Raw genomic sequence first — 57671 nt, 5'->3', positions numbered from 1 at the left:
GGAACTATTTAATATAAGTGTGGGAAAAGCAGCTAGTATGCTTTCAGAAATAACCAATAAGAGAATATTTTTAGATGTACCGAATGTAGAAATATTGAATTTAGAAAATAAAAATTTAAGATTGGAAGATTATTTTCCAATGATAATTAATGGAACTTTAATGATATCATCTATAGCTTTTGAAAAAAAGCTTACAGGAAAGGCAAATTTGATTTTTCCTGCAAAAAAAATGAAAAAGTTTGTGGACATATGTTATGGTCAATATGAAGATAATAATATTTATGGTGAAGATTTTACAAATGTAGATTTTGATATTATTAAAGAAATTGGCAATATAATTTTAAATTCCATTATTGGGGAAGTTGGAAACCATTTAGATATTAAATTGGACTATACTTTGCCTGAAGTTAAAGTATTTAATACAATAGATTTTAGAAGAGATATTAAATATAAGCAGTATAAGAATGTGCTTATACTTTATATAACATTTGTAATAGATGAAATAGAGATTGAAGGTGCGGTGATAATTGATTTAACCCTTCAATCTTTAAAAGAATTGATGAAAAAAATAGATAGTATAGAGGATGAGTTATATGGATAAAATTATATCCGATATATTAAATAATATTAATGAAGGATTAGTATTGATTGACCAGAGATTAAATATTTGTATATGGAACAAATACATGGAGTATTTAACAGGTATCAATGCAGAAAATGCAATTGATAACAATATATATGAAATATTACCTAATTTGACTAGAAAATATTTAAAAAGCAGTATATCCAATGTAATGGATAATGGGCTTAAAATGTTTTTTTCATCATCAATGCATGGAAAGTTAGTTAATGATAGGGAAAATTTAAATCTAAAAATAAGCAGGTTTGATTATAATAATTCTAAAGTATTGGTTCTGGAATTTTTAGATGTTACCAGTCAATTTATACAGGTTGATAGATTAAAAAAATATGTAACCAAGTTATGTGAGTTAAATAAGAAATTAAAAGAAAAGGAAGAAGTTATTAAAAATCTGGCTTATTATGACAAGTTGACAGGAGCCGCAAATAGGACATTGTTCTATGAGTTTTCAGAAAAATTTTTAAGTGTTGCTAAGAGAAATAATACTATGTTGGGATTAATGTTTACAGATATTGATAAATTTAAAAAGATAAACGATACTTATGGACATGAAATAGGTGACAGAGTGTTGACAAAAGTAGCTAACATACTTAAAAAAGCTACGAGGAAAGAGGATGCGGTTACAAGATATGGTGGTGATGAATTTTTAATATTACTACCTAATATAAAGAATTTATCTGATTGCGAAACTATAGCCTGTAGAATTCTTAGGATCAAGAATAATTTTATAATTTGTAATGGAAATGAAATACCTATATCGTTGAGTATTGGTATAAGTTGTTATCCTAAAGATGGAGTTGATATTGATAGTTTGATAGTAAAAGCGGACAAGGCTATGTATAGGGCTAAAAAAAGTGGAGGAAATTGTAATTGCTTTTGTAAATAGAGGTAAAATATTAAATAAGTATGTATTATAATCAAGTAACAAATTGGATTGTTACTTGATTTTTTCTATATAAGAATTATATATGACTAATATATATTATGTATTTTAAATATGGAAATATGTTTGATATAATGTGTATGACTTACAGAGAATTGCACATATTATATAGTTATTGGAGGTAACGATTTGCTAAAATTACTTAAATTTATCAAACCTTATAGGAAGCAAGTTATTTTAGGACCTATATTTAAATTACTGGAGGCAATATTTGAAATACTAATACCAACTATTATGGTTCTAATTGTTGATAAGGGTATAAAGAGTGGGAGTACTTCTTATATACTTAAAATAGGGATTATAATGTTTCTAATGGCTGCAATTGGAATTATATGTTCATTCACATGCCAATATTTTGCATCCATAGCATCTCAAGGATTCGGGACTATATTGAGAAAAGAATTATTTAAAAAGATAGGCACTCTATCCTATGATGAAATTGATGAGTATGGTACATCTTCACTTATCAATCGTGTTACTAATGATGTAAATCAGCTACAGCTTGCACTTGCCATGTTTATTCGTCTGGCTATACGAGTTCCTTTTTTATGTATAGGTGGAATTATAATGGCTACTTTTCTAGATCCAAAACTCTCAGTTATAATGTATTTATCCATACCCGTATTTGCATTTGCAGTTTATATGATAATGAGCAGATCACTTCCTTTCTATAAGATAGTGCAAAAAAAATTGGATAAACTTGCACTTGTACTGAGAGAAAATTTATCAGGAGTAAGAGTAGTAAGGGCTTTTTCAAAAATGGAATACGAAAAAGCCAGATTTAAAAAATCGAATGAAGATCAAACTAATACTTCAATAAGAGTTGGAAAAATATCGGCACTTATGAACCCAATCACAAGTTTAATAATGAATTTTTCAGTTTTGTTCATACTGTGGTTTGGAGGTATAAGAGTAAACGGTGGTGTAGTTACTAAAGGAAAAATCATAGCATATATAAACTACGCTACATTAGTGTTGTCAGCACTTATAATTGTAGCAAACCTTATTGTTATATTTACAAAAGCAGCTGCGAGTGCATCACGTGTGAATAAAGTATTTGATATAAATCCAAGCATAGAATACAATAATAATTTTTCAGATAATAAAGAAGTGATTAGAGATATTGGATCTATAAAATTTGAACATGTATTTTTTGCATATAAAAATGCAAAAAAATATTCACTTAAAGATATATCATTTTGTATAGAATCAGGTCAAACTATTGGAATAATTGGAGGCACTGGATCTGGAAAAACAACGCTTGTAAATCTTATTTCCAGACTTTATGATGTTGTTAGAGGAAGAATTTTAGTAGATGGTATTGATGTAAGAGAGTATTCTAAGGACAAACTTGGATATAAAATAGGATTGGTACCTCAAAAGGCTGTTTTATTTTCTGGAACAGTTATGGAAAATATAAAATGGGGAAAAGATAATGCAAGTTTATCTGAGATTGAAAAAGCAGCGGAAATTTCAAAGGCAGCAGAATTTATTGAAAAACTTCCATTAAAATATGAAACAGGTATATCTCAAGGAGGAATTAATTTCTCTGGAGGTCAAAAACAAAGGCTTACTATAGCAAGAGCCGTAGTACGTAATCCTGAAATATTAATTATGGACGATAGTTTAAGTGCACTTGATTATACAACGGATGCAGCACTTAGAAAAGATCTTAGAAATAATACTAGGGGAATGACAGTTATTATGGTTAGTCAGAGAATAAGTACTATAAGATCTGCAGATAAAATAATAGTTCTTGATGATGGAAATATTTCAGGCATGGGAACCCATGAACAATTGCTGGAAAATTGCAGTGTATATAGGGAGATATATAATTCACAGGTTTCAAAGGAGATTAGTATAGATGAAAAAGAATAGTTTATTTAGATTATTTAAATATATTGGCAATTATAAAATATATCTGGTTATATCTCTTGTATGTGCACTTGTCAGCAACATATTAACAGCATTTATCCCATTTATTGTTGGAAAGGCAATAGATAGAATTATAGGACAGGGCAGAGTGGATTTCCCTGATTTATTTAAAATAATAATTATATTGGCAGTAGTTTATGGAGTAAGTTCTTTTTTCATGTGGATATTTACGATTTTAGCTAATATAATATCCTTTAGAACTGTAAGAGATATACGAAATGAAGCATTTGATAAAATTGAAAAGCTTCCTTTAAAGTATTTTGATTCTAATGCACATGGAGATATAATGAGCAGGCTGACAAATGATATTGATGCCATTTCAGATGGACTATTTCAGGGAATTACACAATTTTATCCTGGAATTGTAACTGTAATATGTTCTATAGTATTGATGTTTGCATTGAGTATAAAGATAAGTTTGGTCATTTTATGCATGACACCACTCTGTTTTGTTATAGCTTCTTTTATTACTAAAAGATCAAACAAGATGTTTAAAGAACAGCAAAAGACAGTAGGTGAATTAAATGGATATATTGAGGAGATTATAGGCAATCAAAAAATAGTAAAAGTTTTCGGTTATGAAGAAAATTCACAGAAAAAGTTCAATGAAATCAATACCAGACTTTATAAATGTGGTCAACAGGCACAATTTTATTCATCACTTACAAATCCATCAACTAGATTTGTAAATAATATAACATATGTATTGGTTGGAGTAGTTGGAGGACTTCTTTCAGTTCTAAATGGCCTTAGTGTAGGAACAATATCAAGTTTTCTAACATATTCAACTCAATTTTCTCAGCCCATAAATAATATAACCAGTGTTGCTACACAACTTCAAGCTGCTCTTGCATCTTGTGAAAGGGTATTTTCAATTATTGATGAAGTTCAGGAAGTAGATGATTCAAAAAACACTAAAGAAATTATCAAATGTAATGGAAATATAGATTTTCAAAATGTATTTTTTTCATATGTAAAAGAAGTACCGCTAATAAATAATTTTAGTGCAGACATAAAAAAAGGAAATACTATTGCAATTGTTGGACCTACAGGTGCAGGGAAAACTACAATAGTTAATCTTCTTATGAGATTTTATGATATAAATGCAGGAAATATAATGATAGATGGAACCAATATATATGAAATTAAAAGAAATAATCTTAGAAGATTATTTGGGATGGTTCTGCAGGATACATGGCTGTTTGAAGGTACAATAAGGGAAAATATAAGTTATGGAAAACAGGAAGCTTCACAATGTGAAATTGAAAAAGCTGCAAAAGAAGCATATGTTCATAATTTTATAAAAAGACTTCCAGAGGGCTATGATACTGTTATAACAGAAGCAGGGTCAAATCTTTCAGAAGGACAAAAGCAGTTATTGACCATAGCAAGGGTTATGTTAATAAATCCACCTATGCTCATATTAGATGAAGCAACTAGTAATATTGATACGAGAACAGAGGCAAAAATTCAAAGTGCTTTTCAGGTAATGATGAATGGAAAAACAAGTTTTGTAATAGCACACAGACTATCTACTATACGTAATGCAGATATTATATTGGTAATGAATAATGGTGAAATAGTTGAACGAGGAAATCATGAAGAATTGTTAAACAAAGGTGGATTTTATGCCAAACTTTATAAAAGTCAGTTTGAAAGTAGAGAGAGTTATTGAAATATTTGAGCAAATAAAATATAATAATTCATAGTCATATAAAATTAATATTAAATTATGAGGAGTATAATAAAAATGAGACAAGTTTATAAAAATCCAAATGAATTGGCAAGCAGATTAAGAGATTTAGTTGAGTCATATTTTGATGACTTGATAGATCAAGATAAATTAGAAGAATCAGTTAAGACTATAATAAGTGCCAATGAGGACAGAGTTTATAAAAATGGATTTATGCCGACTAGGCTAGCTAATGCAATAGGCAGGGAAAGAGTAGATGTTATAGATAATATATATAAGAAAATGAAATAGTTTGTATATTCAAGCACTTAATTCCTATTATAAAGATGAATTAAGTGCTATTTTAGCAATTGGTTGAATTATAATATTTAATGATATAAAATTACATTTATAGTCTTCATATGGAATAATATGAAAACATAAGGGGGAGTTTATTAACAATGAAAATTTTAGTATATAGTTATAGAATGGATGAAGCTAAGTATTTGGATAAGTTTAGTAAAAAATATAATGTTGAAATTGAATTGTGTAAAGAAGGACCAACTTTGGAAAATGCGAATCTAGCAAGTGGATTTAATTGTATAAGTATTATTACAACGCCAGTTGATAGAAATTTAATTAAAAAATTTTATGAAGTTGGTGTAAGGTTTATATCTACAAGAACAATTGGATATGATCATATAGATATTAAAAGTGCTAGGGAGTTTGGTATTCATGTTGGAAATGTAACATATTCACCAAATAGCGTAGCTGATTATACCATAATGATGATACTTATGATATCAAGGAAAATCAAAACTATTATGGAACGAAGCAATGTACAAGATTATTCTTTAAAGGGAGTTCAAGGAAAAGAATTACAAAACTTAACTGTGGGGATTATTGGAACGGGGAGAATTGGAAAAACTGTAATAAAGCATTTAAGTGGATTTGATTGTAAAATGTTGGCCTATGATATATATAAAGATAAAAAATTAAATCAATATGTTGAGTATGTTAATCTAAAAGAACTATTTCAAAAAAGCAATATTATAACAATGCATGTGCCAGCTACAAAGGATAATTATCATATAATAGATAAGAATTCTATAACATTGATGAAAGAAGGAGTATTTATTATTAATACAGCCAGAGGATCTTTAATAAATACCGATGATTTAATTGATGGTATAGAAAAGAAAAAAATTGGTGGGGTAGCTTTGGATGTTATAGAAAATGAATCAAATATATATTATAATGATCTAAAATGTCAGGTACTTGATAATAGGGATTTGGCAATACTTAAGTCATATCCTAATGTTATTGTTACACCTCATACGGCTTTTTATACTGATCAGGCTGTAAGTGATATGGTTGAAAATTCTATTTTAAGTTGTATTTTATTTGTTGAGAAAAAAGAAAATCCATGGGAAGTTTGTTAAATTAAAGTATTTATCGATAAAAGGATAAAGATTTCATATAAGATACGATAATTTAATTAACACATAATATATTTAAAAAGGAGTGGACTTAGAATGAATTTCACCAAGAAGTCAGTATTGCTTATTTTTTTAATTGTTATGATTCCTATAATAATTTTTTCAATATTGACATTTAATCAAGTTTCAGTAATAACAATTTTGGTAATGCTTTTAATTGGGGTTATTTCCAGCATAATAGGAGCCGTTCTATTCTCCAAAAAAATCTTATCAACAGAAAATATTCAAAAAAACTCGAATGAAAATTCCAACACCAATTTACAAGAATTTATAGAAAATTTAAATTCTCTGGCAAATAGTATAAATGAAAACATACATAATGTGGTAAATTTTGTTGAAAAATTAGAAAATGAATTGGGTGAAACTGCAGGAGAAATAGAGAATATATCAGCAAGCATGGAAGAAAACTCGGCATCTGCAGAAGAAATAGCTGCATCTTCAGGAGAAATGGGAAATGCAGTAAATGACATATCCGACAAGGCAAAAGAAGGTTCAAAATTCTCACAGGAATCTTCTAAAAGGGGTAAAGAACTTCAAATTACAACGCAAAAAGCACGTGACAGATCAAATACTATGTATTCAAATATAAAGAAGGATATAGAAAGTGCTATAGAAGAGAGTAAATCTGTAAATGAAATAACCAAGCTTACACAGGCAATAATCGATATTACAGAACAGACTAATCTTTTGGCTTTAAATGCATCTATAGAGGCTGCAAGAGCAGGAGAAGCAGGCAAGGGATTCTCGGTAGTAGCAGATGAAGTAAAGGAACTTGCAAAACAGTCCGGTGAAACTGCAGGAAATATAAAAGTAATAGTTGATTCAGTAGTGGATTCTGTAAATAGACTGGTAGAAGGTTCTAAAAGTGCATTAAGTTATATATCAACTGAAGTCTCACAGGATTATGACAAATTTGATGAGGCATCCTCAAGATATTCCAAAGATTCCAATAGAATAAATGAATTTATGAATAACTTCAGTGCTTCATCTCAGGAATTAAATTCATTTATTGGCGGAATAGTAAAAGTCATAAATGAAATGGCACAAAATTTTACAGATGGGGCTAATAATATGCAGGGTATATCTGAAAAAAATACCAAACTAATTGAAAATTTGAATACAGTTAAAAACAAGATGAATGAATTGGATGAAGCTGGTTCACAAATCCTTCAGATTATTGAAAAAGTTAGTAAATAATATTAGAGACATATTGACAAACAATAAATAATTGTTAAAATAAAATTAGCACTCAGTTATTATGAGTGCTAATAGAAACAATAATTCTCAAATAAACTACATCAATACTATAGAGATGTAGTTTTATTGAGGTTTTTACATAAAAAATATAAAATATTTATTTATAGAGAAGGGAAATGGTACGATGTCTACAAAACAATTTAAAGCAGAGTCAAGAAGATTGCTTGACTTGATGATTAATTCAATTTATACAAACAAGGAAATATTTTTAAGAGAACTTATATCAAATGCAAGTGATGCAATAGATAAAAGCTATTATAAGTCACTTGTTGATGAAAATGTAAGCTTTAATAAAGAAGATTTTTATATTAGAATTACTGCGGACAAGGAAAAAAGAACACTTACGATTACTGATACAGGTATAGGAATGACAAAGGAGGAACTTGAAAATAATCTTGGCACTATTGCAAAAAGTGGCTCCCTTTCTTTTAAAAACGAAAATGAAATAAAAGATGGAGTAGATATAATAGGACAATTTGGAGTGGGATTTTATTCTGCTTTCATGGTATCTGATTTAGTTACTGTAAAAACTAAATCAATAGATTCAGATGAGGCTTATAAATGGGAATCAAAAGGTGTAGAAGGTTATAATATTGAACCTTGTCAAAAAGATTCAGTAGGCACTGAAATTGTGTTAAAAATTAAAGAAAATACTGAAGATGAAAAATATGATGATTTTCTTGAGGAATATAAAATTAGGGATTTAGTTAAGAAGTATTCTGATTTTATAAAGTACCCAATAAAGATGATGGTAAAGAAGAGCAGACCTAAAAAGGATAATGAAAAAGAACATGAGGACTATTTTGAAGATGAAACCTTAAATAGCATGGTACCAATTTGGAGAAAAAATAAAAATGAATTAAAAGAGGAAGATTATAATCAATTTTATATGGATAAGCATTTTGGATATGAAAAACCATTAAAGGTTATTCATTCCAAGGCTGAAGGAATAGTAAGTTATACTACACTATTATTTATCCCAGCCAAGGCTCCTTATGATTTTTATACAAAAGAATTTGAAAAGGGCCTGGAACTCTATTCAAACGGAGTTTTAATAATGGATAAATGTGCAGATTTATTGCCTGATTATTTTAGCTTTGTTCAAGGATTGGTTGATTCTGCAGATCTTTCTCTTAATATATCGAGGGAACTTTTACAACATGATAGACAACTTAAATTTATTGCTAAGAGAATAAAAGACAAAATTAAAAGTGAACTTCTTTTGATGCTTAAAAAGGACCGTGAAAAATATGAAGAGTTCTATAAAAACTTTGGAAGACAGCTTAAATATGGGGTTTATTCAGATTTTGGAGCCAATAAGGAAGTACTTCAGGATTTATTGATGTTTTATTCTTCTACTGAGAAGAAGCTTGTAAGTCTTGATGAATATGTATCCCGCATGAAAGATGATCAAAAATTTATATATTATGCAGCGGGTGAAACTGTAGAAAAGGTTGAAAAATTACCTCAAACTGAATTGGTTAAAGACAAGGGATTTGAAATATTGTATTTTACGGATGAAGTTGATGAATTTGCTATTAAGATGCTCATGAAATATAAAGACAAAGAATTTAAATCAGTTTCAAGTAAAGATTTGGGATTTGAGTCTGATGAAAAAGAAAGTAAAAAGGAAACTGAAGAAAACAAAGATCTTTTTGACTTTATGAAGGAAGTACTTAAGGATAAGGTTAAAGAAGTTAGGGCATCAAACAGATTAAAGACACATCCAGTTTGCCTTGCAAATGATGGAGATATGTCTATTGAAATGGAAAAGGTACTTAATATGATGCCAAATAATCAAAAGGTTAAAGCTGATAAGATTTTGGAAATAAATACTAATCATGAAATGTTTAAGGCCATAAAGAAAGCATTTCAGGAGGATAAGGATAAACTTAAGATGTATTCAAATGTGCTTTATAATCAGGCACTGCTTATTGAGGGCCTTCCTGTAGATGATCCAGTGCAATTTGCCAATGATGTATGTTGTCTAATTAAATAATAAAATGAAATAAATCGGACTAAAACACCTGCAGAACTGCTATAATAGTATCTGTGGGTATTTTTATACATAAAATTGATAATATAATTTGCAAATAATTTGTATATAATATAAAATTATGGAATGGCATCTATATTTTTAAGAAAACAGTTTAGACCAGCTAGTAAAAGTCAATAATATTTAGCAAAAAAATTTACGAGTAAAAATAAGTATGACAAAAAATCCATTGAAAAACACGAACAATGGAATTAATTGTTAATAAATTAAGCTTTTATTTTTTAGCCGTCAGGCTGCAGAGTTAGATTGTTTATTAAGATGCATTTTAACATGTATCTTAGGGTCACGAAGTTCATACTCTTTTTGGTTTTTAAGAACGGAAAATATGTAATTTATTAGCTTGTGCATTATTGCCACCAAGTCGACTTTCTTGCTTTTACCTTTCATATTTTCCTTGTAGAAATTAAGTAGAACTTTATTTATAGGCTCATCGTTTCTAATTTTACGTATAGATGCTAAAGCGACAGCGTATAAGGCCCTTCGTCCTATCCTGGTACCATGTTTAGACATAACATTTTTGTTACTGTTAAACTTTCCAGACTGGCTTACAGAGGGATCTATACCAAAATAAGCAACTAAGTGTTTAGGTTTAACAAAACTTTTTATATTGCCGATTTCACTCATTATTGTGGTGGCAGTTAGCTCACCAACACCTGGTATTGAATAAATTAATTGAACATTTTTCTTAAATTCAGCAGAAATTCTATTGCTGCACATTAATAGATGTATTTCTTTTAATAAGTTTTCAATCTGAATTTCTAATGCTTCCATTATGGAAATTGTGTTAATAATTTTTACAAATAAACTGGGTGAGTTTAGACCAATATAAACAGCTTCTCCAGCAGCATCAATTAGTTTTTTATAAGTATTTTCACTGTACACCTGTCCTTTTCTTGAATGTGCGGATATAAGCTTAATAAGTTTGTTCTTATCAGCATTTAAGATTGCCTCAGGGCTTGAATAAGTTTTCAAAATTGCAATTAATGTTTTACTGGTTATGTTTGAAAAAACAGTGTTATAAGTTGGAAAGATAACTCTTAAGTCAGTAGAAAGTTTTTTCTTAAATGTAGATTTACTATCAGTGAACTTATAGTAATCTCCACAGAGAGATTTTAGTGTGTAGATTTCGATATCAAAGTTACAAGAATATTTGACATCTTGAAATTTACCTATTTTAGCAATGGTTAAAGCATCTTTTTTATCATTTTTCACTTTTCTTATATCCACATTTTTGTTACAATTAGTAATGAGTGGATTCAAGATACATGTTTCAAATGTATCCTTAAGAAAGTGGAAAAGAGTAAGATGGTATACGCCAGTAGATTCCATGAAAATTGCCGTTTTCATGTTAAACTCTTTCTCCGCTTTTTTTATTTGATCTACTAGGTAATCAAAACCATTTCTATTATGATTAATCTTAAAAGGCTTTCTATGAACTTCACCGTCAGGTGACAATATGGCAGCTACAGAAAAGTCTGCTGATACATCAATTCCAACTGTTGATCTATAAAAAAATTTACTCATAAATAATATCTCCTTTGCTTTTGAGATAGAATAGATATTCCATTTCTATCAGTAATTTTGTAACCTTGTTTGTGACACGGGTAGTTCCCAAAGGGAAACCCAACCAGCTAAACACAGAACTCTCACTGATGGAATGATATGCTAATTCTCGGGTATTAATGACTCGTTAGAGTCACTTCCCAGAGGTGATACATCTATCTTCTATTCATGAGATATTATACAACAATATTTACTAGTTTGGATTCCCAATAAGGGAAAATAGAAAACTAAGTCAGATGAGATTAGTACACCCTATCGGGTAGAAAATCTTCGAATAAATTAAAAGAAATGAGTTGTAATGTTCGTTAGAATTCAAGATAGTTTTCTATTGAATATTGTAACTACATTATACAAGAGGTGAAATATATTGGATGAAAAGGACAAGCTTGTATCAAGTAGTAGATTATTCTTTGTATTCTCTGTAATTGTTCTGATTTTAATTACTATTGTATGCAGACTGTACTATATTTCTGCAGTTCATGGAGACAAACTAAAATTAATGGCTGAAAAACAATGGGTGGATAAGACCATGATAAAACCAACAAGAGGAGAAATATTAGATAGAAACTATAATCAATTAGCAACTAATGAACCTTCTTCAAGAATTGATTTGGATTTAAGAACATTAAAGCAGTCTTTGAAAGATAAAAATATTGGTATAGATACTCTTGAAAATCAGCTTTCAAGTATATTGGAAATGGATAAAAGTAATATTGATAAAATTATGAATTCCAATGATGAATACTCAGCATTAAAAAGAGGAGTATCTAGTGAACAAGCTAAAAAAATACAAAATTTAGGTATCAATGGAATAGTTATTTCTTCTGATACTACAAGATATTATGTTAATGGTAATTTTTTGTCTCAAGTTTTAGGGCATACTAATTCTGATGGACAAGGATTAAGTGGAGTAGAATTAATGTATAATAAATTACTTACAGGTACTCCGGGAGTAAGTATATCAGAAGTAGATAATAAAAGGGAGGATTTACCTTACAATCAAGCTACATATACAAAACCAATTGATGGAAAAGATCTGGTTTTGACAATAGATGCAAAACTTCAGCTATTTGCAGAAAAGGCAGCGGATGCCGCCCTTAAAACAAATAAGGCAAAAAGTGTTACTATTACAATAATGAACCCTAAAAATGGGGAAATACTTGCAATGGTAAATAAGCCCAGTAATAACCTTAATTCACCTAACAATTCAGAAGATTTATGGAAAAACAATGCGGTGCAATGGGCGTTTGAGCCAGGATCAATATTTAAAGCAATTACATCTGAAGTAGCACTTGAAACTAGTAAAAGTTATGAGAATCAGCAATTCTTATGTAATGCCAGTGTCTCTGTTGATGGCAATTTAATATATAATTGGGATAAAGCAGATCATGGTATGATGAGTCTTCAGGATATACTTAAAAATTCTAACAATGTAGGTTTTGCCAAGCTTGGAATGCAACTTGGGAAGGAAAATCTTTATAGTCATATAAATAAATTCGGTTTTGGAACCAAAACAGGCATAGATCTTCCTGGTGAGTCATCTGGTATAGTGAAAAATGTTAAAAATGTTAAAAATTTAGATTTGGCAAATACTGCTTTTGGACAGGGAGTAGCCATGACACAAGTTCAATATATGTCTGTATTTAATGCAATAGCAAATGGCGGAAAGTGGTTTACACCTCATATTATGAAAGAAACTGGAAACTTTAATAAAGGTAATGAATTTATAGGAAATAGCAAGTTTAAGGATACTAAAGCTAAGAAGATAATGGATAAGGATGTCACAACAACACTTAGGGGATATCTCGAAAAAGTTGTCTCAGATGGTGTTGGTAAAAATGCCTATGTTAAAGGATGTAATATTGCAGGTAAAACTGGTACTGCCCAAAAAGCATATGCTGATGGAGCAGGATATGAACCGGGAAAATATGTTTCATCTTTTGCAGGTATGGCTCCATATCAAGATCCTAAAATTACGTTAATTGTATCTATAGATGAACCGGATGCTTCAAACTATTATTCTGCACAGACAGCAGCTCCTGTAGCTAAAGAACTTTTTAGTGAAATTTACAATTATACTAACTATATATATAATAAGTAGAATTATATGGTTAAATTCAAAAAATAACTTGATTTTTATAATTAAGTGTGATATTATAATATAGAACTTAAATGAATCGTAAATAATGAAACACGGATATATTTCAATTAGCACGTATATTAAGTATGTTAAGATCGAAATTTTATTTGGTTTATTATTACAAAGAGTTTAAGAAAATAAAATTTCGGAGGTATGTATTATAATGAGTGGTACAGTTAAATGGTTTAATTCAGAAAAAGGTTATGGATTTATTACAGGAGAAGACGGAAAAGATGTTTTTGCACATTTTTCTCAAATAAATGTAGATGGATATAAGACACTTGAAGAAGGTCAGAAAGTTTCCTATGATGTAGTTCAGGGACAAAAAGGACCTCAAGCAGAAAATATCAGCATTCTTTAATTAACCTAAAATAACTCGTTGAGTGTATATTTCACTCAACGAGTTATTTTTATGGCAATATTTTATTAATATAAAAGAGGTGAAATTTATTTTGAAAATAGGTTCGCATGTTTCCATGAGTGGAAAAAAGATGATGCTTGGTTCCGTAGAGGAAGCTCTATCATATGGATCAAATACATTTATGGTCTATACAGGGGCGCCGCAGAACACTTTTAGAAAGCCAATAGATAATTTGAGAATTGATGAAGCAATAGATAAGATGAATACTGCTGGAATTGATGAAATAGTAGTTCATGCTCCCTATATAATAAATATAGGAAATAGTGTAAAACCACAGACTTTCGAACTTGGTGTGAATTTTTTGAGAGAAGAGATAAAAAGAACCAGTGCCATGAAAAAGGCAAATAATATTATATTGCATCCAGGAGCACATGTTGGAGCTGGAACAGATGCAGGTATAAATAAGATTGTAGAAGGTTTGAATGAAGTTATTGCGAAGGATCAGAGGATTAATATAGCCCTTGAGACTATGGCAGGAAAGGGATCGGAGTGTGGAAGAAATTTTGATGAACTTGCTAGAATTATAGATGGAGTAAAATACAATGAAAAGATTACAATTTGTCTTGATACATGCCATATTAATGATTCAGGTTATGATGTGGTAAATGATTTTGATGGTATATTGAATGAATTTGATCATATAATTGGATTGGATAGATTAAAAGTAATTCATCTTAATGACAGTAAGAATCCTAGGGGCTCCAGAAAAGACAGGCATGAAATGATAGGATTTGGCAAGATTGGTTTTGATGCACTTTGCTATATAGCAAATCATGATGCTTTAAAAAACATACCTAAAATTCTTGAAACGCCATATCTTTTAAATGACAGAGGGGATAAAAGACCACCTTACAAATATGAAATTGCCATGCTTAAGTCAAAAGTGTTTAACTCTAATATAAAAAAAGATATATTTTCATAATTTTAATGAAGTCCAAAATTCAATTTATAGTAGAATTTTGGACTTCTCATTTTTCACATGAATTTAAGATGAGATTCACAATAACATGCAAATTTTAGTCTTTCTATTTTAAAATTGGAGTTTGCCAGTACTTTAGGCCAGTACTTGATATACTTAGGATTGTATCCATATTTAGCCAATACATTTAATTCTTTATCTGTAAATGTTATAATTTCAGGTTTATCCATTACAGATATTACGTCATAGTAAATTTTATATAGGGCATTTGGTATATTTCTTATATGATTTCTGATAGTATCTTTTTCTTGACTACTGAGATTTCTCCAGCACTCATTTGAAGTTGAATTCAAATTATTGTTATTTGCACAAGCTATCATGTAATTTAAATTTATAGAAAGTTCTTCTACTTTTTCAGCAAAAAATTCTTCCTGCATTAAGTGACGGGTGAATTCTTCTTCATCAACATGAAGTTTCAGTTGATCCTTGGCTGGAAGATGAGATTGTTCCCATTTTTTTGCATTGGTTAATCTGCTCATTTCCAAGATTGCTTCTATTGACCTTGATTCATGTTTGTATTTTGTGACTTTTAAAAGTGCCCTTAGTACACCGCTATCTATTTGTGCTTCACCTCTTTTATTTATAAGATGGGGCACTTTACGTTCCAATAATGATCTAAGAAGCATTGCCCTTCTTATTATAAATAACTGATCCCAATTTTCATCTGTCTGATTTGGACCTAAAATGTTTACATATCCTCTTAATCTACTTATAAAGTCAGGACCTTTTGCACTTTGAAATTCTTTGAAAAATTCTCTATGTTCAGCTTTATCTGATATGGTCTCTCCACAAAATTCTTTAAATGTACTGCTTGTTCCACCTGCAAATACGAATATGGCTTTTCCTATAGGATGAATTGAGTTAGCCTCTCTAAATACACCATCCTGCATAGGTGCTAGAAAGTATTTCAACCATCCAAGTTTTTCGCCGAAAGTCGAATCAAATTCATCAAAGAATACCAGTGGAACCTTTCCCTTTAGAGATATATCTATAACTTTGTGAAAGCTTATAATTAAGTCTGAAAGTGTTTGAAATTGAGATAGATTGAAATCCAATTTTTCTATTAAATTTGGAGCAACACATGAAGCTATTTCTGTTACACCAAAGGATTTGCCTGAACCAGGTGTTCCAAATACTGCTATGGAAAGGGGACGAACTGCATTTTGGGTAGAGATGTATTCTGACATAAGGTTTTTAATACTTTTATAAGCTTCAAATTCATCTCTGTCAACAGTTTTTAATTTTCCAAATCTTGCTATTGGTATATATTTAAGAGCACTATCTTCTCCATTTTTAACAATATCATAAGCTATTTCCGCCAAATTGGTCGAGCTCTTGTCCTTAATAATATACCAGCATGATTGACAGTTGGGATCATTGGAATTACGTATGGGTACATCTTGTATATAATTTTTGCTTATAAAATCTTTTTGACTGTCTTTAAAAATTGATGGGCTCGGAAAATTATTTTCTTTTATATTTTGACCGAATCCATATACAAAGTATTTTTGCGCCGAGGCAATTCCCTCACGTATACCATCGTCAATTGCCCTGTATATTGATATATTTTTAAGTTTTCCTGAAACGATGGATTTTGCCAGTCCAGCTACAAAACAGGAAGTAAGTCCATACATTTTACCTTGGGTTTTTTCTATAAAATCTCCCTCAAAAGCATAAGTTAAAAAGTATAGATGAGAAGAAGCTTCTCCATTATTTCTATAGTATATGGCGCCTTCTAATCCAAGAGGTATAATTAGATGATTGCATTTTGAAAGAAAACCAAGATTAGGATTATTTTTTATTTGCCATACAAAATCCAATGCAGTTCTTTCCCAGGAAAGATTTTTACTTATATTTACTCCTTTTGAACGTAAGTCATCGCCATTTATAACTACTATGGTATTTTTCATATGAAATCGTTCCAGGTGTTTCCAAAGCTCAGTCGAAGAGGAAGGCTTGTCCATTTTATATATAATTATTGGATGTTTAGATGAGGATTTTAATGCCAATGGCCAAAAATTCTTATTATTATTGAAACCATTGTTTTCGTCATCTAGTATGACCATATCCGCATTTTCATCATCATTTGTAGTAGAAAATAATTTGGGCATATTTGAGTTTAATTCAGTGAATCCTAAAAATTGTTTTATACGATATACTTTTTCTTCTCCGTGCTCATTCATTGGGAAAAGTCCTAGTTCAGAATTAGAACTTAAAAGTCCATCCGGTAAATGACCATTGCTAGAATATTTTATTTTCGGAGATATTATATTGGCTCCAGTAGACAGATATACAAGTTTAGCTAGAAGTAGAGCCTCTCCCTCACTTGAAATGTTGTGTATGTGAGGATAATGCTGCCAATTCAAATTATCGGTACATTCGTTGTTTGTTTGCCAGAATAATAAATTAAAACATACATCACCTGATACTACAATATTAAAATCTTTGATTTCCATAGTTTCAGTGCCTTCTTTCATTTACGTAATTAAAATAAAATATTATTTATTAATTAATATTTTATTTTTAATAATTATATTTCCATCATTATAATAGAAATGTAGGAATTATGTCAATTATTATTAAATAAGATAAATTTATTATAATTTGTAATTTTTCCTATTTTATAACTCATATTTATAATATAAATTGTATAATATAATTGTAATGAAAATTTAAATATTATGGGGGTGTTTGAACATGAAAAAAGGAATAATTGTGTTTACATTATCGTTTTTATTGGCAGGTACATCCAGTTTAGTTAGGGCTGATACAAATTATTCAGTAAATAGGATATACGGAACCAATAGATATGAGACTTCAGTATCTGTAGCTGGCAATTTTAGCAGCCAAAAATTGCAAAGTATAATTATCGCAAGTGGAGATGATTTTCCTGATGCCTTGACAGGTTCCATACTCTCCAAAAAGGTAAATGCACCTATTTTATTAGTAGGTAAAAATGCTGATTCTATCACATATTGTACTAATTTTATAAAAAATAAACTGGATTTGAATGGAACCATCTATATATTAGGTGGAAAGTTTTCAGTAAGCGGCAATTTTGAAAAACAGCTTAATTCTATTGGATACAAAAACATTAAAAGATTAGGTGGTAGTAATAGATTTGATACAAACGGTACTATTATTAATTCGTTGAATTTAGAGAAAAAAACACCTGTATTTATTGTAAATGGATTTGGTTTTCCTGATGCATTGAGTATTTCAAGTGTATCTGCCTCAAAGGGATATCCAATTATCATGAGCAATTCTTCGAAATTACCTGAAGAAGCTAAAAAGCTATTAAATAATATACAGCCTGACAAGGTATTTGTTATTGGAGGCACAGGTTCTATAAATTCTAACGTTATCAATGATTTGAAAAAAATTGTTCCTACACTGAAAGATAGCAGCGTAACAAGAATAGGTGGAGAAAACAGATATGAAACATCTTTAAATATATGCAGATATTTTAAATTATCATCAGATTCAGCTTTTATTGCAAGTGGTACGAATTTTCCAGATGCATTATCAGGAAGTGCCCTAGCAGCTAAAATGAATGCACCTATAATATTGACAGATGGGTATGATATAGCAAAACAAAAACAATATTTGGATCAGACGGATTATAAAAAACTGACTCTATTGGGAGGAACAGGATCTATAAGTTCAGATGTTGAAAATATTTTAGAAGATAAGCAAATTATATCTGATGCAGATGCAAAATCACTGCTTGTTAATGGAGACAATGCCTTTAAAAAAATACTGACAATCAACGTAGATGGAAATTCATATATTGATATATCGGGAATAAGTTATGCACCATTAAAAGAGAATTTAAATAATTATAATTCAATAAATGATTATTTGAATAAAAACTACAATTTAAATAAATATTACACTGACAGCTATGTAAATGGTCTTGTAAATTTTGTATTCCAAAAAAGCAATGACAAAATATATATGAGATATGGAAATCCTGAATCTGTCGTTTCAGTGGATAATTCTCAGATTGTATCTAAAAAATATGATGAAAATAAAGCTTACATTACTATAAAAGAGAATAAGTCTTATTTAAATGCAGTATTAATTTATGATGGAAATAGATGGCTTATAGACAGTTTTAATAACTGGGGTATAAAATAATTTTAATATAAAAAAATAATCAAGACAGATTTGAATCTTATACAAATCTGTCTTGATTATTTTTGGTTTTGTTTCCATATAAAATTTTATTGTTTTTAACCAGATATACAACCCTTCCTATACTTGTTTTCCCATTAGAGGACTTTATTTCAACTTTGATTCCCCTTGGATGATCATGTCTTGTAAGTTTTCGTACAACAATTCCAAGTGACAAGTCCTCTAGTTTAGAAGCGTACCTCTGCATCGATTTTTCACAAATATAAACTGTATCACCTATATTTATAGAGTTTACCAATTTACACTCAATGGATCTATCTTTAAAATGATCTTTTTCCATAATTAATTTTCCTCTTTATTTTATTTGGAAATTTCCAGATTGTTTCTTCTATTGTCCAATGGATTAAGGTTGATATGATGAATGATAGTATTATCATTTGAATTCATAATTACTTTATCCAATTGAATTCTTCCATTGGGAGTATTGGCTATAACACAAATATTATCGTTAACTTTATATTTAATCCAACTGTATTTATCATTAATGACTTTGTCTAGATCCTGCTTGGATATTAAAGCCTTGGATACAACTCTACCATATTTATCTCTCAAAAGTACTGCAATAGTATTTTTATTTACAACTTCATAGTCATTTTTAGTATTCCTTTTGACTATTTCTAAATTGCATTTCCTGTTATCCAATGTATTGCCATTTATATGTCTAATAGGAGCTTTCGGATTGGTATTCAAAATAAGACTCTGTAGATTTTGTTTTAGTGGTTTAGACTTTTTAGCGGTATTATTGGTTGGACTTATATTTTGTACTATATAGTTGTTGAAATCTTTATGCCATTCAGCAAACCACGTACCAGCACTTTTTACTTTTTCAATATCTTCAGTATCTATTTTAGTTGTAAATTCTGATCCATGTTTTCTTGCTAATGAAACCAAAGTAACATCACCATTAATCTCATATTTATTTTCCATATTTTTATAATCCGTATTTATAAAAAACACCTCTTTAGTTATTTTAATATCAGAACAAGTATAACAGATTAAGAGATAAAATGATACTACTCTAATGTAGATGTATTTCTATAAGCTTATTTTAATGTTTTTTACAACTTTTTTGTTGTTGAATTTTCTTTATATAGTTAAAATGGTAAGTGTAATAATTCATATATCTAATTTTAGAAGAATAATAGAAGGTGGAATAATGAAAGAAATTATAAAAATACTAGTAATTGAAGATGATGAAGATATTAACAGATTATTATGTGATATGTTAAGTCAATCTGGTTATATGGCTATGGCAGCTTATTCTGGAACTGAAGCTATAATATATTTAAAATATAGTAGTTGGGATATGGTTTTATTGGATTTAATGCTTCCAGGAATGAAAGGAGAAGAAATTTTAGTTGAAATAAGGAAAAATAAGCAGATGCCTGTTATTATAATTTCAGCAAAAGAGGAATTGGATATTAAAGTAAAATCTTTTAAGTTAGGGGCAGATGATTATATAACTAAGCCTTTTGATATAGAAGAGGTTTCAGCTAGAATAGATTCACATATTAGAAGATATAGAGAATTTTCTGGCACTATACAAGAAAATAATATACTAAAATATAAGGAAATTTCTCTAAATAAAGATACGAGAGAAGTATTTGTAAATGATAAACTGTTGAATTTAACTACAAGGGAATTCGATATTTTAAAGCTTCTAATGTCATATCCAAAAAAAGTTTTTGCAAAATCAAATATATTTCAAAGTATATGGGGAGAAAATTATCTGTGTGATGATAATACAATAAAAGTGCATATAAGTAATTTAAGAAACAAGATATCTAAAGCAGGTGCTTTAAATGATTATATACAAACCATATGGGGAATTGGCTATAAACTTGATTTCTAATCTTTACACTTTATTAAGGTTTTCTTTATGATTGATTATCTCTAAGTTTTTATAATTAAATTAAATCATAAAGAAGGAGGATAAGAATATGACGGAATATGTTTTGCAAACTGTAGACTTAACTAAAAAATATAAAAGGGATACAGTGGTTGACAGTATAAATCTTAATATAAGAAAAGGAGAAATTTATGGATTTATAGGGGAAAACGGTGCTGGCAAGAGTACGACTATGCGAATGATAACAGGCCTTTCAACACCTTCAAGTGGAGTAATAAGGTTATTTGGATGTGATTCAAAAAATGAATTAAATAATTCAAGAAAAAGAATAGGATCACTAATTGAAAATCCTGCTTTTTATCCAAATATGTCAGCTTATAAAAATATTGAGGCTTGTAGAATACAGAAAGGAATTCCAGGTAGAAAGTGCATAGAAAGTATACTGGAATTTGTTGGACTTTCCAATACTAAAAATAAAAAGGTAGGCAACTTTTCTATGGGAATGAAACAAAAACTTGGATTAGCTATGGCACTAGTAGGTGATCCAGAATTTTTGATATTGGATGAACCGATTAATGGATTGGATCCTGTAGGAATAGTACAAATGCGGGAAAAGTTAAAAAAATTAAATAGAGATAAGGATATCACAATACTTATTTCAAGTCATGTTTTGGGAGAATTATATCAGCTTGCTACCTGTTTTGGAATAATTCATAGAGGAAAAATTTTAGAAGAACTTACATTAAAGGAGTTAAATGAAAAGTGTAGAAGAAGTTTAAATATTAAAGTAGATGATTTAAATAAGGCCACTGTAATTTTAGAAAGTGTACTAAACACAAATAATTTCAAAATAATGCCAGATTCTTCTATATGCCTTTATGATTATGTAGATAATCCTGGAATAATTTCAAAATCATTTTCTAAAGCAGATATTGTAATTTATCAGATAGTGCATAAAGGTGATAATTTAGAAGATTACTTTGTGAATTTGATAGAGGGTGATAAATAGTGTATAACTTACTTAAATTTGAATTATATAAATTAAAAAATAGTAAAACATTTAGGAATTTATTTATAATTACAATTATATTGATTATATTTGTTTTAAGATTATTTTATACTAATGCTGGACAATGGAAGTTGTTCGATTTTATTTATAATAATAGAGAATGTGGATTTTTTATAAATAACTTTAAAGATAGAATACATCCAACATCCTTAGAGTTTTTCAACTCAGCTTTTGGATTTAGTATTGTTATGATAATATTACTTATGTTTATAGTAGGTGCTTTTGTAGTTGATGAATATTCTCATGGAACAATAAAAAATATAATAGCCTATGGTCATAATAGAACCAAAATATACATATCTAAGCTTTTGATAATTTGTTTAGGAATTTTTACTTTAGTTGCATTTTTGTTATTTATACCTGTAGTAATAGCACTTATCATAGGATGGATACAATATGTTTCTATTAGTGAAATAATTAAAATTATCAAGTCTACAGTTTTAATATGCTGGATTTTTACTACTATTGCTAGTATTTACATGTGTTTGGACACAATAATAAGAAGTAAATCTGTAGCTATAGGGTTGTGTATTGTATTCTTATTTTCAAATGGAGCTGGATTTTTTTCGAAGTTTAAGTTTGAAAGATATATTCCTAGTTTTATGCTTATGAATATTGGAACATTAAGGCCAAATTCAGTTGATATTTTAAATATGATAGTAACTTGTTTTATTTTAACCATATTGTCAACTTTATTAGGAATATTTATATTTAAGAATCAAGACATAAAATAAGAGAGGTGTTTGAGTAAAGTGATTTTGATTATATTAATTTTAATAGTTTTTATTATGATTTTACTCTCTTATCTTATATTTATGAAAATACAGATTAGAAATATTAAAAAACAACTTGACGATTATAATTCTGGTAAATTGCATAAAAAATTGGATATAGTACTTTTAGATAGAGATATAGAAGGTTTAGCCTGTAGTATTAATAAACATATTGATATAAACATTAAAACACAGGTAAACCAAAAGAATTCTGAAGCTGAAATTAAAAAAACTATAGCAAGCATCTCTCATGATTTACGTACTCCACTTACCTCAGTTATTGGATATATTCAAATGATAATATCTAATGAGTTATCACTTAAAAAGCAAAATGAATATATGCATATAGCGTTAAAAAGGGCAAAATCACTACAAGCTTTATTGAATGATTTTTTTCAACTTTCTATAATAGAATCACATGAATATAAAATTCAGAATAAATCTATAAATATAAATAATATTTTATGTGAAGTTATTACTGATTTTTATGATAGTTTTTTACAAAAGAAAATAACTCCTAATATAGATATTAAAGAAGAAAATATAATTGTAATAGGTAATGAAGTTTGTATAAAAAGGGTAATTGAAAATTTAATTAATAATGTAATAAAACATGCAAGAAATTATGTATTTATAGAGTTAAAAAAAGATTGTAATGAAGCTGTGCTGACTATAATAAATGAAGCTAATGGTATAAAAGAAAATGATGCTAAATTAATTTTTAACAGGTTTTATAAAGGAAACAGTTCTAGAACTGTCGGAAATACAGGTTTAGGCTTGTCAATTGTAAAAAATCTTATGGAAAAGATGAACGGACATATTTATGCTAAAATAAACAAGAATTTATTGTATATTTTTTGCAAATGGAAAATAGAAGAATAAATTCAAGTTGTTAAAGAAGCTATCCGAATATCACACTAATATGAATAGGGGTGGATTTAATAAAAATTTAAATCTATCCCTATTCATGTTTTTATTAGAGTATGGGTATTTGATTGTATTGATGGTATAATTACTATTAAATGATGAGGGGGAGAAAAACATGAAAGTTATAAAGAATATATCTGTTATAGGTATGGGGGCTATTGGATGTGCTTATATGAGCAAAATTCATGATTTAAATCCAAATGTATTAAAAGTTATAGCAGATAATAAAAGAATAGAAAGATATAAAAGATATGGATTTATAATTAATGATAAAAGATATGATTTTGAATATATAACTCCAGAAGAAAAATGTGAACCTGCTGATTTAATATTTATTTCAGTAAAGTCAAATCAATTGGATCAGGCAATTTTAGATATAAAAAATCATGTAGGAAAGAATACAATTATTATGTCTCTTATGAATGGAATTACGAGTGAAGAAATTATAGGAAAAGAGTATGGAATGGACAAAATGCTTTATGCACTTTGTATAGGTATTGATGGAAATCACACTGTGAATAATATTTCATTTTCTAATTTAGGCAATATAACTTTTGGAGAGAAAATCAATAAGCAATATTCTCAAAAAGTAAAATCTGTGAAAGAACTTTTTGACAGGGCAAGAATTCCTTATGAAATCCCTGAAGATATGATGCATGCAATGTGGTATAAGTTCATGATAAATGTAGGCATAAATCAAACTTCGGCAGCAGTTAGAGGAACTTATGGGCTATTTCAACAGATAGATGAAGCAAAGGAATTTATGGAATCTGCAATGATGGAGGTAGTACGGTTATCTCAAAGAATAGGAGTCAACTTAACTGAAAATGACATTGAACAGTGGCACAAAGTACTGGATACAATGGCCCCAGATAGTAAAACTTCAATGTGTCAGGACATTACCTATGGTAGGAAGACTGAAGTAGACATATTTGCAGGTACTGTATGTAAACTGGGTGAAGAGTATAGAATAGATACTCCTGTTAATAGAACACTTTTAAATATAATAAAAATACTTGAACACACTAAAGTTTTAAAGGAATAAACAATTATTGGAGGAAATAATGATAGTAAAAAATATTAAAGGAAATACGTTTTGTATTGATACTGGAATGACATATATACCTTTTTATAAAATTAATGATGATGAAATTATAATGTTGGATTCAGGATTGAAAAAGGGAGAGAGAAGGAGGATAAATGACTTTCTTGAACAGAATAATTTAAAAATAGCTGCTATAATTTGCAGTCATGCACATATAGATCATATAGGCAATAATGCATATTTCAAGGAAAAATACAATTGTATTATTGCAATGTCGGAATGTGAAGCATTTTTTTGCAGTTCCATACTTAATCTTAAAATTTACTACAGCAGTCAATCAATGTCTGAAGTTGAAAAACATCTGGGGCATATGATTTGCGGTACTGATATTGTAATTTCAAACAATCAGGATAAAGTAAATGTTTGTGGAATTGAATTTAAAATAATGCATACGCCTGGCCACAGTCCTGGACACATATGCATTATTACTCCTGATGATGTGGCTTATTTGGCAGATTCACTTATAAGTTATGAAGTTATGAAAGGTGCTAAAATGCCATATGCATATATACTTAAACAGGATCTGGAAAGCAAATCCAAACTATATGATTTAAAGTACAGTAAATACATAGTGGCACACAAGGGAATATATGACGATATTACACAACTTATAGTTGATAATATTGAATTTTACAAGAGCAGGGCATATAGAATATATGATATTGTAGAAGGCTCAATGACAATGCAGGAAATATTCAGTGCCGTAATAACAGATTTTAAAATTCCTATAGGAAGTATATATAAATATGATGTAATAGAGAGAATGCTGCACTCTTATTTAGAATACCTGTATGAGGTTGAAATGCTGAAGCTGAATATAGAAAATGGATTTTTAAAATACTCAAAATAATAGAAGTATCTGGAATGGATACAATTACCTATTCCAGATACTTCTATTTGCCATTTGGATTAAAAGCTTTTACATTTGAGAAATCTGCTTTATTGAATTGCATAACGCATAGAATAAAGAAGACAACACACATTGCAAGGATAATAAACAGTCCTGCATAGGGTTTTATGATGAAGCCATCTATATTAAATGCTACTCCAGATTTTACAAGGGCACTGGTAGTGAAATTTTTCATGTTGAGAGTAATATACCTGAAAATTGAAGTAGTATAAGTAAGGGGGTTTATGTAAACAAGAGGACGAATTATTTTAGGCATAAGTGTTGTTGGAATATAGGCACCTGACAGGAAGGTAAGCGGCATGGTAAATACAGTTATCATTACCTGGAATGTAGTGGAACTTTTTGCAAGTGAGGCCAGATATAATCCCATACAGCTGAAAGTTATCCCCACAAGCAGCATTACACTGCCCATCTGTAAAAATTGAATAAAATCAAGATTTAACCCCATAAACATTCCTACAACTATAACGAGTAATCCTTGAACAAAGGCAATTATCGTTGCAGAAAGGACTTGTCCTATAGATATCTGCCATCTCTTTATAGGGGATACTATTATTTCTTTCATAAATCCCATGGACATATCCTCGATTATACTTGTGGAATTACTTAGTGCAGCCTGAAAAACTGTCATTATTATTATTCCTGAAATTAGATAGTTAAGAGGCTGTGCAATACCTGTAGTAGTGGATTTCATGACGAATGAAAAAACAAACAGAAAGAACAGTGACATGATTATTGAAAATACAAGCCTTAATTTATCTCTTACAAAATTAGTGAGATTTCTTTTTAAAATAGCAATCATTCCGCGCATTATTATCTTATCTCCTTTCCTGTTATGGACAAGAATACGTCATTAAGAGTACCTTTGCTGGTTTCAAAATCACTGATGGAATTTTTGAATCTGGATACAATATCTAAAATGTTTCCTAACTTGGTTGAGTGTATTGTAAATATATTATCTTTTATCACATATTTGATGCTATTTAATTCGAGATACTCTATAAGTGGGTCATTATCAATGACTTTTATTCTGGTTATATTGGAAGTATACTGTTTCTTAAGATTACATGGAGTAGCATAGGCTACTATTTTACCATGATCCATTATGGCAACCTTACTGCATATTTCAGCTTCGTCCATGTAATGTGTAGTAAGGAATATAGTTATGTTCTTTTCTTTTTGAAGTTTATAAATATAATCCCATATATTTGATCTGGTCTGTGGATCAAGTCCGGTAGTAGGTTCATCTAGAAATAGTACCTTAGGATAATGTACAAGACCGCGTGCTATTTCAACTCTTCTTTTCATGCCGCCTGACAGGTTCTTTACAGGCGCTTTTCTCCAATCTGAAAGATCTACAAGATCCAGTACAAAATCAATTCTTTCTTTAATTTCATATTTGGGAACGTTATAGAATTCACAGTGAAACTTTATATTCTCTTCAATGGTAAGTTTGCTGTCCAGGGTGGATTCCTGAAATACTATTCCTATATCACTTCTTACTTTGGATTTGTCTTTTGAAACTTCATGCCCGTTTATTAGGAGTTTTCCTGCAGTTTTGTTTACTATAGTACAAAGGGTGTTAATGGTCGTACTCTTTCCTGCACCATTTGGTCCTAAAAATGCAAATATACTTCCACTTTCTACATTGAAGGAAATATCATCTACAGCAGTAAAGCTTCCATATTTCTTAGTGAAGTTTTTTACTTCGATTATATTGTTCATAATTGTCAGCCTCCTGATTTTTGCTTACGTATATATAGTACATGCCTATTTTAAATTTGCAATAAAGAATTTATAAAAAATTTATAAAAAATAATTTTATAAATTCTTTATAATTGATTTAGGGGAATTTTAATATTTTATCTTAAAATTGTATATAAATATTTTAGAATCAGGTGATAAAATGAAAGAGCATTCAAAAATTTTCAGGAAAATCCATGAAAAATTTATATTATTTCATAAATATAGAACAAATGCAAGAAAAAGTCATGAAGAATTTCACAAGATACAGGATGAAATAAACAAAAAAATCAAAAAAGAATATATAAAAAATAGTGAGTTTGAATGGTATTATAGACATATAAGATATTCACGTATATTCACCATAATTTTTAATATAATTGTATGGTTTTTAATATTCAGATATTTTGGGGCAAAGGCAGTGGCTATTGGCTTTGCAGTGACTTTTGGAATTGGAGGACTGCATCAGTTTTTATTCAACAAAAATCTTGAGAAAGAAATATTCAGGCCTATAAGTAAATTGAAAAAGGGGTTTGATGAAATTTCAAAAGGCAATTATGAAGTGACTGTTGAGGACAATGCCGATAGTGAAATAAAAGATCTCGTGGATTCTTTTAATGAAATGGCAAAAAAACTCAATGAGGGAGTAAAATTAAAAAAGGCATATGAGGAGAACAGAAAACTTCTTATTGCCAATATTTCACATGATCTTAAAACTCCTATTACGTCAATTCAGGGATATATTGAGACAATGCTTGAGAGACAGGAACTTCCAAAAGATAAGATAAACAAATACCACAAGATAATATACAATAATTCTGTCTATATGAACCGGCTTATTGAGGACCTCTTTTTGTTTTCCAAATTGGATATGCAGAAATTGGAGTTGAATCTACAAAAAATAGATGCAAGTGCCTTTATGTTTGACCTAATGGAAGAATTTAAATATGATTTGGAGGATAGGGGTATTGAATTTTATTATAAAGAAGACCTTGAAAAAGCTTTTTACATAAATGTAGATGGGAAGAGAGTCAACCAGATATTTAGAAATATTATTGGAAATGCGATAAAATATGGCTATGATAATATGAGAATAGAAGTCACGTTATATGAAGGCAAAAATCATGTATGTATAGATGTAAAGGACAATGGTCCGGGAATACCTGAGGATAAACTGCCAAATATATTTAACAGATTTTACAGGATAGATCATGCAAGAACAAAAGATTTGATGAGTACAGGCCTAGGACTTGCTATAGCTAAGGAACTTGTGGAATCCCATAATGGTGAAATAAAAGTTTCAAGTATGGAAGGTATAGGTACTTGTTTTACTATTATGCTGCCAAAAGAAATGGAGGATTGACATGAAACAGATTCTAGTAATTGAAGATGATATAAATATTGCTGAAATGGAAAGAGATTATCTAGAGCTTAATGGATATAAAGTTGAAATTGTTCAAGATGGTAATACTGGTATTGCTATGGCATTGAAGGGAGTATACAGTGTCATAATCGTAGATCTCATGCTTCCGGGAAAAGATGGATTTGAAATAATAAAAGAAGTTAGAAAGAAATTTGAAATACCTATAATTGTAGTCTCTGCAAGGACAGAAGATATTGACAAGATACGAGGCTTGAATTTTGGAGCTGATGATTATTTGACAAAGCCATTTAGCCCTGCGGAACTGGCAGCTAGAATAAAATCGCATATAAGCAGATATGAAAGACTTAAGGGAAATAATTTTTCTACAGGTATCATAAACAGAGGTGGACTTGAGATAAATACAGCTTCACACAGGGTAACTGTAAATGGAAGGGATGTAAAGCTCACGTCAAAAGAGTATGACATACTTGTGTTTCTGGCTTTAAATCCAAATATTGTATTTACAAAGGAGAATATTTTTGACAGTATATGGGGAGGTAAATTTATAGGAGATCTTGCAACTGTAGCAGTACATATACAGAAGATAAGGAAGAAGATAGAAAAAGATCCGTCCAATCCAGAATTTATAGAGACGTTATGGGGAACAGGATACAGGTTTAAGCCGTAAATAATATATACAAATTAGTATATGGAAATGAAAACCTTACTATAAAGATTTTGTAATACTAAACGATATAAATAACTGTATTTTAAATTTTATGGAGGAAAATATGAATAATTACATATCTTTATTTCAAGGTACTAAAATAGGAAAATTGGAAATAAAAAACAGGTTTTCTATGGCACCAATGGGGCCATTTGGATTTACAGGAGAAAATGGTACTTTTAATCAGAGGGGAGCAGAATACTATATAGAAAGAGCTAAAGGTGGGACAGGATTAATTATAACTGGACTTTGCAGTGTAGAAAATGAAATTGAGAAAATTGTAAGGCCAAGTATGCCATGCCCAACAATGAACCCTACAGCATTTATTATGAGCACAAAGGAAATGACAGAGAGAATACACGCATATAATTGTAAAATTTTCTTGCAGTTAACTGGTGGATTTGGACGTGCTGGATTACCTAATATCATAGAGAAAGCTGTTGCTCCATCTGAAATAGAAAATAGATGGAATCCAAATTTAAAACATAGAGAACTCACTAGAAATGAAATACAGGATTACATAAAAAAGTTTGCTCAATCAGCAGCTATAGCTAAAGCTGCTGGATTTGACGGAGTAGAGATTCATGCAGTTCATGAAGGGTATCTTATAGATCAGTTTACTATTGGTCTGTATAATAAAAGAAATGATGAATATGGTGGGAATATAACTGGAAGGTTAAAATTTCCTGTTGATATAGTTAAAGCTATAAAGAAAACTTGTGGTGAAGATTTTCCTGTATCACTTAGATATAGTTTGAAGAGTTTTATAAAGGGTATAAGACAAGGAGCACTTCCGGGTGAAGACTTTAAGGAACTTGGCAGAGATACTGAAGAGGGAATAGAATCAGCTAAAATATTAGTAGAAGCAGGCTATGATGTTTTAAATGTAGATGCAGGTACATATGATTCTTGGTATTGGAATCATCCGCCTATGTATTTCAATCAAGGAGGAATATATCTTTCATTTGCCAGAATATTGAAAAAAGAGGTGAATGTACCTATAATTGCTGCAGGAAGAATGGATGATCCTGAGATAGCAACAAAGGCTATAGAAGAAGGAGATTGTGATATTATTGGCCTGGGAAGACCTCTTCTGGCGGATCCATATCTACCTAAAAAGATAAAAGAAGGTAAGATACATAAAATAAGACCTTGTTTGTCTTGTCATGAAGGTTGTATGGGGAGAATCGCAAGTGGAGGAGCACTTTCATGTGCTGTAAACCCTGTATGTGGCAGAGAAAAAAGCTATGGTATAGTTCCAGCTAGTACAAATAAAGAAGTCATGATTATAGGTGGAGGCATATCTGGTATGGAATCAGCTAGAGTATGTGCATTGAGAGGACATGAAGTGAATCTCTATGAAAAGACTTCCCAACTTGGAGGACATGTTATAGCAGGAAGTATGCCTTCTTTTAAGAAAAATGATAATGAACTTTTAAAATGGTATGAAAGAGAACTTAAAGATCTAAATGTAAATATTTATTTTAATACAGAAGTTGATATAGATTTTGTAAAACAGGAAAAGCCGGATGTCGTAATTGTTTCTACAGGATCAACATCGATTAATTTAGATTTGCCGGGTATAGAAAAAAACAACGTGATATCTGCAGACAATGCACTATTGGATATATCTAAAATAGGTAATAATGTTGCTATTGTTGGAGCAGGTCTTGTTGGATGTGAAACTGCATTATGGTTGAGACAAAATAACAAGAAGGTTACTTTGATTGAATCTACAGATAAAATTCTAAGTGGAGGCAGTAATATGCCATTTATGAATTATGATATGTTAAAGGATCTGTTGAATTATAACAAGGTTAATATAGCTACATCTTCCATTGTTAGCAATATAAGTGAGGAGGGCATCATTGTTAAAACTAAATGTGGTGAAAAGACATTTAATGTAGATACTATAATTTTATCCGTAGGATATAAATCGGATGATAGTTTATACTGGAAATTAGATAAATTGGTAGATGATATATATCTTGTCGGAGATGCCAAAAATGTAAAAAATATAATGTATGCTATATGGGATGCATATGAAATTACACGAAATATTTGAGGGGGATATTGATTTTGGAGGACTATGGTATAGAACTTACTCGTGAAGAAAAAGATATACTTAATGGAAAAAAAGGAGAAGTTATGAGAAAGGCATTAAAATCTGTTGTACTCTATGGCAGAGCTTTTGGTGCCAGGCGGCTTCTAGATGTTAACACACCTGTACATCTGGTTACATCCTTTGGAATGACAGGTCTTGATACAGTATTTGATATGATGGAAGAGATAATAGATGCAGGAATTAAGACTGACAGACCTTTCACTGTAGATCCAAGACCTATTGACTATCAAAATGTAAAGTGTACTGAAGCACAGAAAAAAGTATTTAATCTTTTATATGGAGAACAGAAAAGATATGAAAGTCAACTTAAAAGTTTGGGACTCAAGGATGACAATGCATTTACATGTACATGCTATATGCCTGAAGTGGGAAATAAACCTAAAAAAGGAGATATACTTTCATGGGCTGAATCTTCAGCAGTAGTATTTGCCAATTCAGTTATTGGAGCAAGGACAAATAGAAATTCAGGAATTATAGAACTCTTATGTGGAATTGTTGGAAAAGTTCCTGAGTTTGGATTACTTACAGATGAAGGAAGACGTGCAAAATGGGTTATTGATTTGAGGACTTCAAAACTGCCAAATGCACAAGTACTTGGAAGTGCCATTGGAATGAAAGTAGTTGAAGATGTTCCATATATAATAGGACTTGATAAATTTTTAGGCAGACATATGAATAATAATACCATGGATTATCTTAAGGATATGGGAGCTGCCAGTGCATCAAATGGTGCAGTAGGATTATATCATGTTGAAAATATAACTCCAGAAGCAATTGAAAATGGAAGGTCACTTTTAAAACAAGACTATAATACATATGTGATAGATGATGCTGAACTTGAAAATGTAATTCATTCCTATCCTGTATTGTGGGAAAATGTTAGTTCAAAACCATCAGTTTGTTTTATAGGATGTCCACATTTATCTATAGATCAGATATATGGTTGGAGTAAGACAATATCTGATGCCTTAACAGAAAAAGGAAAATTAAAAGTAAAATTAAATACTATACTAAGTGCTGCACCAGATGTGATCTTAAAATTTAAACAGGATAAAAGAGCGTATGATTCATTGATGGATATGGGAATACATCTCACTTATATATGCCCGCTTATGTATATGAGCAATCCCGAATGTTCCAAGCAACCTGTTATAACTAATTCAAATAAGTTAAGAACTTATTCCAAGGCTAGATTTTTATTGGATGAAGATATACTGTATGCTATTGTAAATGGACATATTAAAGGGAGTGAGAATTTTGAGCAAAACATTTAAGGGAAGAGTTGTATTAGGTGGAAATATAAGCGGAGAGAGTATTGTTACTCATCAAGGGTTTAATATACTTGCATCTTATTTGGGAGGATTGAGCACTGGAAATGCAATATGTTCGGATCAGAATAATAAAGATCTCTACAAAAAAGATTTAAAAGGAAAAATAATATGTCTTCCTAAAACTATTGGGTCTACTACGGGCGGAATGATTTTACAAAACGTAACAAAACAAGGAATAGGGCCATCTGCAATGCTTTTTTCAGAACACATAGATTCTCTTGCCGCTGCAGGTATAATTCTTTGCGATGTTTGGAACAACACAAGAATTATAGCCATAGATCAACTTGGAGATGAGTTTTTGAAATATGCAAAAGATGGTCAAAAAATTTATATAAAAGATGATGGAAATATAATAATAGACTAAAGTAAAATTTAATAAAGTATTGGAAGGTGAATTGATAATGGGATTAAGTGATGAACAGTTTTTTTCAGCAATTGAAACTAGCTTTAAAGTATTTCCAAAATTATTTATAGCGGATGTAGGAATATCTATTACAGACAAGGAAAAGTACGTTATGGCAAGGCAGCCTGAGTCATTTAAACTCAATCTTGCCGAAGGTGTAAAATTAGCCGAAGACAGCGCAGCAATTAAAGCTATGAAAACTAGAGAAAAACAAATGGCCAAATATCCAAAAGAGGTATTTGGATTTCCGGTAATAGCATACAGTGTCCCTTTAATTAATGATTCCACAGGAAATGTTGTTGGGACTATATCCTATGTAGTTTCACTTGAGAGGGAGAATCAAATAATAAGCATGGTTCATGAATTAAAGGAATTATCATCTGAAATGGCTGCTTCATCAGATGAACTTGCAAGTTCTACAGAAGAGCTATCCAGCAGCACTCAGAATATGAGTGACTTGATAAATAAGACAAAAGACGGAATAACAAGTATGGATGAAATACTTAAATATATAAATACTATTTCGAATACTACAAATTTATTAGGGCTTAATGCTGCAATAGAATCTGCTAGAGCTGGAGAATATGGAAGGAGTTTTTCAGTTGTATCCAAAGAGATCAGAAAACTTGCATTAAATAGTAAGGATTCTGCAAATCAAATTAATGATACTTTAAATCAGCAAAAGGAAAATATAAACAATATTATAAACTTTATAAATGATTATGCGGCTACTAGTGAAGCACAAGCATCACAATCACAGCAAATTGCTGCAAGCAGCGAGAAACTCAACGAATTATCTGTAAAACTTTTAAATTTTTCTAAGAATGTCTCACAATAATGAAATATATAATTTGAAAGCACATTGGATAGACTTGAATGTATATCCGATGTGCTTTATATTATATATTATAAAAATTGAAGAGAGGATAGCATATGAATAATAAAAAAGTACTTAAACCGAGAATCCCCGATAATTTATCAGTAGTTGAATTACAGGAAAAATATATGCTTGATGAAGACTCATTTTCAGAACAAGTATTTAGCCATTGCCATATAGAAAATTGTGAAATACAAAGAAATTGTTTTAAACAGGTCATATTTGATAGTGTAGTATTTAAAAATGCTTCAATGCAATACAGTGAATTTACAGATGTGAGATTTGAAAATTGTGATTTATCAAATGTGGATTTTAGAGAGTGTTCAATGTATAGAATGGAATTTGTAAACTGCAAACTGGTTGGAATGAATTTAAGTGAATCTATATTCAGAGATGTAAGTTTTGATAAATGCAATGGAAGTTATGCATTTTTTAGATTTACAGATTTTAAACAGGCATTATTTCAGGATTGTCAGTTAAGTTTCTCTGATTTTCAACAAAGCAGATTTTCTAAAATTCAATTTAAAAATACGGATATGTGCCAATGCCAGTTGTTTGGGACTAATCTTAGTGGAATTGATTTATCTGAATGTGTTATTGAAGGATTAGGGGTAAGAATTGAAGATATAAAAGGTGTTATAGTTACCTCTATGCAAGCACTAGTGCTTTCTAGATTAATGGGAATTATAATAAAATAAAATGGATTGTAATTGTAAGTTAACTAGAAATAGAATAATATATATTATGATTTTAAATTATCATATGGAGGAATAAAAATGGAAAACCAAAATAAAATACAACAAAATTTTGGAAAAAATGCATCAAATTACAGATACAGTTCAGTTCATAATGATCCTGTAGATCTTGACAGAATGGTAAAATTATTAAATCCTCAGCTTGAAGATAAGGTTCTTGACGTAGCAACTGGCGCAGGACATACTGCTATAAAGATTGCAGGATATACTAAAAAGGTTGTTGCAATCGATATTACACGTGAAATGTTGTCTCAGGCAAAGAAGCAATCAGATGAAAAAGGTATTGACAATATTGAATTTTGTATTGAAGATGTTCATAACATGAAATTTGCCGATAATACATTTGATATTGTTGCTTCCAGATTGGCGGCTCATCATTTTTCAAATATTAAAAATGCACTTAAAGAAATGTGCAGAGTTCTAAAACCTGGTGGAAAATTATATATTCTGGATTGCTCTGTAGTGGATGGCGATGAATCCGAGAAAATGTACAATAAGATTGAATTCCTTCGGGACAGTTCTCATGTATATTCATATTCCTCTCGTTTGTGGAATGAAATGTTGAAGGAACTTCCCTTGAAAGTTCAAAAAACAAATTTTTATAAACTACGATATGAACTTCCAATGTGGTTCGATCGTATGGGGGCAACCTCAAAAAATAGGGATGAAATTTTTAAGATATTAAACAATCTTTCAGGAAAAACCAAAAAAGAGTATTCTTTTAGTAATGATTACATAACTACGTATAGGATAGAGATATTGGCAAAAAAGATCTGAGTATTAAAAATTTTATAATACCTGCAGAAAAATACAGTGTAAGTCTTCTGCAAGTATTCATATGGTAAATCTTAACGTACTGCCAGCTGCATACTTGATAGAACCTTAAAAATCTCATTTATATCAGGTAATTGAGCTGCAGGATATACTTTTACCCATTTTACAATGCCGTTTTCATCTATGAGTATATTTGCTCTTTCAGATGTACCGTCCTTTTCCATAAATATTCCATAGTCTTGTGCAACTTTACCATGAGGCCAGAAATCTGCAAGAATGCTTAAGTTTTCAAGAGCTAGAGCATCTGCCCATACTTTTTTTGAAGGCTGTGCATCAACACTCATGCCAAATGGGATTGTATTCAATTTTTGAAAGTTATCCCAGTTATTTTCCAAGGCTCTCATTTGATCTGTACAAACAGGCGTCCATGCAAGAGGGTGCCAGGAAAGTAAGATATTTCTACCTCTATAATCCGATAAATTTACTATTTTGTTGTGATTGTCTTCTAATGAAAAATTTGGTGCAGGATCTCCTGCAGTAATTAATTTCATAGTTTTATCGCCTCCTTAATCTAAATATATCATTCCACAATTTAAATATATTTATTAATTATATTTAAGCTTGTATTTATTACATGCTAACAATATAATTAAAATATAAAATTAATGAAAGGTATGTGATTAGATGATTAAAGTTGTGGCTAAAGGCTATATAAAATCTGGACAAACAGATAAATTTAAAGAAATAGCTTCTGAATTGATTAAAAAGAGCAGGAATGAAGAAGCTAATATATCATATGGATTATATGAAGATACTAATAATAAACAAATCCTGACTTTCATGGAAGAATGGAAGAGTAAAGATGGATTGGAAAAACATATGAAGACAGAGCATTTTGTAAGGATTATGGCTGAACTTGGGAAATTGCAGGAAAAAGATATGGATATAAATATTTATACCAATGCAATGTAATTTTTAAATTTAATTCCACTACAATAATTCTAATATTTTACAGAATTATATATGTAGTGGAATTTTTCAAATATTTTGAATGATTTTTATAAAAATAAATTTTACAAAAATTATTCAAAATATATAAATTTATGGTATACTTATTAAGTATGATAATATTATTATATTTTTTTAATGTCTAATTAAAACGTATACAGCGCTTGGCAGGCATTTATGAATATTTGGAAGGAATGATAAAAATGGAAAGAACATTAGTGCTTATTAAACCAGATGCTATGGAAAGAAAATTAATGGGTGAAATAATATCTATTTATGAAAAAAAGGGACTTCATATAGCGGCTTTAAAGATAATAAAACCATCTAAAGAAATTGCCGAGAGGCATTATGCTGAGCATAAAGGCAAACCATTTTTTCAGGAACTTGTTAATTTTATTACTAGAAGTGAAGTATGTGCAATGCTTATAGAAGCAGATAATGCCATAGAGTTAGTTAGAAAAATAAATGGATTGACTAATCCAATGGATGCTGATATGGGAACTATAAGAGGAAAGTTTGCATTGTCAAAAGCTGAAAATGCTGTTCATGCATCTGATAGTAAAGAAAGTTTTGAACGTGAAATGAAAATATGGTTTCCAGAATTAAAGAATGAAAATAGAGGAAAAGTTTTAAAATTAAATTATCACGCATAAATGTAATTTAAATGTAAAGCTTTTCTGAGGCAATAAAATTATTAACACTCTATAATATATTTAGAGTGTTAATAATTTTTTTATTTTAATGAAAAAATTAGATATAAATGATATAATAACTACTATAAGATAACTATTATTTAAAACAAGAGGGTGTTAGTATGTCAAAAATCAAAGTATGTAAGAATGCTGTAAATTATGATGGTATAATTAAAGCTTTGAAAGATAATAAAATTGATTATAAAGTTAAGCACTGTATTCATAAATGTTCAAAATGTCATAAAAAAGTTTTGATTAAAAAAGATAATAAATATATATCTGCTAAAAGTGTTGAAAGATTAATAGAAAAATTATAGTAGGAAAAATGAAAAAATAAAATAAATTAATGTTCCGCCTCAAGTTATAGTTTGAGACAGAACATTAAACAATCTAATTGCATTTTAGTTTGTAATGCCAATTGTCTATTCCTCTAAAATTATAGATCTTTTTGAATCCCAAATCTTTTAATATATTACAAGCTATTAGAGAACTCTTCCCAGTTTTGCAATAAACAACAATAATTGCATTATTGTTTAACTTCATTTTCTTTATAGCATCTTCAAAATCTTCTATAGGAATATTCTTGCTTGTTTTAATGTGCCCCTTACAAAATTCATCATTATCCCTAACATCAATTAGAATAGGAGGACGTGGACCTTCAAGTAGCTTTTTTAATTCTTTATCTGTTATGATTCTAAAATGTTTCACTAATATTACCCCCTGATTTTATAAAATAAATATTTATAGCATATACTAAGTGCAAATCACTATTGTACTTATAGGAGAAATCTACATGGAATATAATTATAAAAATCTTAGAATTGCGGAAAATGGAGCTAAAATAAATGTCATAGTTTATATAATTTTATCAATACTTAAATTATCCATAGGGTATTTCTTTAATTCAAAGGCACTTTTTGCAGATGGAATCAATAACTCTACGGATATAATTGCATCTTTGGCTATCATGGTAGGACTTAGAATATCCAGAAAACCTGCAGATTATAATCATGCATATGGACATCTGAGAGCCCAGACTATATCATCTCTTGTTGCTTCATTAGTAATGATAGCTGCAGGATTAAATGTACTTTACAATGCTATATACGCTATTATTTTTTATAAAAGCAATTCTCAAGATATAATTTCTATAGTAGTGGGTATAATTTGTACGGTTACAATATATATTGTATACAGATATAATAAAAACGTGGCAATTAGGATTAATAGTTCTGCACTTATGGCAGCGGCAAAGGATAATTTATCAGATACTTTAGTTGGAATTGGTACAGTAATTGGAATTGCAGCCTCTGGATTTGGATTACCATGGATAGATCCTGTGGCTGCAGCATTAGTAGGTATGGTAATTATTAAGACTGGTTTGGGCATTTTTAAAGAATCCGCATATAGTCTAACTGATGGATTTGACAGTAAAAGGCTTGATGGTATTATATCAAAAATAAAACTAATTAGAGGAGTAAACTGCGTAAAGGATATAAAAGCTAGAGTTCATGGAAGTAGTATTCTAATTGATGTTGTAATAGGAGTCGATTCACAGTTAACGGTAGCCCAAAGCCATAAAATTACAATTAATATAGAAAAAATGTTAAATGATGATTTTAAAATCAATTATGCAATTATACATGTAGAACCAGAATGTATCTAGCTTTTGTGGCGATAATTTACTATATATATGCCAATGCATACTAGTACAAGTGCAATACCATTTTCCCAGTTGAATATAGTTTCTCCAAGAAATATAGATGATAAAATAGCTCCAGATACAGGTATTAAAAAATTAAATAGGGCAATAGATCCTACTTTATTGTATTTTAAAAGTATTGTCCATATTGAAAATGCCAGAGCTGAAAGCAGGCCTAGATATAATAGAACTAGCGTAGAACTTAATGTAAAGTTTGTTACATATCCTTTATTTGAAATTCCCAAAATTAGTAGAACTAGTCCTCCAATTAGCAGTTGATATCCTGTTACTATAGTTGAATCCATGTTTTCACAAATCTTTTTTCCATAAATTGAAGAGGCTGAAAATGCAAAAGCGGCCACAGCAATAAAACCTTCACCTACAATTTTTATATCAAAACTTAAAAGTTGGCTGCTGAAATTTACAAGCAGTACCCCTATAAACCCTAGAATGCATCCAATTGCCTTCTTTGAATTTATTCTATCATTTTTATACAGAAAATGAGCCAGAATAACACTGAAAAAGGCAGATGTGGAATTCATTATAGAAGCTTTTACACCACTGGTATGAGCAAGTCCAATATAGAAAAATATGTATTGCAAAGTAGTTTGCATCAAGCCTAAAAGTATAAGGTGCTTTATATTTCCCTTAGTTATTGAGAATATTTTTTTAGAGGAGAGTACAGCAAATATTAGAACCATCAACCCTGCCAGCATAAATCTATATCCTGCAAAAGATAATTCAGAAAATACATTGCTTGTACTTATTTTAAAAAGAGCATAGCCACTTTTGACGCCAGGATAGGCACTTCCCCATAATATACAACAAAATGATGCGAGTAGTATTACTATTTTTCTGTTTGTAAAAATTTTTTCACTGTCCAATTTTGTCAATTCCCTTCTTTAGCTTAATAAGATTATTATATATTCAATTTTAAAATTTTTAAAGATATATTTAAAGTATATATGGTATAATCTCTCTATAACTTAGAATTGGAGGTTTTATAAATGATTATAACGACAACTAATTGCATAGAAGGAAAAAAAGTATTGGAGTATAGAGGAATAATTTTTGGTGAAGTAATCTCTGGAGTGGATGTTATCAAAGATATTGCAGCAGGACTGACTAATTTCTTTGGAGGACGTTCCAAATCATATGAAGGGGAACTTATACAGTCAAGAGAGGAAGCACTAAAAGAGCTTGAGAATAGAGCTTCAGCAGTTGGTGCCAATGCAGTAATTGGAGTTGATATTGACTATGAAGTACTGGGCCAGGGTGGAAATATGTTAATGGTAACAGCATCCGGTACAGCAGTAGTGGTTGAGTAACTTAATTATAATAAATAATATTAATGATAATTTCCTGAATATATGATATAATACCATCCATAACAGTAAAATAGAGCAGTAGAGGATGGTTTTATAATTGATTAATGTGAATAATGTTAGTTTAAGATATGGAGAAAGAAAACTTTTTGAAGATGTAAACTTAAAATTTAATCCAGGCAATTGTTATGGTGTAATAGGAGCAAATGGAGCAGGCAAAACTACATTTTTAAAGATACTATCTGGAGAAATAGAGCCAAATACAGGGGATGTTTCAATATCACCTAATACTAGGATGTCTGTTTTAAAACAAGATCATTTTAAGTATGATGACTATAATGTTTTGGAAACAGTTATTATGGGTAATAAAAGGCTATATGACATAATGAAAGAAAAGGAAGCTATTTATGCCAAAGCTGATTTCTCTGATGAAGATGGAATAAAGGCCTCTGAGCTGGAAGGTGAATTTTCAGAATTAAATGGTTGGGAAGCTGAATCTGAAGCTGCATCACTTTTACAAGGACTTGGAATAGAAACAGAAGTTCAATCTGGGAAGATGTCTGAATTGTTGGGTTCTCAAAAGGTTAAGGTACTTCTTGCACAAGCGCTTTTTGGAAATCCAGATATACTTATTCTTGACGAGCCTACCAATCATCTTGATGTAAATTCAATAAAATGGCTTGAAGAATTTATAATTAATTTCAAGGGAACAGTTATAGTTGTATCCCATGATAGATATTTTTTAAATAAAATTTGTACTTATATGGCAGATGTGGACTATGGAAAAATAAAATTGTATGCAGGAAATTATGACTTCTGGTATGAATCAAGCCAGTTGGCTCTTCAAATGGCAAAAGATCAAAATAAGAAAAAAGAAGAGAAGATAAAAGAACTTCAAACTTTTATAGATCGTTTTAGTGCCAATGCATCCAAGTCAAATCAGGCTACATCCCGTAAAAAACTTCTTGACAAGATTACCATTGAGGACATTAAACCTTCAACTAGAAAATATCCTTTTATAGGTTTTAAGCCTGAAAGAGAAGTTGGAAATGATATATTGACTATTAAAGGTATAAGTAAAACTATAGATGGAAAATTAGTATTGAATGATGTTAGCTTTACCATATCCAAAGGTGATAAAATTGCTTTTGTAGGAGAAAATGAAATTGGTAAAACAACATTATTTAAAATAATCACAGGAGAAATGGAACCTGATAGCGGAGAATACAAATGGGGAGTAACTATTGATAAATCATATTTTCCGAAAGACTATACTGAATTTTTTAAAGATGAAGAACTAAATTTGGTAGATTGGTTAAGACAGTTTTCTGATGAAAAATCTGAAAGCTATTTAAGAGGATTCCTTGGAAAAATTTTATTCTCAGGACAGGAAGCCCTAAAACAGGTAGGTGCTCTTTCAGGAGGAGAAAAAGTAAGATGTATGCTTGCAAAAATGATGATGAAAAATTCTAATGTGCTTATTTTAGATCAGCCTACAAACCATTTGGATCTAGAATCTATTACTGCTTTGAATAATGGGCTTGTAGATTATAAAAGTATTGTATTATTTGCATCTTATGATCATCAATTTACCCAGACAATAGCAAACAGGATAATAGAGTTAACTGATAATGGACTTGTAGACAAGAAAATGACTTATGATGAATATTTATTGGAGCCTTGATAACTCAAGGCTCTTTGTTTTTAAAGATTTTTATCGTCAACTGAATCAAGCCAATTATTTATGGAATTTATAATTGAACTTATACAACCATCTTCAAAAGGGGATTCTAAATTGGCATATTCAACTAATTCTAAAAATGATTTGGTTCCACCAGCTTTACATAATTTTATATAGTCATTCCATGCTTCATTTCTATTCTTATTTGCTCTATTCCAGAATTGAAGGGCACATATTTGTGCTAAAGTATAGTCTATATAATAAAATGGGACATTAAATATATGTGATTGTTGGAACCACCAGCAGCCTCTTTCCAAAAAACCACAATCATTGTAATTTTTATAGGGCAAGTATTTTTTCTCTATTTTTCTCCAGGCTGACTTCCTGTCTGAAGGAGTTGCATTGGGATTTTCATAAACATAATGTTGAAATTCATCTACAGTTACTCCGTAAGGTATAAATTTTATAGCACTTCCCAAATGGGCAAATTTATATTTGTCAGCATCCTCCTTAAAGAACAAGTCCATCCATGGCCATGTAAAAAATTCCATACTCATTGAATGTATTTCACAACTTTCATAAGTTGGAAAATTACATTCAGGTATTTCAATCCATCTGGATGAGTAAACCTGAAAAGCATGACCAGCCTCATGAGTAAGCACATCTACATCTCCAGATGTTCCATTGAAATTTGAAAATATAAATGGAGCTTTGTAATCAGGTATGTATGTGCAATAACCTCCACCAGCCTTACCTTTTTTAGTAACCAAATCTAAAAGATTTTCCTGGAGCATAAAATTAAAAAATTCATTCGTTTCCGGGGAAAGTTCGGAGTACATCTTTTTGGCATTTGAAAGAATCCATTCTGAATTGCCTTTTGGTCTTGCATTGCCGGTTTTGAATTCAAATTTTTCATCGTAGTATGTTAAAGTATCAAGACCAAGTCTTTCTTTTTGTCGTTCATAGAGTTTTGATGCAGCAGGTACAATATATTTTTGAACTTGTTTTCTAAAGTTAACTACCATTTCAGGATTATAATCGCTTCTTTTCATACGTATATAACCAAGCTCTACAAAGTTTTTAAAACCTAGTTTTCTGGCAATTTTGGTTCTAACTTTTACAAGATCATCATATATTCTATCAATTTCAGCTTCATGATTTTTAAAGAATTTATATTTGATATCTGAAGCATTTCTTCGTATTTCTCTATCACTGTGTTGAATAAAAGAATTTAATTCTGAAAGGTTTCTGATCTTTCCTTGAAAAGAGATTTTTGCAGAAGCTATTAGTTTTGTGTATTCTGAGCTTAATTTGTTTTCTAATTGAAGATCCTTTATTATATCTGGTGAAAAAGATTTTAATGAAAATTCTGCCAATGTAAAAAATTGTTTGCCAAGCTTTTTTTCTAGTTCACTTTTAAACTTTGACTGGACTAGTTCCTTATAAAATACTGAGTTCAATTCATCATATAGAGGGGAGTATTCATCCCAATAATTTTGTTCCCCATCATAAAACTTATCTTGAGTATTTATACTATGTCGTATTTCTACTAATGTGCCCATAGTTTGTATGTGATTTCTTATCTTATTTATATCTTTAATGTATTCATATTGTTTTTCAGCAGTATCAGTATTTTTTAGATTTTCTATGAGATTATAAAGAGATTTTTTTACTTCATTATAATTTGGTCGTTCATATTTAAACTCATTAAATTTCATTTGATATTCCTCCAGTGACTTTAATATAATAGTATTATAGTATAAATACATAAAAATTGGAAATAAAAAATATTCCAATATAATCACATGATTATATTGGAATATTTATATTTAAAAATTATTTAACTCTTCTACCACCGCTAAAATCTGATCTGTCTACAGATGCTATTTTAACTACGTCACCGGTCTTAGGTGCATTTATGTATGAACCATTTCCTACATATATTCCTACATGATATGCAGGTGATCCGAAAAATACTAAGTCCCCTGGTTGAAGATTTGCTCTAGATACTGGAGTACCTACATTTTGTTGATCTGATGCAATTCTTGGAAGGGAGATACCAAAGTGGGCATATACATATTGAACGAATCCAGAGCAGTCAAACCCAGCTGGAGTAGTACCACCCCAAACATAAGGAGTTCCTAAAAAGTTAGAGGCATATGCTATTATTGAATTTGATGACACTGTTGATTGCGTATTGTTACCAGTTTGATTGGAGGCAGTTGCTTGAGTATTGCTAGCTTGTCCCGCAATAGCCTGTGAGGTTTTCTCACTTGATACATGAGCAGCTGTTTGTGTTTGCGAGTAGCTTTTAACATCAGATTGTGAGTTAGAGTTTGTTGTTATTTTTGGTGCATCATTTCTGATTTCCTGAACATTGATTGCAGCTACAGCTACTGTTTTTGTATCTTGGACATTTTCTGCAGAAGTTTCCAATTCTTTTTCTTTTTCATCTAAACTAGCTATTAATTTATTTTGTGCTGCCTTGTCATTTTCTAGCTTGTTTAATTTATTCTCATTATCAGTTTTTAAAGCTAAAAGTTTACTGCTTTGATTACTGAGCTCTTGTTTTTCTTGTGCAAGTTGTGATTGTTTAGCTTTTAAGTCTGCTATCGTTTGTTTATCAGAACTTACAATTTTTTTTACGGTTTCTACTCTTGATATAAAATCATTTACATCAGTTGCATTTAATATTACACCAATGTAGCTGCTGTTACCATTTATGTACATGGCTCTCATTCTATCATTAAGCAGTTGTTCTTGAGTATTCAAACTATCTTCTGATTCTTTTAATTTTTGTTTGTTTGCAGATATATCACTACTTATATTTTGAATATCCTTTTTATTTTGGCTAATTTGATCCATTACCTGGGATATTTGATCATCTAATTTCTCGACTTTAATTTGTAGATCCTGCTTCTGTTGATTAACTGCAGTTATAGAAGGGCTTGTACCTTTTTCACTATTAGATGCAGCTAATACACTTCCTCCCGTTGAAAATGCTAATGTTAAAGCAATTAAAACAGATATGGTTTTCTTGTTCAAAATTCTACCTCCTCTTAAGTAATTGTTAAATACTTATAAATTTAATTTGTTTGATTTTAAGTTTACGTTTTCTATTATAGCACTAAAATTGATAATATAACACTTTTTGCATTAATATTCAAAATTAATAATTTACAAAATTTTATTGACATTAGTATAAAGTAAATGTATACATTTAATCTGCCAAAAAGTAAATATCATCGAATATATAATATAAAAAATAAGTGGATTAGCAGGAATAGGCAAAATCACAATTCTATATTATGATAAAAAACATCAGGATATAGCAGAATTTTTGAAAATGTAATTTTAGTTTATATTGGCATATACAAATAAAAAACAGGTAGTTTCTGAGAAGAAATTGTCTTTTTTATGACTAGAATATAGTTAATTTATGTTAAAATATAGTATACTATATTTTATAACTACAGGGAGATAAATATAAATGAATTTTTTATTACAATTATTGCTTAAAGCATGTATAGAAACAATTAGTTTTACAGGAATAATTATATTGATAGGATTATTCCTTGGAATTCTCAGAAACTATTCAATAAGAAATTTTCAAAGAAGTTTGGGAAGCAAATCCATAATGTTGACTGGAGTTATAGGAGTACCTGTACATGAGTTAAGTCATGCTGTTGCAGCACTTGTATTCAGACATAATATTATGTCTATAAAATTGTTTCAAAGGCCAGATGCCTATGGAGTAATGGGATATGTGGAGCACAGTTATAATCAAAACAGTATTTATCAACAAGTAGGAAATTTTTTTATAGGAGTAGCACCTATACTTGGAGGAATTGGTTCAATGATAGCATTGATGTATATTCTGATTCCTGAAACCTATGAAAGTTTTATTCATATTATGGGTAGAAATATTCATTTAGAAACTTTGGACAAATCTGCCATTACAATTATATTGAATTCATATTGGAAACTTGTAAAAGCTATATTTTCAATTGATAATTTTCAAAATCCATATTTTTATATATTTTTATTTGTATCAATATGTATATGTTCTCATATAGCGTTGAGTTCTGCTGATATAAAAGGTGCTTCAAGCGGCTTGGGAATTATATTTTTAGTATTTTTAATATTGAATGCATTGGGAATTGCCAAATATATAGATACCTTTAATATAATAAAATATAATATAGTAATAACCAGTCTTTTGATTGTATCAGTAATATTTTCTCTAATAACTTTTTTTATAAGTTTGGTTTTATTAACTATAAGGAAAGGGGTGTAAAATATGAAAGGTATAAAATGCATACTATTTGATTGTATGGAAACTTTAATAGACATGTTTGAACTTCCAGATAAAAAAGATTATGCACTATGGGCATTTGAAAATTCAGGATGTGAAAAATATTTTAAAGATTTTAATTCATTCTATAAAGCTTATATTGATGCAAGAAGTAATATTGATGGTAAATTACCTGAGTATAGAGAGTATGATTTTAAGCAGCTCTATGAATACATGTTTCTAGAAATGGAAAGGGATACTTCAAAACGAAAAGAAGTGGTAGGTTTACTTCTAAAAAGCTATTGGAAAAATTATAGAAGAAGATGTTATGTTGCTGATAAAGTTAAAAAAACACTTGAATATCTGAATATTAAATATACTTTAGGTGTAGTATCAAATTTCAAGATAAAAGGTGGAATAGAGGATCTGCTTCGATATACAGGTATAAGAAGTTATTTTGATTTTGTAATAAATTCTGCTGAGCAAGGATGGCGAAAACCACATGAAAATATATATTTGAAAGCTATAAAAACATCAGGTTTTTTATCTTCAGAAATTATATTTGTAGGTGACAGTTTTCTAAATGACTATGATGGACCCCGCAGAGTTGGAATTAGAAGTATATTTTTAGATAAAAAAAGATGTTTTGACATTGATTGCAAAAAAATATATGAATTCACAGAACTTAAAAGAATATTATAAAGGAGTATTTATGGAAAATGTAAATATATTATATTATTTTACCATCTATGGGATCCTTGGATGGTGTCTTGAAGTTGCTTATGCTGCAGTAAACACAGGAACTTTTGTAAACAGAGGATTCTTAAATGGACCTATTTGCCCCATATATGGTATAGGAGCGGTACTTATTATAGATTTTCTCACACCTTTTAAAAATAATCTGATTTTATTATTTGTTACTTCAATTTTTATTACATCTCTCCTGGAATACATGACTGGCTTTATACTTGAAAAAATATTTAACAATAAATGGTGGGACTATTCTAAATATCCTTTCAATATTAAAGGCTATATTTGTTTGAAGTTTTCATTGGCATGGGGTATAGCATGTGTTTTGGTAATGAGGATTATTCATCCTTTAGTTGAAAATTTTATTGAATTTATACCTCAATTTATAGGTGCTTTTTTCTTGCTTTGCACAGCTGTTTTATTTGTTATTGATAGTATAGCTACTATTGATACTGTATTAAAACTGAATTTCAGATTGAAAAGAATACATGAAATATCTGACAAGATAAAGCAAAAATCAGATACCATTGGAAAAAATATATCTGATGATACAATTGAACTTAAAAGAAAATACGAATATCAATCTGCCGAATTTAGAAAAAAATATGATGATTTTTCTGAAGATATAATCGAACTTAAAGAAACATATAAAAAGCTTACAGATAGGAGAAATCCTTTGCATAGAAGGCTTATAAAGGCATTTCCAAATATTAAATCGAATAAGTACTTTGAGGCTTTAAATGAATTAAAGAGAAATGCTGCTAAAAAGTAAATATATAAAAAGCTGAAGCTGATAAAAATATATTGGCACAGCTTTTTTTACTTTTAAAATTACAAAATTGTAAGATGGTAGCTTATTTTTGTAAGAAAATAGATATGGAGTGATAACATTAATTTGCTTATACTTTATTTGGGAGGGAAACATTATGGAGATATTAAAAGTAGAGAATTTAACGAAAACATACGGAATGGGAGAAAATAGAGTAGATGCATTAAAAAACATAAATTTATCTATAAATAAAGGAGAATTTGTAGTGATTGTAGGAGCATCAGGTTCTGGCAAAAGCACACTTTTACATCTTTTAGGTGGACTTGATGAGCCAACTGATGGGAGAGTTATAATTGATGGAGAAAATATATACGACTATAAAGAAGACAAACTTGCCATATTCAGAAGAAGAAAAATAGGTTTTATATTTCAATTTTTTAACTTGATACCTGTTCTAGATGTTGAGGAAAATATATCACTTCCTATTCTTCTGGACAATGAGAAGGTAGACAAGAAGTATTTAGATGATATTATACAATTACTCGGCCTTGAAAATAGGAGAAATCATCTTCCTTCTGAGCTTTCAGGAGGTCAGCAACAGAGAGTATCTATTGGAAGGGCTATTCTAAATAAACCTTCCATAATATTTGCAGATGAACCTACTGGAAATCTGGACAGTAAAAATTCCAGGGAAGTTATTGAACTTTTAAAATACACAGCTAAAAAATACAATCAGACACTTGTACTCATCACTCATGATATAAGTATAGCATCCCTTTCTGACAGGGTAATTACTATTGAAGATGGACAAATAATATCAGATAAGTATATGCAAAACAACTAGGAAGTAGGTGATTCAATATGATAAAGAATTATAAAAATCTTACGGTAAAATATCTTAAATCAAACAAAAAGAGAAGTATTCTCACCATTGTTGGAATAGTTCTGTCGGTTGCACTCATATCTACCATAGGCTTTTTTATTGTAGGCATACAGAATGCTGAAATTGAAAGTATAAAAAATGATTATGGGTCATGGCATGTTATGTATCAAGCTCCAGATGATGATTTGATTGCAAAGGTAAATAGCAATCCCAAGGTTTCAAGAAGTGGAATTTTTGAAATGGATAAACAGGTGAAGGTGGATAAAAATATAAGTATTAGTCCAATTAAGGCTACAGGTAAAGCATTGGAACTTCTGCATTATCAAATAGAGTCGGGAAGATTTCCTGAAAATAATAATGAAGCAGCCATAGAAGACTGGGTTCTTAGGTATATGGCAAAAGGCACTAAATTAGGAAATAAAATAATAATAAAAGGCAGGCAATATAAACTTGTAGGAATACTTAGAAATACTGTGTCCAGTCAGACAGAAAAAAGCGGTATATTTTTATCAAAAGTTAATAATATCGATAAAAGCAATGCAGTACTTATTGCAGAAATAAGTCCAAAGACAAATTTGAGAAAGGCAGTTTCAGAATTAAATGCTCTGCCAAAAAGTAAAAATGTAAAAATAAATGGAAAATACACAGCTTCTGTCGTAAATAATTCCCCTCTTATAGATATGGAAGGTGGAGGTGATGGAAACTCAGGGTTATCACAGATATATGGTTCGATAGCAGTTATAATTGGAATAGTGGTAATTGCAACTATCGCAGTCATATATAATTCCTTTCAAATTAGTGTAGTTGAACGAATTAAGCAGTTTGGACTTTTGCAGGCGATAGGTATGACACCTTCACAAATTAAAAAAATGGTATTTAGGGAAGCATCTATTCTCTCTATTATAGGAATACCATTAGGAGTTATTTTAGGCATTATAGCCATTTATATAATTCAAATTGTATTTAAGGCCATAGGTGGAGATTCAGTTATGCATATAAAGCTAGCAATATCGCCTAAGGTTATGATTATAAGCGCCGCAGTGGCTCTAGTATCTATATATTTATCTGCATTTTTGCCGGCTCTGTTTGCAGGTAGAATTTCTCCACTTGTTGCCATAAATGGCAGAACTTCAATTACAAAGGAGAAGATAAAGAGAAGGAAAAATACAATTGTAAAAAAATTATTTGGGTTTGAAGGAGACTTGGCTTACAAGAACATTAAAAGGAATAGAAAGAGGTATAGAATAACTGTATTTTCTATAGTAATAAGCGTAGTGTTGTTTATTACATTTAAATCCTTTATGGATATGACACTTAATGTTTCAGATAATCTAAATGAATCAAAGAATATACATTTTTCTGTAGTAATGGATAGTAATGTTTCCTCAAAAAATTCAACTATAAATCCCGGTATTATAAATGATATAAGTAAATTGAATACTGTGCAAAAAGTATACAAAGTATATGATAACTATAAATTTAATGAATTTATAGATCCTCAAAGTGGAATAAGTAAAATAAGAGATTTAGGCAGTATTTATAAAGATGTGAGTTTGAATGGATATAATAAGATTTTAATGACAGGTGGACTTGATGTATATGATAATAATTCACTGAAGTCGGCTAGAAAATATATAAAATCAGGAAGTATTGATATTGGCAAATTAAATAATGAAAATGGAATTATTCTAATAGAAAAAAATAGAATTGTGAATGAAAAGACTGATAAACAGCGTTATGGAAAAATAGCTGATATAAAAGTAGGTGACAAAATAGAGCTTCAGTTTAACAAGCAAACTGATTTAAAAGTAAACAATTCAAAGATAAATAAGGTAACTGTTATGGCTATATTGAAAGATGATCCATTTGATTTTTGGGGAGTACAAAATGGACTGAAAATTATTACTACAGAAAATGTGGCCAAGAAGCTGATGTCTAATAGCAATCTAAATGTTAATTCATTAAATATAGTTTTAAAAAATATAAATGATGAAAATAGAGCAAAAGAACAAATACAGAATATAACAAAATCTATACCGTCAATTACTGTTATAGACCAGTTGGATCAGAATAGGAATACAAAATCATCAGTTTTAATAGTAAAGATACTGATTTATGGTTTTGTTGTTATAGTATCTATAATAGGGAGTATTAATATCATAAATACACTTACTACAAACATAATACTAAGAAAAAGAGAATTTGCCGCATTGAAGTCTATAGGATTGACACAAAGAGGATTGAAAAAAATGATAACACTTGAAGGACTTTTATATGCAGTAGTTGGAATTATATATGGTTCCATAATATCCTGTGGATTATCATATATGATATATAGTGGAATAAGTGGAATAAGAGAATCTACCTGGCCTGTTCCATGGAGTGGAATGATAATTGCAACTGCTGCAGCTGTTATTATAGGATATATTTCAACACTTTCACCATTGTCTAGAATAAATAGAGAAAATATAATTGATACAATCAGACAAGACTATTAAAATTTACAATGCACAGTATGAAATTGCTGTGCATTGTTTGCAGTTTTAAGGCTGGAAAAGTATAGAGATTACAATTATACTTAAAAGTATAATCGTAAAGGAGAGTTGAGAAAATGTATAAACTTCTTTTAGTTGAAGATGACAGTGCACTTGCCCTTGGAATAGAATTCACATTAAAAGATGAAGGATATGAAGTTTTAACAGCGGCTACAATTAAAGATGCAAAAAAGTTTATGGAAGGTGAGAAGTTCCATATGATTATTCTGGATATAAATTTGCCTGATGGAAGTGGGTACGACTTGTGTAAATACATAAGGAGTAAAAGTGATATTCCCATAATGTTTTTAACAGCTCTTGATGAAGAGGCAAATGTAGTACTTGGCTTGGAAATTGGTGGAGATGACTATATAACCAAACCTTTTGGAGTAAGAGAATTTTTGTCAAGAATCAAGGCAATTTTAAGGAGAAATTATAAGAATATATATTCAGAAAATAAATTTAAAAGTGGAAATATAGTTATAGATACTTCAAATGCACTTGTAACAAAAAATAGTAACAAAATTTTTCTTACGGCACAGGAATACAAGCTTTTATTGATATTTATAAATAAACCTGGAATCCTTATGAAGAGAAGGCAAATATTAAATAATTTAATTGAGGGAGAAGAAGGGTTTTTTGATGAAAATACTCTATCTGTCTATATTAGGAGAATAAGAGAAAAACTAGAGGATAATCCCCAAAAACCTGAATATATAATAACCCAAAGAGGATTAGGATATATGTGGGATAAGAATGTAATCAAGGAGTAATAACTATGAGAAGATATTTTGTTAATCCAGAGCTTAAAAGAAGCTCAGTAGTTCTTTTATTTTTAAATATTATATTTATGTTGGGTACAATTTTAACTTTAAAATTGTATCAGAATAGTTTAAAACAGGATTATATAAAAACTTTTGGCTATATTACTGTAATAATATCACAAAATAATCCTGAAATTATTAGAGAAATAGCACCTATAATTACAAAGGGGATAAATAATAGGGATGCAGAAGAGGGAGAGAGAATATTAAAGCAATATGGATTAACCAAAGAATTGGAAAATAATCTTTTCCCATATATAAATAAATCAAATCAAAAATACAATTGGTATATAGCAGATATTTTTATGGTTATGGTATTTGTATTTTTTATATTGAATTATATTCAATGTGGTTATTTTTACAAAAGGATAAGAAGAATTAATTTGGGTGCGAAAAAAATAATAGACGGTGATTATAACATATCCATAAATGAGAATAAGGAGGGAGATTTCTCAAAACTTTCAACTTCATTTAATTCAATGAGAGAAATAATAAAAAATAGTATAAATGAACTAAAAAGTGAAAAACAGTTTTTGGTAGATCTACTGTCAGATATATCACATCAATTGAAAACTCCGCTTTCTTCCATGATAATTTATAATGATATTCTCTTGAATAAAAAAATTTCAAAAGAACAATCTACAACTTTTTTAATAAATAGCAAAAACCAGCTATACAGGATGAACTGGCTCATCAAGAGTATATTGAAATTGGCTAGACTGGATGCTAAATCAATAGAATTCAATATGGAATATCAGAGTTTAAATGAAACTGTAAATTGTTCCATAGAGGCCCTTGATGAAAAAATAGCAAATAAGAGAATAGAAGTTAACTTTAATCAATTCAATGAAGTCATATTTTTACATGATAGAGATTGGATTTGTGAGGCATTGATTAATATTGTTAAAAATTGTGTGGAACATACGCAAAGAAGAGGAAAGATAGATATAGATATTATGGAAAATCCAATTTATAAAAGGATTACAATATCTGATAATGGAGAGGGTATAGATGATAAAGATCTTCCCAATATATTCAAAAGATTTTATAAGGCCAAAACATCTAGGAATAGCGAATCTATAGGAATAGGACTGGCATTGTCAAAATCTATAATAGAATCACATAATGGAATTATAAATGTACAAAGTAAAGTTGGAATTGGAACTAAATTTATAATTACTTTCTTAAATTATTATTGACAAGGTCTATTTTGTCTGTTATCATAGCTATAATAATTAAATGATGTAAAAATATTTTTATTTCGTGCATAAAGTTGACTAGAAAAACTAGAGACTTTGCCCTTTGCATTTTAGGGCAAAGTTTCTAGTTTTTTTATACATTAGAATATAGAAAGGATGGCATATAAAATGGGAAGAGTCAAAAAAATAAATCTAGATCTTGTAGATGTTGAAAATAGGGAAAAACGTTTAGGAACTATTACTGCATGGGATGGTACCGCATCTAGTTTGGTAAAAGAATCAGATTATCAAGTGAGGGCGCTTAGAAGAGAAAAAAAATGCAGTGGTAAAAATGGATCGGGATGTAGATTATGTGAATTAAAAATGCCTTTTAATCAACAGACTATGTGCAGTCAATCAATAGTTGCATGTCAAGTAGGAAATATACCAGATGCTATTTTGATTGAGCATTCTTCTATAGGTTGTTCTGCCGCCCATCCTAGATTTAATGTAGGTTATAGAATAGGATTAATGCGGAGAGGTAAAAAGATACAGAACATACAAGTAGTAAGCACTAACCTTTTAGAAAAAGATATGGTCTTTGGTGCCTCACAAAAGCTGAAACAATCAATACAGGATGCCTGGGAACGTTTTAGACCGAAAGCAATATTTATTTCTGCGGCTTGTGCAACAGCACTTATAGGAGAGGATATAGTAAGCGTAGCAAAAAATGCTGAAGATGAACTTGGAATTCCAGTCATTCCACTGGCTTGTGAGGGATTTAGATCAAAGCATTGGAGTACAGGATTTGATATTTCCCAGCATGGAATCTTAAGACAGATTGTAAATAAAAACCCCAAGAAACAGAAGAATTTAATCAACATTGTAGCACTATGGGGTACTGATTATTTCAGCGAAATGCTAAATCCAATAGGACTTAGAGTAAATTATATGATAGATATGGCTACTGTGGATGAATTAAAACAGGCTTCGGAAGCAGCTGCATCTGCAACATTTTGTTATACATTGGGTTCTTATATGGCTGCAGCACTTGAACAGGAATATGGAGTTCCCGAAATAAAAGCACCACAACCTTATGGATTTATTGGTACGGATACATGGCTTAGAGAAATAGGTAAAATAGTTCACAAGGAAAATGAGGTAGAAAAATTTATAGAAAAGGAACATAAAAGAGTACATCCCAAAATAGATGAATTGAAAGAAAAATTCAAGGGAATAAAAGGTTTTGTTGCTACAGGTTCTGCTTACTCTCATGGTATTATTTCAGTTTTAAAAGAACTTGGCATAGAGGTAGATGGTTCCGTGGTATTTCATCATGATCCAGTTTATGATAGTGGTGACGACAGACAGGATACATTAAAACATTTAGTTGATAACTATGGTGATGTAGAGCATTTTACAGTAAGCAAGACACAGCAGTTTCAGTTTTATGGCTTGCTCAGAAGAGTTAAGCCGGATTTTATAATTATAAGGCATAATGGATTGGCACCACTTGCAGCAAAAGTTGGTATTCCTGCATTTGCTTTAGGTGATGAACATCTTCCATTTGGATATGAAGGTATAATAAGATTGGGAGAAGCTCTACTTGAAGTACTTGCTCATAAGAAATTTGGACAAAACTTAAGCAGACATGTTAAGTTGCCATATACAAAATGGTGGCTTGACCAGCAGGATCCTTTTATTCTTGCAAAGCATCCCGAAATTTTAGACGAGAAAGAAAAACAGGAGGTATAATATGTTGGGAAAACTAAATTCAAATGAGCAGACTAATTCCATAGTGCATCCACGTTATGGATGTGCTATAGGTGCAGCATATACTGTATCGGCAATTCCAAGAGGAATTCCATTGGTACATTGTGGACCGGGTTGTGCAGATAAACAATATTTTATGCTTTCATACAATAATGGCTATCAGGGTGGAGGATATAGTGGCGGCTCTGTAATACCAAGTGTAAATGCGGGAGAAAGTGAAGTTGTATTTGGAGGAGTTAAGAAACTTGAGGATCTTATCAAGTCATCTTTTAAAATAATGGATGGAGATCTATTTGTTGTGTTAAGTGGATGCATTGGAGAACTGGTTGGAGATGATGTAGGTTCTGTAGTCAAAAAATATCAGAAGAAAGGTTATCCGATTGTATTTGCAGAAACTGGTGGATTTAAAGGGAACAATTTAATAGGACATGAAATAGTAACTGAAGCCATAATAGATCAGTTTGTTGGAGAATATAATGGGGAAAAGGAAAATAGATTAATAAACCTTTGGACTGAAGTACCATATTTCAATACCTATTGGCGTGGAGATTTTATTGAAATAAAGAGAATACTTGAAGGAGCTGGATTTAAAGTTAATATATTATTTGGCTCAGAGAGTAAGGGAGCAGGGGAATGGAAAAATATTCCCAAGGCCCAGTTTAATCTGGTGATTTCCCCATGGGTAGGACTTAAAACTGCAGAGCATTTAAAGGAAAAATATAATCAACCATATTTGCATATTCCTGTTATTCCAATTGGTGCAGAAGAAACAACGCAATTTATAAGAAAAGTAGTTGAATTTTCAGGAATAAATAAGGAAGTATCAGAGAAATTTATTGAAATTGAAGAAAACAGATACTATTATTTCCTCGATCATTTTTCCGATTTCTTTTCCGAGTTTTGGTTTGGTCTGCCTTCAAAATATGCAGTTATAGGAGATAGCTCTTATAATATAGCTTTGAATAAATTTTTGGTAAATCAGTTAGGTTTGATTCCAGTAAAACAAATTATAACCGATAATCCACCGGAAAAATATAGAAAAACTATTCGAGAAGAATATAAACGGCTGGCATCAGATGTTTCAACTGATGTTGAATTCATTGAAGATGGCTATATTATTGAAAAGAAATTAAGAGAATCAGACTTTGGAAACAGCACGCCAATAATATTTTCATCGGCCTGGGAAAGAGACATAATTAAAGAATTGAAGGGGATAATAATAGAAACTAGTTGTCCATCTTCTTTTGAGGTGGTTCTCAATAGAAGTTATATTGGATATACAGGAGCCTTGACATTATTGGAAAAGATTTATACCACTTCAATAAGTTTTGGATCATAGAGTTATTTAATTATTATGGGGGTATATTTATGAGTTATAAAATTGCAGTTGCAAGCAGTGATGGAAAATTTGTAAATCAGCACTTTGGACAAATAAATCAATTATATATATATGAAGTGGAAGATAAAAATTATAAGTTTATAGAACTTAGAAAAGTAAATATAGACAACAGTGAAGATCATAATAAAAAATTTTTTTCTATAGTTAATTATATTTTGGACTGCAAGATAGTTTTAGTAAGTCAGATAGGACAGAAGGCTGTCAGATTTCTAGCAGGAAACGGAATTACTGCTTTTGATATAGAAGAATCTATAGACAGTGCTATAAAAAAATTAATTAAATACTATTCTAGGATAGATAAAATAAATAGATATTGTAATTAGAGATTAAAATTAAAGATAGTATAATATAAAAATCATTTTCATAAGAGGGAATGGGTATAGATTTGTGTAAAAACCAAATCTATACCCATTATTTTTGTATAACTAATTGGTATATTTGGAATAATATTCTTAAAAATAAAAGAAGATGTTTCAAATGAAAGAAATTAAGATACCAGATATTAATTACAAAGAAGAGGTTAAAAAATGTAAGACTATGGAGGATGTAGTAGGAAAAAATGGTTTGCTTCAAAGACTTCTGAAAGATGTTATACAAAATATGCTTGAGGCTGAAATGGAAGATCTGCTTGGTAGAGAAAAATATGAGAGGGATGAGGAAAGAGACTATAAAAATTACAGGAATGGATATTCAAAGAAGAATATTAAAAGTAGTGTTGGTGATGTAAAGCTGGATATACCAAGGGATAGGAACTCAGATTTTGAACCTAAAGTTGTTAAAAAGTATGAAATTGTTTGTAATGAATTAGACAAAAAAATCATAGGAC

Annotated in this window: 54 protein-coding genes (1 of these 54 running past the window's edge); 43 read left to right on the top strand and 11 right to left on the bottom strand. The window is 29.9% G+C overall.

The annotated features are described in order from the left end of the window. The 8 genes from J418_RS0100270 to htpG all read left to right on the top strand — a co-directional run. Positions 1-601 carry the 3' portion of a chemotaxis protein CheC gene (locus tag J418_RS0100270; protein WP_017894530.1) on the top strand. Its footprint begins 35 nt before the window's first position, so 601 of the gene's 636 nt are visible here — the last part of the coding sequence; its start codon lies beyond the left edge, outside the window; it ends in the stop codon at positions 599-601. Then, complete coding sequence (locus J418_RS0100265) at positions 594-1526, top strand: sensor domain-containing diguanylate cyclase (RefSeq protein WP_017752220.1); 933 nt, start codon at positions 594-596, stop codon at positions 1524-1526. Before J418_RS0100270 ends, J418_RS0100265 begins: the two co-directional genes overlap by 8 nt. A gap of 186 nt (positions 1527-1712) precedes the next feature. Continuing rightward, positions 1713-3461: an ABC transporter ATP-binding protein gene (locus J418_RS0100260; protein WP_017894529.1), complete on the top strand. Its 1749-nt coding sequence runs from the start codon at positions 1713-1715 to the stop codon at positions 3459-3461. Continuing rightward, positions 3448-5193 (top strand): ABC transporter ATP-binding protein, encoded by a 1746-nt coding sequence (locus J418_RS0100255; protein WP_017894528.1) that lies wholly within the window; start codon positions 3448-3450, stop codon positions 5191-5193. Before J418_RS0100260 ends, J418_RS0100255 begins: the two co-directional genes overlap by 14 nt. Before the next feature lie 75 nt (positions 5194-5268). Next, positions 5269-5502, top strand: coding sequence for a TIGR04540 family protein (locus J418_RS0100250; protein WP_017894527.1), 234 nt, complete (start codon positions 5269-5271; stop codon positions 5500-5502). Between the two features lie 149 nt (positions 5503-5651). Beyond that, entirely contained in the window at positions 5652-6632 is a 981-nt protein-coding gene (locus tag J418_RS0100245; protein WP_017752224.1) for a D-isomer specific 2-hydroxyacid dehydrogenase family protein, read from the top strand. Between the two features lie 93 nt (positions 6633-6725). Beyond that, on the top strand, positions 6726-7886 hold the full coding sequence (locus J418_RS0100240) for a methyl-accepting chemotaxis protein (RefSeq protein ID WP_017894526.1): 1161 nt from the start codon (positions 6726-6728) through the stop codon (positions 7884-7886). Between the two features lie 184 nt (positions 7887-8070). Continuing rightward, entirely contained in the window at positions 8071-9945 is a 1875-nt protein-coding gene (gene htpG / locus J418_RS0100235; protein ID WP_017894525.1) for a molecular chaperone HtpG, read from the top strand. A gap of 285 nt (positions 9946-10230) precedes the next feature. Here the strand turns inward: htpG and J418_RS0100230 are convergent, their stop codons facing one another. Then, positions 10231-11526, bottom strand: coding sequence for an IS110 family RNA-guided transposase (locus J418_RS0100230; protein ID WP_017894524.1), 1296 nt, complete (start codon positions 11524-11526; stop codon positions 10231-10233). Positions 11527-11932: 406 nt separating this feature from the next. On the opposite strand from J418_RS0100230, the gene J418_RS0100225 reads away from it, so the two are divergent. The 3 genes from J418_RS0100225 to J418_RS0100215 all read left to right on the top strand — a co-directional run bounded on the left by J418_RS0100225 (position 11933) and on the right by J418_RS0100215 (position 15048). Then, positions 11933-13666: a penicillin-binding transpeptidase domain-containing protein gene (locus J418_RS0100225; RefSeq protein ID WP_017894523.1), complete on the top strand. Its 1734-nt coding sequence runs from the start codon at positions 11933-11935 to the stop codon at positions 13664-13666. Between the two features lie 202 nt (positions 13667-13868). Further along, entirely contained in the window at positions 13869-14066 is a 198-nt protein-coding gene (locus J418_RS0100220; RefSeq protein ID WP_017752229.1) for a cold-shock protein, read from the top strand. Between the two features lie 91 nt (positions 14067-14157). Beyond that, positions 14158-15048, top strand: coding sequence for a deoxyribonuclease IV (locus J418_RS0100215; protein ID WP_017894522.1), 891 nt, complete (start codon positions 14158-14160; stop codon positions 15046-15048). Positions 15049-15101: 53 nt separating this feature from the next. Here the strand turns inward: J418_RS0100215 and J418_RS0100210 are convergent, their stop codons facing one another. Next, entirely contained in the window at positions 15102-17561 is a 2460-nt protein-coding gene (locus J418_RS0100210; protein ID WP_017894521.1) for a hypothetical protein, read from the bottom strand. Between the two features lie 241 nt (positions 17562-17802). On the opposite strand from J418_RS0100210, the gene J418_RS0100205 reads away from it, so the two are divergent. Beyond that, entirely contained in the window at positions 17803-19245 is a 1443-nt protein-coding gene (locus tag J418_RS0100205) for a cell wall-binding repeat-containing protein (RefSeq protein ID WP_017894520.1), read from the top strand. 37 nt (positions 19246-19282) lie between these two features. Here J418_RS0100205 and J418_RS0100200 read toward each other — a convergent pair whose 3' ends face one another. Together J418_RS0100200 and J418_RS0100195 are read right to left on the bottom strand one after the other, a co-directional pair. After that, positions 19283-19582: a DUF2196 domain-containing protein gene (locus tag J418_RS0100200; RefSeq protein WP_017752233.1), complete on the bottom strand. Its 300-nt coding sequence runs from the start codon at positions 19580-19582 to the stop codon at positions 19283-19285. Between the two features lie 20 nt (positions 19583-19602). Then, a complete protein-coding gene (locus J418_RS0100195) occupies positions 19603-20229 on the bottom strand; it encodes a hypothetical protein (protein ID WP_017752234.1) in 627 nt (208 codons plus the stop codon). A gap of 229 nt (positions 20230-20458) precedes the next feature. On the opposite strand from J418_RS0100195, the gene J418_RS0100190 reads away from it, so the two are divergent. From J418_RS0100190 to J418_RS0100165, 6 genes are all read left to right on the top strand, one after another. Beyond that, entirely contained in the window at positions 20459-21154 is a 696-nt protein-coding gene (locus J418_RS0100190) for a response regulator transcription factor (protein WP_026093995.1), read from the top strand. Between the two features lie 88 nt (positions 21155-21242). Continuing rightward, positions 21243-22160, top strand: coding sequence for an ABC transporter ATP-binding protein (locus J418_RS0100185; protein WP_017753323.1), 918 nt, complete (start codon positions 21243-21245; stop codon positions 22158-22160). Next, complete coding sequence (locus tag J418_RS0100180) at positions 22160-22954, top strand: ABC transporter permease (RefSeq protein ID WP_017753324.1); 795 nt, start codon at positions 22160-22162, stop codon at positions 22952-22954. The genes J418_RS0100185 and J418_RS0100180 overlap by 1 nt, the downstream gene beginning before the upstream one ends. An 18-nt stretch (positions 22955-22972) precedes the next feature. Beyond that, entirely contained in the window at positions 22973-23875 is a 903-nt protein-coding gene (locus tag J418_RS0100175) for a sensor histidine kinase (protein WP_017753325.1), read from the top strand. Positions 23876-24035: 160 nt separating this feature from the next. Continuing rightward, positions 24036-24965 carry a ketopantoate reductase family protein gene (locus tag J418_RS0100170; RefSeq protein WP_017894518.1) on the top strand — a complete coding sequence of 310 codons (930 nt, stop codon included), beginning with the start codon at positions 24036-24038 and terminating at the stop codon, positions 24963-24965. A 19-nt stretch (positions 24966-24984) separates the two neighbouring features. Then, a complete protein-coding gene (locus J418_RS0100165; protein ID WP_017894517.1) occupies positions 24985-25875 on the top strand; it encodes an MBL fold metallo-hydrolase in 891 nt (296 codons plus the stop codon). Positions 25876-25918: 43 nt separating this feature from the next. On the opposite strand, the gene J418_RS0100160 is transcribed toward J418_RS0100165, so the two are convergent. Together J418_RS0100160 and J418_RS0100155 are read right to left on the bottom strand one after the other, a co-directional pair. After that, positions 25919-26746, bottom strand: a complete 828-nt coding sequence (locus J418_RS0100160) for an ABC transporter permease (protein ID WP_017894516.1) — start codon at positions 26744-26746, stop codon at positions 25919-25921. Positions 26747-26748: 2 nt separating this feature from the next. After that, positions 26749-27660, bottom strand: a complete 912-nt coding sequence (locus tag J418_RS0100155; RefSeq protein ID WP_017894515.1) for an ABC transporter ATP-binding protein — start codon at positions 27658-27660, stop codon at positions 26749-26751. A gap of 181 nt (positions 27661-27841) precedes the next feature. Here J418_RS0100155 and J418_RS0100150 point away from each other — a divergent pair, with 181 nt between their 5' ends. From J418_RS0100150 to J418_RS0100115, 8 genes are all read left to right on the top strand, one after another. After that, positions 27842-29041: a HAMP domain-containing sensor histidine kinase gene (locus J418_RS0100150; RefSeq protein WP_035123195.1), complete on the top strand. Its 1200-nt coding sequence runs from the start codon at positions 27842-27844 to the stop codon at positions 29039-29041. A gap of 1 nt (position 29042) precedes the next feature. Continuing rightward, a complete protein-coding gene (locus J418_RS0100145; protein ID WP_017894513.1) occupies positions 29043-29729 on the top strand; it encodes a response regulator transcription factor in 687 nt (228 codons plus the stop codon). Between the two features lie 103 nt (positions 29730-29832). After that, on the top strand, positions 29833-31833 hold the full coding sequence (locus J418_RS0100140) for an oxidoreductase (protein ID WP_017894512.1): 2001 nt from the start codon (positions 29833-29835) through the stop codon (positions 31831-31833). Between the two features lie 14 nt (positions 31834-31847). Then, complete coding sequence (locus J418_RS0100135; RefSeq protein ID WP_017894511.1) at positions 31848-33167, top strand: aconitase X; 1320 nt, start codon at positions 31848-31850, stop codon at positions 33165-33167. After that, positions 33151-33588 (top strand): aconitase X swivel domain-containing protein, encoded by a 438-nt coding sequence (locus J418_RS0100130; protein ID WP_017894510.1) that lies wholly within the window; start codon positions 33151-33153, stop codon positions 33586-33588. The genes J418_RS0100135 and J418_RS0100130 overlap by 17 nt, the downstream gene beginning before the upstream one ends. Positions 33589-33625: 37 nt before the next feature. Beyond that, positions 33626-34465, top strand: coding sequence for a methyl-accepting chemotaxis protein (locus J418_RS0100125; RefSeq protein ID WP_017753331.1), 840 nt, complete (start codon positions 33626-33628; stop codon positions 34463-34465). Between the two features lie 95 nt (positions 34466-34560). After that, positions 34561-35202 (top strand): pentapeptide repeat-containing protein, encoded by a 642-nt coding sequence (locus J418_RS0100120; protein WP_017753332.1) that lies wholly within the window; start codon positions 34561-34563, stop codon positions 35200-35202. A 78-nt stretch (positions 35203-35280) separates the two neighbouring features. Then, positions 35281-36036 carry a class I SAM-dependent methyltransferase gene (locus J418_RS0100115; RefSeq protein ID WP_017894509.1) on the top strand — a complete coding sequence of 252 codons (756 nt, stop codon included), beginning with the start codon at positions 35281-35283 and terminating at the stop codon, positions 36034-36036. Positions 36037-36107: 71 nt separating this feature from the next. On the opposite strand, the gene J418_RS0100110 is transcribed toward J418_RS0100115, so the two are convergent. Beyond that, on the bottom strand, positions 36108-36584 hold the full coding sequence (locus tag J418_RS0100110; RefSeq protein WP_017894508.1) for a redoxin domain-containing protein: 477 nt from the start codon (positions 36582-36584) through the stop codon (positions 36108-36110). Positions 36585-36717: 133 nt separating this feature from the next. Here J418_RS0100110 and J418_RS0100105 point away from each other — a divergent pair, with 133 nt between their 5' ends. The 3 genes from J418_RS0100105 to J418_RS0100095 all read left to right on the top strand — a co-directional run bounded on the left by J418_RS0100105 (position 36718) and on the right by J418_RS0100095 (position 38050). Beyond that, positions 36718-37005: a putative quinol monooxygenase gene (locus J418_RS0100105; RefSeq protein WP_017753335.1), complete on the top strand. Its 288-nt coding sequence runs from the start codon at positions 36718-36720 to the stop codon at positions 37003-37005. Positions 37006-37244: 239 nt separating this feature from the next. Next, on the top strand, positions 37245-37694 hold the full coding sequence (gene ndk, locus J418_RS0100100) for a nucleoside-diphosphate kinase (protein WP_020380556.1): 450 nt from the start codon (positions 37245-37247) through the stop codon (positions 37692-37694). Positions 37695-37855: 161 nt separating this feature from the next. Next, the gene (locus J418_RS0100095) at positions 37856-38050 is read left to right on the top strand and encodes a hypothetical protein (protein ID WP_017753337.1); all 195 of its coding nucleotides are present in this window, start codon (positions 37856-37858) and stop codon (positions 38048-38050) included. A gap of 73 nt (positions 38051-38123) precedes the next feature. Here the strand turns inward: J418_RS0100095 and J418_RS0100090 are convergent, their stop codons facing one another. Beyond that, positions 38124-38441 (bottom strand): rhodanese-like domain-containing protein, encoded by a 318-nt coding sequence (locus tag J418_RS0100090; protein WP_017894507.1) that lies wholly within the window; start codon positions 38439-38441, stop codon positions 38124-38126. An 85-nt stretch (positions 38442-38526) separates the two neighbouring features. On the opposite strand from J418_RS0100090, the gene J418_RS0100085 reads away from it, so the two are divergent. Next, positions 38527-39399 (top strand): cation diffusion facilitator family transporter, encoded by an 873-nt coding sequence (locus J418_RS0100085; RefSeq protein WP_017894506.1) that lies wholly within the window; start codon positions 38527-38529, stop codon positions 39397-39399. Here J418_RS0100085 and J418_RS0100080 read toward each other — a convergent pair. After that, the gene (locus tag J418_RS0100080) at positions 39396-40319 is read right to left on the bottom strand and encodes a DMT family transporter (RefSeq protein ID WP_017753340.1); all 924 of its coding nucleotides are present in this window, start codon (positions 40317-40319) and stop codon (positions 39396-39398) included. The two genes, J418_RS0100085 and J418_RS0100080, sit on opposite strands and share 4 nt — an antisense overlap. Before the next feature lie 123 nt (positions 40320-40442). On the opposite strand from J418_RS0100080, the gene J418_RS0100075 reads away from it, so the two are divergent. Both J418_RS0100075 and J418_RS0100070 read left to right on the top strand, forming a co-directional pair. Continuing rightward, positions 40443-40763: a putative heavy metal-binding protein gene (locus J418_RS0100075; protein WP_017753341.1), complete on the top strand. Its 321-nt coding sequence runs from the start codon at positions 40443-40445 to the stop codon at positions 40761-40763. Between the two features lie 97 nt (positions 40764-40860). After that, entirely contained in the window at positions 40861-42444 is a 1584-nt protein-coding gene (locus J418_RS0100070) for an ABC-F family ATP-binding cassette domain-containing protein (protein ID WP_017753342.1), read from the top strand. Positions 42445-42464: 20 nt separating this feature from the next. On the opposite strand, the gene J418_RS0100065 is transcribed toward J418_RS0100070, so the two are convergent. Next, positions 42465-44159, bottom strand: a complete 1695-nt coding sequence (locus J418_RS0100065; protein WP_017894505.1) for a M3 family oligoendopeptidase — start codon at positions 44157-44159, stop codon at positions 42465-42467. A 118-nt stretch (positions 44160-44277) separates the two neighbouring features. After that, positions 44278-45486, bottom strand: coding sequence for a C40 family peptidase (locus J418_RS0100060; protein WP_017894504.1), 1209 nt, complete (start codon positions 45484-45486; stop codon positions 44278-44280). 445 nt (positions 45487-45931) lie between these two features. On the opposite strand from J418_RS0100060, the gene J418_RS0100055 reads away from it, so the two are divergent. The 11 genes from J418_RS0100055 to J418_RS15365 all read left to right on the top strand — a co-directional run. Beyond that, positions 45932-46738 carry a hypothetical protein gene (locus J418_RS0100055; RefSeq protein ID WP_017894503.1) on the top strand — a complete coding sequence of 269 codons (807 nt, stop codon included), beginning with the start codon at positions 45932-45934 and terminating at the stop codon, positions 46736-46738. A gap of 3 nt (positions 46739-46741) precedes the next feature. Further along, entirely contained in the window at positions 46742-47437 is a 696-nt protein-coding gene (locus J418_RS0100050) for an HAD family hydrolase (protein WP_017894502.1), read from the top strand. Between the two features lie 10 nt (positions 47438-47447). Next, positions 47448-48257, top strand: coding sequence for a putative ABC transporter permease (locus tag J418_RS0100045; protein ID WP_026142605.1), 810 nt, complete (start codon positions 47448-47450; stop codon positions 48255-48257). 154 nt (positions 48258-48411) lie between these two features. After that, positions 48412-49098, top strand: coding sequence for an ABC transporter ATP-binding protein (locus J418_RS0100040; protein ID WP_017894500.1), 687 nt, complete (start codon positions 48412-48414; stop codon positions 49096-49098). A gap of 17 nt (positions 49099-49115) precedes the next feature. After that, the gene (locus tag J418_RS0100035) at positions 49116-51635 is read left to right on the top strand and encodes an ABC transporter permease (protein ID WP_017894499.1); all 2520 of its coding nucleotides are present in this window, start codon (positions 49116-49118) and stop codon (positions 51633-51635) included. Between the two features lie 113 nt (positions 51636-51748). After that, positions 51749-52444: a response regulator transcription factor gene (locus tag J418_RS0100030; protein ID WP_017894498.1), complete on the top strand. Its 696-nt coding sequence runs from the start codon at positions 51749-51751 to the stop codon at positions 52442-52444. Between the two features lie 5 nt (positions 52445-52449). Then, entirely contained in the window at positions 52450-53694 is a 1245-nt protein-coding gene (locus J418_RS0100025) for a sensor histidine kinase (RefSeq protein ID WP_017894497.1), read from the top strand. A 168-nt stretch (positions 53695-53862) separates the two neighbouring features. Beyond that, positions 53863-55428 carry a nitrogenase component 1 gene (locus J418_RS0100020; RefSeq protein ID WP_017894496.1) on the top strand — a complete coding sequence of 522 codons (1566 nt, stop codon included), beginning with the start codon at positions 53863-53865 and terminating at the stop codon, positions 55426-55428. Position 55429: 1 nt separating this feature from the next. Next, a complete protein-coding gene (locus J418_RS0100015; RefSeq protein ID WP_017894495.1) occupies positions 55430-56785 on the top strand; it encodes a nitrogenase component 1 in 1356 nt (451 codons plus the stop codon). A 29-nt stretch (positions 56786-56814) separates the two neighbouring features. After that, positions 56815-57168 (top strand): NifB/NifX family molybdenum-iron cluster-binding protein, encoded by a 354-nt coding sequence (locus tag J418_RS0100010; RefSeq protein WP_017894494.1) that lies wholly within the window; start codon positions 56815-56817, stop codon positions 57166-57168. 154 nt (positions 57169-57322) lie between these two features. Further along, positions 57323-57671: transposase (locus J418_RS15365; RefSeq protein ID WP_017894493.1), on the top strand; the 349-nt coding region annotated here is incomplete at its 3' end.

This window comes from Clostridium tyrobutyricum DSM 2637 = ATCC 25755 = JCM 11008 (assembly GCF_000359585.1).
Classification (GTDB): domain Bacteria; phylum Bacillota; class Clostridia; order Clostridiales; family Clostridiaceae; genus Clostridium_B; species Clostridium_B tyrobutyricum.
This window is presented reverse-complemented; position numbering and strand designations above follow the sequence as displayed.

Coding starts and splice junctions, on each gene's coding strand:
- J418_RS0100265 (WP_017752220.1), top strand. CDS start 594: ATGGATAAAATTATATCCGATATATTAAATAATATTAATGAAGGATTA.
- J418_RS0100255 (WP_017894528.1), top strand. CDS start 3,448: ATGAAAAAGAATAGTTTATTTAGATTATTTAAATATATTGGCAATTAT.
- J418_RS0100250 (WP_017894527.1), top strand. CDS start 5,269: ATGAGACAAGTTTATAAAAATCCAAATGAATTGGCAAGCAGATTAAGA.
- J418_RS0100245 (WP_017752224.1), top strand. CDS start 5,652: ATGAAAATTTTAGTATATAGTTATAGAATGGATGAAGCTAAGTATTTG.
- J418_RS0100240 (WP_017894526.1), top strand. CDS start 6,726: ATGAATTTCACCAAGAAGTCAGTATTGCTTATTTTTTTAATTGTTATG.
- htpG (WP_017894525.1), top strand. CDS start 8,071: ATGTCTACAAAACAATTTAAAGCAGAGTCAAGAAGATTGCTTGACTTG.
- J418_RS0100230 (WP_017894524.1), bottom strand. CDS start 11,526: ATGAGTAAATTTTTTTATAGATCAACAGTTGGAATTGATGTATCAGCA.
- J418_RS0100220 (WP_017752229.1), top strand. CDS start 13,869: ATGAGTGGTACAGTTAAATGGTTTAATTCAGAAAAAGGTTATGGATTT.
- J418_RS0100210 (WP_017894521.1), bottom strand. CDS start 17,561: ATGGAAATCAAAGATTTTAATATTGTAGTATCAGGTGATGTATGTTTT.
- J418_RS0100205 (WP_017894520.1), top strand. CDS start 17,803: ATGAAAAAAGGAATAATTGTGTTTACATTATCGTTTTTATTGGCAGGT.
- J418_RS0100200 (WP_017752233.1), bottom strand. CDS start 19,582: ATGGAAAAAGATCATTTTAAAGATAGATCCATTGAGTGTAAATTGGTA.
- J418_RS0100195 (WP_017752234.1), bottom strand. CDS start 20,229: ATGGAAAATAAATATGAGATTAATGGTGATGTTACTTTGGTTTCATTA.
- J418_RS0100190 (WP_026093995.1), top strand. CDS start 20,459: ATGAAAGAAATTATAAAAATACTAGTAATTGAAGATGATGAAGATATT.
- J418_RS0100185 (WP_017753323.1), top strand. CDS start 21,243: ATGACGGAATATGTTTTGCAAACTGTAGACTTAACTAAAAAATATAAA.
- J418_RS0100170 (WP_017894518.1), top strand. CDS start 24,036: ATGAAAGTTATAAAGAATATATCTGTTATAGGTATGGGGGCTATTGGA.
- J418_RS0100165 (WP_017894517.1), top strand. CDS start 24,985: ATGATAGTAAAAAATATTAAAGGAAATACGTTTTGTATTGATACTGGA.
- J418_RS0100160 (WP_017894516.1), bottom strand. CDS start 26,746: ATGCGCGGAATGATTGCTATTTTAAAAAGAAATCTCACTAATTTTGTA.
- J418_RS0100155 (WP_017894515.1), bottom strand. CDS start 27,660: ATGAACAATATAATCGAAGTAAAAAACTTCACTAAGAAATATGGAAGC.
- J418_RS0100150 (WP_035123195.1), top strand. CDS start 27,842: ATGAAAGAGCATTCAAAAATTTTCAGGAAAATCCATGAAAAATTTATA.
- J418_RS0100145 (WP_017894513.1), top strand. CDS start 29,043: ATGAAACAGATTCTAGTAATTGAAGATGATATAAATATTGCTGAAATG.
- J418_RS0100140 (WP_017894512.1), top strand. CDS start 29,833: ATGAATAATTACATATCTTTATTTCAAGGTACTAAAATAGGAAAATTG.
- J418_RS0100125 (WP_017753331.1), top strand. CDS start 33,626: ATGGGATTAAGTGATGAACAGTTTTTTTCAGCAATTGAAACTAGCTTT.
- J418_RS0100120 (WP_017753332.1), top strand. CDS start 34,561: ATGAATAATAAAAAAGTACTTAAACCGAGAATCCCCGATAATTTATCA.
- J418_RS0100115 (WP_017894509.1), top strand. CDS start 35,281: ATGGAAAACCAAAATAAAATACAACAAAATTTTGGAAAAAATGCATCA.
- J418_RS0100110 (WP_017894508.1), bottom strand. CDS start 36,584: ATGAAATTAATTACTGCAGGAGATCCTGCACCAAATTTTTCATTAGAA.
- J418_RS0100105 (WP_017753335.1), top strand. CDS start 36,718: ATGATTAAAGTTGTGGCTAAAGGCTATATAAAATCTGGACAAACAGAT.
- ndk (WP_020380556.1), top strand. CDS start 37,245: ATGGAAAGAACATTAGTGCTTATTAAACCAGATGCTATGGAAAGAAAA.
- J418_RS0100095 (WP_017753337.1), top strand. CDS start 37,856: ATGTCAAAAATCAAAGTATGTAAGAATGCTGTAAATTATGATGGTATA.
- J418_RS0100085 (WP_017894506.1), top strand. CDS start 38,527: ATGGAATATAATTATAAAAATCTTAGAATTGCGGAAAATGGAGCTAAA.
- J418_RS0100075 (WP_017753341.1), top strand. CDS start 40,443: ATGATTATAACGACAACTAATTGCATAGAAGGAAAAAAAGTATTGGAG.
- J418_RS0100065 (WP_017894505.1), bottom strand. CDS start 44,159: ATGAAATTTAATGAGTTTAAATATGAACGACCAAATTATAATGAAGTA.
- J418_RS0100055 (WP_017894503.1), top strand. CDS start 45,932: ATGAATTTTTTATTACAATTATTGCTTAAAGCATGTATAGAAACAATT.
- J418_RS0100050 (WP_017894502.1), top strand. CDS start 46,742: ATGAAAGGTATAAAATGCATACTATTTGATTGTATGGAAACTTTAATA.
- J418_RS0100045 (WP_026142605.1), top strand. CDS start 47,448: ATGGAAAATGTAAATATATTATATTATTTTACCATCTATGGGATCCTT.
- J418_RS0100040 (WP_017894500.1), top strand. CDS start 48,412: ATGGAGATATTAAAAGTAGAGAATTTAACGAAAACATACGGAATGGGA.
- J418_RS0100035 (WP_017894499.1), top strand. CDS start 49,116: ATGATAAAGAATTATAAAAATCTTACGGTAAAATATCTTAAATCAAAC.
- J418_RS0100030 (WP_017894498.1), top strand. CDS start 51,749: ATGTATAAACTTCTTTTAGTTGAAGATGACAGTGCACTTGCCCTTGGA.
- J418_RS0100025 (WP_017894497.1), top strand. CDS start 52,450: ATGAGAAGATATTTTGTTAATCCAGAGCTTAAAAGAAGCTCAGTAGTT.
- J418_RS0100020 (WP_017894496.1), top strand. CDS start 53,863: ATGGGAAGAGTCAAAAAAATAAATCTAGATCTTGTAGATGTTGAAAAT.
- J418_RS0100015 (WP_017894495.1), top strand. CDS start 55,430: ATGTTGGGAAAACTAAATTCAAATGAGCAGACTAATTCCATAGTGCAT.
- J418_RS0100010 (WP_017894494.1), top strand. CDS start 56,815: ATGAGTTATAAAATTGCAGTTGCAAGCAGTGATGGAAAATTTGTAAAT.